47 protein-coding genes (1 of these 47 only partly in view) are annotated in these 57671 nt (G+C 63.6%); 18 read left to right on the top strand and 29 right to left on the bottom strand.

The window, feature by feature from the left end; all coding sequences use genetic code 11:
- The 6 genes from GSQ90_RS32480 to oiaX form a co-directional block, all read right to left on the bottom strand.
- Positions 1 to 987, bottom strand: the 5' portion of a protein-coding gene (locus tag GSQ90_RS32480) for a sugar ABC transporter substrate-binding protein (RefSeq protein ID WP_158816473.1). 96 nt of this gene lie to the left of the window's left edge; the window shows 987 of its 1083 coding nt (coding positions 1–987); the start codon lies at positions 985 to 987; its stop codon lies off the left edge, out of view.
- Between the two features lie 194 nt (positions 988 to 1181).
- Positions 1182 to 2282, bottom strand: coding sequence for a LacI family DNA-binding transcriptional regulator (locus GSQ90_RS19115; RefSeq protein WP_158816472.1), 1101 nt, complete (start codon positions 2280 to 2282; stop codon positions 1182 to 1184).
- A gap of 220 nt (positions 2283 to 2502) precedes the next feature.
- Complete coding sequence (locus GSQ90_RS19110) at positions 2503 to 3831, bottom strand: four-carbon acid sugar kinase family protein (RefSeq protein ID WP_158816616.1); 1329 nt, start codon at positions 3829 to 3831, stop codon at positions 2503 to 2505.
- Entirely contained in the window at positions 3831 to 4280 is a 450-nt protein-coding gene (locus tag GSQ90_RS19105; RefSeq protein WP_158816471.1) for an RpiB/LacA/LacB family sugar-phosphate isomerase, read from the bottom strand. The genes GSQ90_RS19110 and GSQ90_RS19105 overlap by 1 nt, the downstream gene beginning before the upstream one ends.
- The gene (gene tpiA / locus GSQ90_RS19100) at positions 4277 to 5065 is read right to left on the bottom strand and encodes a triose-phosphate isomerase (protein WP_158816470.1); all 789 of its coding nucleotides are present in this window, start codon (positions 5063 to 5065) and stop codon (positions 4277 to 4279) included. The genes GSQ90_RS19105 and tpiA overlap by 4 nt, the downstream gene beginning before the upstream one ends.
- A complete protein-coding gene (oiaX, locus tag GSQ90_RS19095; RefSeq protein ID WP_158816469.1) occupies positions 5058 to 6335 on the bottom strand; it encodes a 3-oxo-isoapionate-4-phosphate decarboxylase OiaX in 1278 nt (425 codons plus the stop codon). Before oiaX ends, tpiA begins: the two co-directional genes overlap by 8 nt.
- 225 nt (positions 6336 to 6560) lie before the next feature.
- On the opposite strand from oiaX, the gene GSQ90_RS19090 reads away from it, so the two are divergent.
- Positions 6561 to 7283, top strand: coding sequence for a transcriptional regulator NanR (locus GSQ90_RS19090; protein WP_158816468.1), 723 nt, complete (start codon positions 6561 to 6563; stop codon positions 7281 to 7283).
- Between the two features lie 34 nt (positions 7284 to 7317).
- Here GSQ90_RS19090 and GSQ90_RS19085 read toward each other — a convergent pair whose 3' ends face one another.
- The 6 genes from GSQ90_RS19085 to GSQ90_RS19060 all read right to left on the bottom strand — a co-directional run bounded on the left by GSQ90_RS19085 (position 7318) and on the right by GSQ90_RS19060 (position 13558).
- Complete coding sequence (locus tag GSQ90_RS19085; protein ID WP_158816467.1) at positions 7318 to 8346, bottom strand: Gfo/Idh/MocA family protein; 1029 nt, start codon at positions 8344 to 8346, stop codon at positions 7318 to 7320.
- A gap of 2 nt (positions 8347 to 8348) precedes the next feature.
- A complete protein-coding gene (locus tag GSQ90_RS19080; RefSeq protein WP_158816466.1) occupies positions 8349 to 9413 on the bottom strand; it encodes an ABC transporter permease in 1065 nt (354 codons plus the stop codon).
- Entirely contained in the window at positions 9410 to 10966 is a 1557-nt protein-coding gene (locus GSQ90_RS19075) for a sugar ABC transporter ATP-binding protein (RefSeq protein ID WP_158816465.1), read from the bottom strand. The genes GSQ90_RS19080 and GSQ90_RS19075 overlap by 4 nt, the downstream gene beginning before the upstream one ends.
- Positions 10963 to 11595: a DUF2291 family protein gene (locus GSQ90_RS19070; protein WP_158816615.1), complete on the bottom strand. Its 633-nt coding sequence runs from the start codon at positions 11593 to 11595 to the stop codon at positions 10963 to 10965. Before GSQ90_RS19070 ends, GSQ90_RS19075 begins: the two co-directional genes overlap by 4 nt.
- 109 nt (positions 11596 to 11704) lie before the next feature.
- Complete coding sequence (locus GSQ90_RS19065) at positions 11705 to 12601, bottom strand: D-ribose ABC transporter substrate-binding protein (protein WP_246731675.1); 897 nt, start codon at positions 12599 to 12601, stop codon at positions 11705 to 11707.
- A gap of 129 nt (positions 12602 to 12730) precedes the next feature.
- On the bottom strand, positions 12731 to 13558 hold the full coding sequence (locus GSQ90_RS19060) for a phosphogluconate dehydrogenase C-terminal domain-containing protein (RefSeq protein ID WP_158816463.1): 828 nt from the start codon (positions 13556 to 13558) through the stop codon (positions 12731 to 12733).
- A gap of 219 nt (positions 13559 to 13777) precedes the next feature.
- On the opposite strand from GSQ90_RS19060, the gene GSQ90_RS19055 reads away from it, so the two are divergent.
- From GSQ90_RS19055 to GSQ90_RS19045, 3 genes are all read left to right on the top strand, one after another.
- Positions 13778 to 14809 carry an ABC transporter substrate-binding protein gene (locus tag GSQ90_RS19055; RefSeq protein WP_158816462.1) on the top strand — a complete coding sequence of 344 codons (1032 nt, stop codon included), beginning with the start codon at positions 13778 to 13780 and terminating at the stop codon, positions 14807 to 14809.
- A gap of 102 nt (positions 14810 to 14911) precedes the next feature.
- The gene (locus GSQ90_RS19050) at positions 14912 to 17398 is read left to right on the top strand and encodes an ATP-binding cassette domain-containing protein (protein ID WP_158816461.1); all 2487 of its coding nucleotides are present in this window, start codon (positions 14912 to 14914) and stop codon (positions 17396 to 17398) included.
- On the top strand, positions 17395 to 18390 hold the full coding sequence (locus GSQ90_RS19045; protein ID WP_158816460.1) for an ABC transporter permease: 996 nt from the start codon (positions 17395 to 17397) through the stop codon (positions 18388 to 18390). Before GSQ90_RS19050 ends, GSQ90_RS19045 begins: the two co-directional genes overlap by 4 nt.
- Here the strand turns inward: GSQ90_RS19045 and dhaL are convergent.
- The 5 genes from dhaL to GSQ90_RS19020 form a co-directional block, all read right to left on the bottom strand.
- A complete protein-coding gene (gene dhaL, locus GSQ90_RS19040) occupies positions 18387 to 19025 on the bottom strand; it encodes a dihydroxyacetone kinase subunit DhaL (protein WP_158816459.1) in 639 nt (212 codons plus the stop codon). The two genes, GSQ90_RS19045 and dhaL, sit on opposite strands and share 4 nt — an antisense overlap.
- Before the next feature lie 3 nt (positions 19026 to 19028).
- Complete coding sequence (locus GSQ90_RS19035) at positions 19029 to 20033, bottom strand: dihydroxyacetone kinase subunit DhaK (protein WP_158816458.1); 1005 nt, start codon at positions 20031 to 20033, stop codon at positions 19029 to 19031.
- A gap of 155 nt (positions 20034 to 20188) precedes the next feature.
- Entirely contained in the window at positions 20189 to 21292 is a 1104-nt protein-coding gene (locus GSQ90_RS19030; protein ID WP_158816457.1) for an SWIM zinc finger family protein, read from the bottom strand.
- Complete coding sequence (locus tag GSQ90_RS19025; protein WP_158816456.1) at positions 21289 to 24009, bottom strand: DEAD/DEAH box helicase; 2721 nt, start codon at positions 24007 to 24009, stop codon at positions 21289 to 21291. The genes GSQ90_RS19030 and GSQ90_RS19025 overlap by 4 nt, the downstream gene beginning before the upstream one ends.
- Before the next feature lie 168 nt (positions 24010 to 24177).
- Positions 24178 to 26487 carry a xanthine dehydrogenase family protein molybdopterin-binding subunit gene (locus GSQ90_RS19020; RefSeq protein ID WP_174247506.1) on the bottom strand — a complete coding sequence of 770 codons (2310 nt, stop codon included), beginning with the start codon at positions 26485 to 26487 and terminating at the stop codon, positions 24178 to 24180.
- A 372-nt stretch (positions 26488 to 26859) separates the two neighbouring features.
- On the opposite strand from GSQ90_RS19020, the gene GSQ90_RS19015 reads away from it, so the two are divergent.
- Positions 26860 to 27975 carry a hypothetical protein gene (locus GSQ90_RS19015; protein WP_210254928.1) on the top strand — a complete coding sequence of 372 codons (1116 nt, stop codon included), beginning with the start codon at positions 26860 to 26862 and terminating at the stop codon, positions 27973 to 27975.
- Positions 27976 to 27996: 21 nt separating this feature from the next.
- Here the strand turns inward: GSQ90_RS19015 and murJ are convergent, their stop codons facing one another.
- From murJ to GSQ90_RS19000, 3 genes are all read right to left on the bottom strand, one after another.
- The gene (murJ, locus tag GSQ90_RS19010; protein ID WP_158816454.1) at positions 27997 to 29529 is read right to left on the bottom strand and encodes a murein biosynthesis integral membrane protein MurJ; all 1533 of its coding nucleotides are present in this window, start codon (positions 29527 to 29529) and stop codon (positions 27997 to 27999) included.
- A gap of 96 nt (positions 29530 to 29625) precedes the next feature.
- Complete coding sequence (locus GSQ90_RS19005; protein WP_158816453.1) at positions 29626 to 32031, bottom strand: ATP-dependent helicase; 2406 nt, start codon at positions 32029 to 32031, stop codon at positions 29626 to 29628.
- Positions 32032 to 32130: 99 nt separating this feature from the next.
- Entirely contained in the window at positions 32131 to 32871 is a 741-nt protein-coding gene (locus GSQ90_RS19000; RefSeq protein WP_158816452.1) for a thioredoxin family protein, read from the bottom strand.
- A gap of 225 nt (positions 32872 to 33096) precedes the next feature.
- On the opposite strand from GSQ90_RS19000, the gene GSQ90_RS18995 reads away from it, so the two are divergent.
- The 3 genes from GSQ90_RS18995 to GSQ90_RS18985 all read left to right on the top strand — a co-directional run bounded on the left by GSQ90_RS18995 (position 33097) and on the right by GSQ90_RS18985 (position 38047).
- Positions 33097 to 34527 (top strand): D-alanyl-D-alanine carboxypeptidase family protein, encoded by a 1431-nt coding sequence (locus GSQ90_RS18995; protein WP_246731664.1) that lies wholly within the window; start codon positions 33097 to 33099, stop codon positions 34525 to 34527.
- Positions 34528 to 34898: 371 nt separating this feature from the next.
- Positions 34899 to 36818 carry a molecular chaperone HtpG gene (gene htpG, locus GSQ90_RS18990; protein WP_246731663.1) on the top strand — a complete coding sequence of 640 codons (1920 nt, stop codon included), beginning with the start codon at positions 34899 to 34901 and terminating at the stop codon, positions 36816 to 36818.
- Positions 36819 to 36955: 137 nt separating this feature from the next.
- Positions 36956 to 38047 carry a hypothetical protein gene (locus tag GSQ90_RS18985; RefSeq protein ID WP_158816451.1) on the top strand — a complete coding sequence of 364 codons (1092 nt, stop codon included), beginning with the start codon at positions 36956 to 36958 and terminating at the stop codon, positions 38045 to 38047.
- A 101-nt stretch (positions 38048 to 38148) separates the two neighbouring features.
- Here the strand turns inward: GSQ90_RS18985 and GSQ90_RS18980 are convergent, their stop codons facing one another.
- Positions 38149 to 38898 (bottom strand): SDR family NAD(P)-dependent oxidoreductase, encoded by a 750-nt coding sequence (locus tag GSQ90_RS18980; RefSeq protein ID WP_158816450.1) that lies wholly within the window; start codon positions 38896 to 38898, stop codon positions 38149 to 38151.
- A 98-nt stretch (positions 38899 to 38996) separates the two neighbouring features.
- On the opposite strand from GSQ90_RS18980, the gene GSQ90_RS18975 reads away from it, so the two are divergent.
- On the top strand, positions 38997 to 39380 hold the full coding sequence (locus GSQ90_RS18975; protein WP_158816449.1) for a helix-turn-helix domain-containing protein: 384 nt from the start codon (positions 38997 to 38999) through the stop codon (positions 39378 to 39380).
- 48 nt (positions 39381 to 39428) lie between these two features.
- Positions 39429 to 40316: a glutathione-dependent disulfide-bond oxidoreductase gene (gene yghU, locus GSQ90_RS18970; RefSeq protein WP_158816448.1), complete on the top strand. Its 888-nt coding sequence runs from the start codon at positions 39429 to 39431 to the stop codon at positions 40314 to 40316.
- Between the two features lie 232 nt (positions 40317 to 40548).
- Here the strand turns inward: yghU and GSQ90_RS18965 are convergent, their stop codons facing one another.
- The 7 genes from GSQ90_RS18965 to GSQ90_RS18935 form a co-directional block, all read right to left on the bottom strand.
- Entirely contained in the window at positions 40549 to 41193 is a 645-nt protein-coding gene (locus tag GSQ90_RS18965; protein ID WP_158816447.1) for a 3-oxoacid CoA-transferase subunit B, read from the bottom strand.
- Positions 41194 to 41209: 16 nt separating this feature from the next.
- Positions 41210 to 41920: a CoA transferase subunit A gene (locus GSQ90_RS18960; RefSeq protein WP_158816446.1), complete on the bottom strand. Its 711-nt coding sequence runs from the start codon at positions 41918 to 41920 to the stop codon at positions 41210 to 41212.
- 37 nt (positions 41921 to 41957) lie between these two features.
- Positions 41958 to 42788: a 3-keto-5-aminohexanoate cleavage protein gene (locus GSQ90_RS18955; RefSeq protein WP_158816445.1), complete on the bottom strand. Its 831-nt coding sequence runs from the start codon at positions 42786 to 42788 to the stop codon at positions 41958 to 41960.
- A 102-nt stretch (positions 42789 to 42890) separates the two neighbouring features.
- Positions 42891 to 44984, bottom strand: coding sequence for a hypothetical protein (locus GSQ90_RS18950; RefSeq protein WP_158816444.1), 2094 nt, complete (start codon positions 44982 to 44984; stop codon positions 42891 to 42893).
- On the bottom strand, positions 44981 to 47773 hold the full coding sequence (locus tag GSQ90_RS18945) for a DUF4159 domain-containing protein (RefSeq protein ID WP_158816443.1): 2793 nt from the start codon (positions 47771 to 47773) through the stop codon (positions 44981 to 44983). The genes GSQ90_RS18950 and GSQ90_RS18945 overlap by 4 nt, the downstream gene beginning before the upstream one ends.
- On the bottom strand, positions 47773 to 48720 hold the full coding sequence (locus GSQ90_RS18940) for a DUF58 domain-containing protein (RefSeq protein WP_158816442.1): 948 nt from the start codon (positions 48718 to 48720) through the stop codon (positions 47773 to 47775). Before GSQ90_RS18940 ends, GSQ90_RS18945 begins: the two co-directional genes overlap by 1 nt.
- Before the next feature lie 3 nt (positions 48721 to 48723).
- On the bottom strand, positions 48724 to 49737 hold the full coding sequence (locus tag GSQ90_RS18935; RefSeq protein ID WP_158816441.1) for a MoxR family ATPase: 1014 nt from the start codon (positions 49735 to 49737) through the stop codon (positions 48724 to 48726).
- Positions 49738 to 49870: 133 nt separating this feature from the next.
- On the opposite strand from GSQ90_RS18935, the gene GSQ90_RS18930 reads away from it, so the two are divergent.
- The 5 genes from GSQ90_RS18930 to GSQ90_RS18910 all read left to right on the top strand — a co-directional run bounded on the left by GSQ90_RS18930 (position 49871) and on the right by GSQ90_RS18910 (position 54413).
- Positions 49871 to 50482: a DUF1285 domain-containing protein gene (locus GSQ90_RS18930; RefSeq protein ID WP_158816440.1), complete on the top strand. Its 612-nt coding sequence runs from the start codon at positions 49871 to 49873 to the stop codon at positions 50480 to 50482.
- Positions 50479 to 51135, top strand: a complete 657-nt coding sequence (locus GSQ90_RS18925) for a CoA pyrophosphatase (RefSeq protein ID WP_246731662.1) — start codon at positions 50479 to 50481, stop codon at positions 51133 to 51135. Before GSQ90_RS18930 ends, GSQ90_RS18925 begins: the two co-directional genes overlap by 4 nt.
- Positions 51135 to 51395 (top strand): DUF6111 family protein, encoded by a 261-nt coding sequence (locus GSQ90_RS18920; protein ID WP_158816438.1) that lies wholly within the window; start codon positions 51135 to 51137, stop codon positions 51393 to 51395. The genes GSQ90_RS18925 and GSQ90_RS18920 overlap by 1 nt, the downstream gene beginning before the upstream one ends.
- Positions 51392 to 52666: a CCA tRNA nucleotidyltransferase gene (locus tag GSQ90_RS18915; RefSeq protein ID WP_158816437.1), complete on the top strand. Its 1275-nt coding sequence runs from the start codon at positions 51392 to 51394 to the stop codon at positions 52664 to 52666. Before GSQ90_RS18920 ends, GSQ90_RS18915 begins: the two co-directional genes overlap by 4 nt.
- 145 nt (positions 52667 to 52811) lie before the next feature.
- A complete protein-coding gene (locus GSQ90_RS18910; protein WP_158816436.1) occupies positions 52812 to 54413 on the top strand; it encodes an AMP-binding protein in 1602 nt (533 codons plus the stop codon).
- Between the two features lie 97 nt (positions 54414 to 54510).
- Here GSQ90_RS18910 and GSQ90_RS18905 read toward each other — a convergent pair whose 3' ends face one another.
- Positions 54511 to 54741 carry a hypothetical protein gene (locus GSQ90_RS18905; RefSeq protein WP_158816435.1) on the bottom strand — a complete coding sequence of 77 codons (231 nt, stop codon included), beginning with the start codon at positions 54739 to 54741 and terminating at the stop codon, positions 54511 to 54513.
- Positions 54742 to 55011: 270 nt separating this feature from the next.
- Between GSQ90_RS18905 and GSQ90_RS18900 the strand changes: the two genes are divergently transcribed.
- The 3 genes from GSQ90_RS18900 (at position 55012) to GSQ90_RS18890 (ending at position 57507) form a co-directional block, all read left to right on the top strand.
- Positions 55012 to 55524, top strand: a complete 513-nt coding sequence (locus GSQ90_RS18900) for a sensor histidine kinase (RefSeq protein WP_158816434.1) — start codon at positions 55012 to 55014, stop codon at positions 55522 to 55524.
- A gap of 78 nt (positions 55525 to 55602) precedes the next feature.
- Positions 55603 to 57054, top strand: coding sequence for a sensor histidine kinase (locus GSQ90_RS18895; RefSeq protein WP_158816433.1), 1452 nt, complete (start codon positions 55603 to 55605; stop codon positions 57052 to 57054).
- Positions 57055 to 57192: 138 nt separating this feature from the next.
- Complete coding sequence (locus tag GSQ90_RS18890; protein ID WP_158816432.1) at positions 57193 to 57507, top strand: rhodanese-like domain-containing protein; 315 nt, start codon at positions 57193 to 57195, stop codon at positions 57505 to 57507.
- Positions 57508 to 57671 lie beyond the last annotated feature (164 nt).

Here is a 57671-nt window from a genome sequence, read left to right as displayed (position 1 = left end):
AATGACGACCGGGCTCACTTTGGCCCATGGCACGTCGGCATGGTCATTGTTCATCGTCGCTCCGTTGAACAGGTCCGCCGCGGGCTTTTCGCCTTTCAGCAGCGCCGCCGTAATCGCCGCCGCCTTGCCCGATTGTTCCTTCAGCGACCGCCACACGGTCATCGACTGTTTGGCCTGCAAGATGAGTTGCAGACTGTTCAACGTTCCGTCGAGGCCAGTCACCGGCACCTTGCCGGCGAGCTGTTGGGCCTGGAGCGCCGCGATGATGCCGCCGGCCATGCCGTCATTGGCCGACATGACGGCGTCGACGCCATTGTTTGACTTGGTAAGAATCTGCTCCATTTCGGCCTGCGCTTTCGAAGGATCCCACAGCGGCGTCCAGACTTCGGCGACCTCCTTGCGGGAGCCTTTGTCGAACAAGGGCTTGAGGACGCTCATATAGCCCTGTTCGAACAAATGAGCGTTATCGTCGACAGGCGAGCCGTCGATGACCGCGATCCGGGCGCCGTCCTTCGTATTATCCGCCAACCACGAGCCCTGCAATTGCCCGATCTTCAGGCCGTCGACCGAGACATAATAGGCGACGGGAGCATTCCTGATCAGGCGGTCATAGGCGATCACCGGCACGCCCTGTTTCTGCGCGTCGTTGACGATCACGGCCGCGCCCTTTTGGTCGATCGCCGTCACGACCAGAACTTTCGCGCCGCTCGCCAGCGCCGCCTCGGCCTGCGTCTGCTGTTTCGAGGCGTCGTTGAGAGCATTCTCGACCTTGACCTGCGCGCCGGGAAAGTCTTTCGCCAATGCGGCGATGAAGAAGGGCTTGTCCTGGCTTTCCCATCGCGCCGTCACGTTTTCGGGCAACAGGAAGACAACCAGCGGCGAATCGGCTCTCGCCGCGCTGGAGACCGTGACGCCGGTCGTCGCCGCGAGCCCCAGAAGAATTGCGCCGAGCGCTGCGCGGCTGGCCTGATCGATTTTTTTCATCATCACACCTCCCTAGTTCTTCGGACGCCTTTTTTTGGCTCAAGGCGAATAGCGACAGCTATCGCGAAGAACGCATGACGATCCCTGTGAAAGCTAGATGTAAACGTTTTAGCATGTCAATGGAGACCCAACAGGTCACATCGAATTGACCGAAACGGTTGCGCCGCACGCCCAATGCGGCGCCTTGGCGCGAAGCGCTAGCCTCTCAAAACAATATCGTAAGGGAGAATGATGGAGCGATGGGGACCGCCATCTCTCAGCTTATGCATTTGCCGGATCGCCTCCGTCGCGAAGGAGACATGCGGGACGCGCACCGTGTTGAGCCAAGGCGCGAGCCAATCATTGAGCGGGTTATCGTCGAAGCCGTAGATCCTGACGTCGTCCGGGACGGCGAGCCCCATTTCACGGCAGCGACGATATGCGCCATAGGCGATCTGATCGTTGCCGCAAAAGAGCGCGCGATAGCGTTTGCGCTCCAGCAGCTCCACGGCGCATTGGTAGCCGCTGTCCATCGAAAGGCTTGCTTCGCGTAGGTCGCCCTCGTCGATCGCAACTTTCCTCTCGCGCAGAAGGTCCATGATCCCTTTGACGCGACGGGCGCTGGTGTTGGAATAGAGCGGCCCATGGATAATGCCGATCGGCATTTCTCGATTGCGCAGGATGGCGAGCATGATGTCGCGGGCCGCCGTATAATCATCGACGCCGACGAACGACATTTCGTCGAGCGAGTCGACGCGGCGATTGATGAAAACCGTGTAGTTCTGATCGACGGTCTGACGGAGATGCCTGCTTTCGACCGCGCATAGCATGAAGAGGCCGTTGACTCTTCGGCCGTTGATTTCATCGAAGCAACGATCCTGCAGCGTCGCGTTCTCGTTCGTATTGAAAAGCAGGATGACTTTGCCGATGTCGTTGAGCTGGCGCTCCAGCTCCCAGGCGATTGCGGCATAGAGGTTGTTTTGGATATTTGAAATGACCAGGGCGTAGGTGTCGCTGGTTTGCACGCGCAGCGCACGACCGATTCGATTAGGCAGATAATTCATTTCCTTGATGAGCGACTGGATCCGCGCGCGCGTCTCGCTCGAGACGCCGTGCGCCTCATTGTTGACCACGCGCGATACGGTGGCGATCGAGACGCCCGCGCGGCTTGCGACGTCACGGATCGAAAGGGCCGAGGATTTTCCCGGCTGCGCCGAAGCCACGGGCGCGCCAAGGGTCTTGGCGGTGGAAGACGCAGAGGCGTTAGCCTTGCCGCCACGACCCTGCGAAGTTGACGTCGTTTTAGGTTTGCGGCTCATCGTGGTCGCTAGTTGTGGCCAAGGCGTCAAATCCCTGAGCCGTCGGAATGTATCCGCCAGCGCCTGTTCACTCGTTACTCGTATATTACGGTAACGTTTACGCTCTCAATATGAGAGCGAGCGACTTTTCCTGTCAAGCGCGCGCCAATGTTTCGCGCCGAAATCGGAGGATGCTTTTTACGCTCGGCGGATCGCCGCCAATTTTGTGGTTCTCTCCCGGCTAGCTCGTTCCGTCCCGAATCTTTCCGAAATAATCATCGCCGCCGATCTGGCCGCCCTTCAGAGCGATCTCCATGCCGTCGAACGCCGGATCGTTGCTATGAGCGGCGCAGAGTGGGGATCCCGGCGTCGCCCGCAGCGGCATTTTGATCGTCAAAGCGAATATGCCGAGTTCACCTAACGCATGGCTGGACGTGTCGCCTCCGGCGATGACGGCGCGGGTCAGGCGCGCTTGCGCGATGAGCGCGCGCTGAATCTGGCCGAGGCCGCGCCCGATTGCGCGACGGGCGCTTTCCTGCCCCTCCAATTCGCCTCCGACATCGGAGGAGGGACCGAGCGCTGTATACAGAATGACGCTTCGCCCCGCTGCGAGGCTTGGCAGGCCGCGTTCGATGGCGTTCGAGATTGGCGCGGCTTCGCCGGAGGCTAATTCACGCGGATCAAGCGCGACGCCATCAAAGCCGTTGGCGATCGCATGGCGGATCTGGCGCTCCGTGGTCGGCGAACAACTTCCCGATACGACCGCGATGCGATCCACGGGGCCGGCAGCCGAAAAACTCGGCTCTCCGTCGATCAATCCCGCATCCGCCCATTCCGACAGCAGCGCATATTCAACGCCTGAAGACCCCACGACGAACAGGCTATCGTCCTTCCGCATCCGCCATATCTGGCGGCCGACGCTGCGCTGTGTTGCGAGGTCGGCGACATCGAACATTACGATCTCGCTGTCGTCGCTGAGGGCTTTGTCGACGAGACGATCGACATTCGCATCATTGAGCGCCGCCAGATCGACAAGTCCGATTCGTTTGGCGGTTTGCTGGGCCAGATGCAGCCGCAGATCGGCTTCTTTCATCGGCGTCACCGGATGCCGGCTCATAACAGGATGGCGATCGATGCGGTAGACGGCGTCGCGATAGGCGGCGAAAAGATTGCCAAACGCGGTATATCTTTTCAGTTGCGGCGCGCCGACGACCAGCGGCACATGCGCTTGCGCGAACAAGCTCTGACCGATGTCGATCGCGCGGCCGATGCTGCCGATTTCCGGACTTGAGTCGAAGGTCGAACAGACTTTGTAATGGCAAATCGCCGCCTCGAGGCTCTTGAGCCAGGCGAACGCCACATTGAGGTGTTCGTCCATCCAGGCGGGCGTCTCACTGCGGCTCGATCCGGCCAATCCGATGGCGCGCGCTCGCTTAAACCGGCTCCGCTGCGCTTCGTTCGGCGGCTGCATGAACAGGACAGTCGAAACGCCTCGCGACTCCAACGCCTCCATCACATCCGTGGAGCCGGTGAGGTCATCGCCGTAATAGGACAACAGCAGTGGCGACATCATGCCGGCTTTGCATATTTTTCGTCGAGCCGATCGATCGCCTTCACATTGGCCGCGGAGGGGCCATTGGGATCAAAAGTCGCCGCGAGCCAGACATCGACGATGGCCTTGGCGAGTTCGGGGCCGATCACGCGGGCGCCCATCGTGATGATTTGCGCATTGTTGGATTTCGCCGCCCGATCGGCCGAATAAGTATCGTGGGTGAGCGCCGCGCGGATGCCGGGAATCTTGTTCGCCGAAATGCAGACGCCAATGCCCGTGCCGCAGAACAGAATGCCGCGCTCATACTCTCCCGCGACGATGGCGCTCGCGGCGCGATCGGCCGTTTCGGCGTAGAAGCCCGATTGGCTGAGATCGGTCACTTCGAGGCCTGTCTTGCCGGCCAGGTGGGCGGCGATGACGTCAAGCAAGGATTTGCCGGCGCTGTCGGCGCCAAGAACGATCTTCATGAAAGCTTCCTCTTCATTGCTGCGCGGGCGACGATGGCGGCGATTTCCGCGAATCCTTCCGGCGACCAGGCGGCGCGCCCGACGAACAGCCCGTCGACATCGGGATGATCCATCAAAGCCTCGCTATTGCCCGGCGTCACCGAACCGCCGTAAATGATCCGGACGTCACCAGCCGCTTGCGCGCCGTAGCGCTGACGAACGACGCTGCGTAGCGCGCGATGACGCTCGGCGACATAGTCTGGCGGCGCCGCGTTGGCGGCGCCAATCGCCCAGCGTGGCTCATAGGCGAGCATGATGGCGGGAAGACTGGACGCGGATTGGTCGGCGAGCGCGATGCCTATCTGTTCGGCGAGAACGTCGTCCGCGCGTCCGAGGCTTTTGTCTTGGCGCGTTTCTCCAAGACAGAGAATCGGCGTGAGGCGGGAATCCATCGCGGCGTTGAGCTTGCGGCGAACGAATTCATAGGTCTCGCCGAAATGCTGCAGGCGCTCCGAATGCGCGAGTTCGACATATTTGCAACCCGCCTCCGCCAGCATGGCGGCCGAAATTTCGCCGGTCCAGGCGCCTGAGGCTTCCCAGTGCATGTTCTGGGCGCCGATGCCGACCGGCGACGATAAAAACGCCGCATGCGCCGCGTGAAGCGAAGTGAACGGCGGCAGAACGAACAGGTCCAGCAGATCGCGGCTCGCCGCGTCGAGGCAGGACAAAAGCCGCGCGGCGTATCGCGCCGCTTCGGCGGCTCCGATGTTCATCTTCCAGCCCGTGCCGGCGATTAACTTACGCATCGCTCGCCTTCCCGCCGAACTTGGCGATGGATTGGGCGAGTTCGCGATGTTCGCGTGCATAGGTCGCCAGCGGAACGCCAGCCACCGCCGCCTCCCAGGCCTGGCGCACCGCCCTGACGCCGGCGGCCGGACCGCCGGGATGGCTGACGATGCCGCCGCCGCAGAGATAGAGGAGATCGAGCGTGCGTTCGGTCCGCTCGAATGTTTCGGGCGCCTGGCCGCCCCATTGCCCCGATCCCGCGACCGGCATCGGACAATCGCGCGGCGAAAAAAGCGGCTTCGTCAGCGCCTCGAAAGAGCGAACGAAGGATTCGTCCGGCTCCCAATATTTGGCCCCGATGCCGTTGATCTGAAATTGATCGACGCCGAGCAATCGCCAGAACTGCTGGTAGACGCGAAAGTCCATGCCGAGGCCCGGATGGCGCGTCAGAATATCCCAGCCGTTGCGATGCGCGTGCAAGGCAAGCCGCGAGCGTTTGCGCAGAAAGGAAAAGCCGCCAAAGCCCACCGAATTGATGTTGACGACCGCGGCATTGCCGCCGGCGTCGGCGACAATGTCGTGATTGCGCGCCATTTGCTCGGGATCGGCATGCGATATGCCGAAGGCGTACATCACCTTCTTGCCGGTCTTCTGCTCCCGATCGAGGATGATCGGCATGATCGCCTTTACGCGGTCGGCCAGATTCGAATAGGCGGGGCTCGCAAGCTTCTCATCGTCTTTGATGAAGTCGACATCGGCCTCGACCAATTCGCGCACAAGCGCCGCCGTTTCATGCGGGCGCAGGCCGAGCGCCGGTTTGACGATCGTGCCGATGATCGGCCGGCGATAGATCCCCGTGAGCTTGCGGCTGCCCTCGACGCCAAATTGCGGACCGGGATGCGCGCCCTGGAATTCCGGCGGCAGCTTCATGTCGACGACGCGGATGCCGCTGAAGCCTTTTATGGAAAAAACGCCGCCGATAGCGATTGTCATCAGCGCGGCGAGGTCGGTTCCCACCGCCTCGAGTGGAAACTCAATATCCGCGTCGCCGCGCTGATAGGGTCTGCCGCCGCTGGAAGCGGCCGCTTCAGGGAAGGACGGCGTCGCGACAGGCTCCAGCATGCGGATGTCGACGACGCGCGCGGCGACGCGGGCCTTCAACTCTGGAGTCTCGCCGGGGACTTCGACAAAGGTGCCGGTCGACTGGTCGCTGGCGATCTTGGCGGCGAGCGCTGCGACATCTCCCGCCGTCTCGATGCGGTAAGTGACCTTGATTGTCGATTGAGACATTGAGTTTTCGCGACTCGGGGCGCCATTGCCGGCAAAGTTTTTGGCGCCGAAAAGATTGGCAATTCAGGTATGATGAGTATATCAATTCGTAGGTGGGATCAAACGAGAATTGGTTTTGCATTCGCGGCGAATGCGATGGCGCGCTCATCGTTGCGCCGGGGGCGAACGCTATACAAAATGCGCCGCTCGCGTCAGGTTGCGTCTTCTCTTGCGGACTCCAGGCCCATGACCCTCGTGAATGACCCTATTGTTCGTCGAAAGCTCTCCGACGAGGTGTTCGACCGCTTGAAAGCGCTGATCGCAACCGGGGAATTGCATCCCGGCGACGCGATGCCCTCGGAGCGCGACCTGATGGAGCGTTTCGGCGTCGGCCGCCCCGCGATCAGGGAGGCCATGCAGCAGCTCAGCAATATGGGCCTGCTGACAATCTCGCATGGCGAGAGAGCCAAGGTCCGCCAGCCGACCGCAAAATCGATCTTCCAGCAGGTCGACGCCGCCGCGCATATTATGTTGTCGATCTCGCCGGACTCGCTGGAGCACCTCAAAGAGGCGCGCCGCTTTTTCGAACTCGGCATGGTCCGCGAAGCCGCGTTGAAAGCGACGGACAAGGAAATCGCCGCGCTGCATGAGACGTTGGAGCGTCAGCGTCAGAATCTGGGCGACGCCGACGCTTTCATCGGCGCCGACATGCGTCTGCACACCCAGATCGCCGCCATCACGGGCAATCCTCTATTCGAGGCGGTGAGCGAGGCGATGCTCGGTTGGCTCAAGGAATATCACACGGAAATGCTGATCTGGACCGGCAAGGAAAAATATACGCTGGCCGAGCATGAAGAAATCATCGCCTGCATCGCGGCGCGCGATCCCGATGCCGCCGAACAGGCGATGATCAGGCATCTTGATCGGTCGGCCGCGCTTTATGTCCATCAGACCGGCGCGAGCGGCTGACGGGCGCTGGCGAAATTGAAGCTCGGGCTTCCTGTCAGATGGCGCTGACGTCGATTGCTTGCCGCGCGGCGGCGCTTTGGTAGGCGGCCTCGACAAGCGCGAGCGTTTTGAGATTGTCCCGTCCTGAAGTCGCGGGCTCGCGCCCTTCGCGTAAACAATCGACCCAATGCTGCTGGATGGCCTGCACGCTCTGCTGGATATTGTGCCATGGACGCGAAGCCCAGGACAGCATAGGCGGCGAAACGTCATGGGTTCGGCTGCCGCGTCCATCCGTGACAGTCATTTGATAGCCCTGATTGAGACGGATGCTGCCCTCCGTTCCGTCGACTTCGATCAGCGTTTCGGGAAAGGGCTCGACCGCAAGGCGCGTCGCGTAGCTGCAATCGACGATGGAGGTCATACCGCTCGCATGGTCCAGCAGGATGGTGGCGACGTCCTCTCCGCGAATGTCGGGATTGACCCTGCTTGTGCGCGCCGTCAGGCGGTCGACATCGCCAAACAGGAAGCGCGCGATGTCGAGGATATGGATGCCCAGATCCTCGATGATGAAGCGCTCGCCCTTGGCGAGATAGGGCTGGCCGCTGAAAACGTCATAGGCCGAGCGAAAAGAGGCGCGGCCCCAGAAGGGCGCGCCGATCGCGCCCTTGTCGATCTGCGCGCGCAACGCCTGAATCGGGTGCTGCCAACGAAAATTCTCATGCACCATGAGAGGTGCGCCGGCGCTCTGGCAGGCGGCCACCATGGCGCGCGCGTCCGCCATCGTCAGCGCGAACGGCTTTTGACAGATCGCCGCGGCGCCATGGCGCGCCGCAAGCTCCACCAGCGGCCGGTGACTGGCGACCGTCGTTGCAATATCGACGAAGTCCGGCTTCTCCGCGGCGATCATCTGCGCCGCGTCGGCGTAGCGATGGGCGATGCCGAACTGATCGCCGGCGATGGCGAGCCTCACAGGATCGCGATCGCAGATCGCCACGATCGAAGCGCCTTTTGCGTCTCGCCAGCCATGCAATTGGTTGATCGCAAAGAAGCCGCAGCCAATCAGCACGCCACGAAGCTCGGCCATGATCAACCCATCCGCGCCATCTGGCGCAACGCGACGCGCTGCTGAAGGCGCCGCTGCGCCTGATCGACGACCACCGCGATGATGATCACGCAGCCCTTGATGACCATCTGCCAGAATGAACTGACGCCCATCATCACGAGGCCATCCGACAGGATGCCGATGACGAAGGCGCCGACGATCGTTCCCCCAATCGTGCCGCGCCCGCCCGACATCGACGTGCCGCCCAGCACCGCCGCGGCGATCGCGTTCAGTTCGAAGCTCTCGCCGGTGGCGGGATGGGCGGCCATCAATTCGGAGGAGACGATGAGGCCGACGATCGCGGCGCAGAAGCCGGAGAACATGTAGACGAACAGTTTCACCCGCGCGACCCGCACGCCCGACAGGCCCGCCGCACGCTCATTACCGCCAACCGCAAAAATATGCCGTCCGAGCGGGGTGAAGCGCGCGACATAGGCGGCGCCTAGCGCGACGGCGATCAAAATCCAGATCGCCAGCGGCAAGCCAAGCCATTGGCCGCCGCCCAGAACGCCATAGCCCGTCGTGCCGAGTTCCGCCTTGCCCACAAGATTGGGAAATGTGGCGCCGTCCGACGACAAGAGCGCAAGACCGCGCGCAACATAGAGCGTGCCGAGCGTCGCGATGAAGGGCGCGACATTGAGTTTGGTGATCAGCAGGCCGTTGATCGCGCCGATCGCGACGCCGACGCCCAGCGTGATTGCGACGATTTCGACGACGTTGAAATAGACGGTGTAGCCGATCAGAAGATCGAGGCCGTTGAGGATCAGACCGCCCGCGACCATGCCACACAGGCCAACGATTGAACCGACGGACAGGTCGATGCCGCCCGTCACGATCACGAATGTCATGCCCATCGCGAGAAAGGCGTTGAGCGCGACGTGTTTCGACATCAGGATCAAATTGGCGGCCGACAGAAAATTCGGCGCGGCGATCGAGAAGAAGATCAGCACCGCGAACAGGGCGATGAACGTGCGCAGCTTCATCAGATTGAGCGCGACCGAGCCGGATCCCGCCGCGCGCCGCGCCAATGTTTCCTGCGCCGCGGTCATTGCAAGCTCTCCACTAAAGACGGTTTCGCAGGCCCATGCCCGAGCGCCGAAGCGGTCACCAGCAGTTCCTCGCTTGCCTCAGCGCGGTCGACGAGCGCGGTGACGCGGCCGTTGCTCATGACGGCGATGCGGTCGCAAAGGGCCATGACCTCGCCAAGATCGGAGGTGACGAAAATAATGCCGAGCCCCTGCGCGGCGAGTTTTCGCATGATGAGGAACACATCGGCTTTGGCGCCAATGTCGATGCCGCGGCTGGGCTCATCCATCAGCAGCACTTTCGGCTCCGTCATTAACGCTTTGCCGATGACGACCTTCTGCTGATTGCCGCCCGATAGCGACGTCACTTCCAGCGCCGGATTCGCGACCTTGATTGAGAGATCGCGGATGGCGCGCGCAATCGCCGTCTTTTCCTGGCGATCGCTGATATGGAAGCCTGTCACGAATTTCCGCAGGCTCGCCAAAGTGAGATTGGCGCCAACGGACAATATCGAAACGAGCCCCTCGCGCTGGCGATCCTCCGGTATCAGCGCGAGGCCGCGCGCAATTCGGCCCGTCACATCGGTTTCGCGGACCGGCGCGCCATCGATAAAAATCCGACCGCTCGCGTGTGGGCGCCGGCCCATCACGCAATCGAAGAATTCGCTGCGCCCCGCGCCCATCAGACCGTAGACGCCAAGGATTTCACCTTTGCGGACCGAAAGCGAGACATGATCGACCTCGTAGCCGCCGGTCACGCGCGGCAGACAGATGTCCTCGGCGCGAAACGCTTCCTCGCCGATCGATTGGCCCTCGGCCTTGGTGAATTCCTTGGCCGCCGAGCCGATCATCTGGCGAACGATCCAGGCGATATCGACATCGGCCATCCGTTCGCGCCCCGTCACGCGTCCGTCGCGCAGCACGGTGATGAAATCGCCGATCCGGATCAGTTCTTCCAGGCGATGCGAGATGTAGACGATGGCGACGCCGCGCGCCTTCAGATCGGCGATGACGCGGAACAGAACCTCGACTTCGACCGCGCTCAGCGCGGAGGTCGGTTCGTCCATGATCAGGATGCGCGCGTCCTGGGCGACAGCCTTGGCGATCTCGACAAGCTGCTGCTGCCCGATGCGCAAATCCTCGACCGGCGTGCGCGGGGCGATGCCGGTCTCGAGCCGCTCCAGAAATTGCGCAGCGCGCCGTTCTTGCAGGCGATGATCGATCCAGACCCCGCCGCGCGCCAGCTCGCGCGCGGCGAAAATATTTTCCGCGACCGAGAGATTGCCGAACAGGTTGAGTTCCTGAAAGACCATGCCGATGCCGCGCTTGGCCGCTTCGGCGGGATTGGCGAAGCTGACCTCTTCGCCATCGAGCAGAATACGCCCGGCCGTCGGGCTTTCGACCCCGGCGATGATCTTCATTAGCGTCGATTTGCCGGCGCCGTTTTCGCCCACCAGCACATTGATGGCGCCGCGGCGCACTTCGAAATCGGCCTGCTTGACCGCGACCGTGCCCGAATAGACCTTCGTCACCCCTTCAAGGCGAAGAATGACGTCGTCGCCGGTCGCGTCGCTCATGACGCCGGTCCGAGCGTCAGTTGGGCGGGGGTGACGAGAGGCGGCCCGTCGCTCGCCTCCAGCGTATAGGCGCCCAGAATGGTCACCGCGCGCCCGACGAGCTTGTCGCGGGGTAGGGCGGCGAGGAAGGTCTGATTGGCGTATTGATTGAACGCCTTGCCGAACTGCGCATAGTCGATCTGGTTCTTGAAATCGTTGAACGAGACAAAATCGAGCGCGTCGCGCAAGGCCGTGCCGCGCATCGCCGGACCGATCTGAACGATCGCGGCGACTTTCCCGTCGCCGGCATTGTCGACGCTGATCGTGGCGGCGCGGGAGGCCGTTTCGGCTGCGACAATGCGCCCCTCGATTTTCACGATCAAGGTCCACGGCTCGCTGCCTTCCCTCTGGCGGAAACCGTACTTTTTTCCGGCCTCGTCGGGATTGGCGCGCGCAAGATCGTTCACCTCGGAAAATTTTCCCGCCCTCGAGGCAAGATAGGGAATGACCTTGGCGTCCCAGATGTCGCGAACCATCTTGCCGGGATCGAAGCCTGAATTATCGCCGCCGTCCTCATTGCCGGCGCTCTTCTTGGGGGTCGCGACAATCTTGCAGCCGCCGAGCGCGAGGCCGGCGCCGGCGACGCTCATCGAAAGGAAAAGGCGCCGTCTGATCAAGATATTTTCAATCCCGAAGATGGAGCGCGGCGGACCGCTGGGCAGGCCGCCGCGCTCGCTGCACCGAATATTTCCTGGCGCCTTATTTCTTGAGCGCGAAGGTCTCAAGCTTGGCGGCGTTGGCGCCGTTGATCAGAACGCAATCCATCAATTGCTTCTCCTGGGCTGGAGCCTTTTTCGTCTTGATGTAGGCGTCGGCCTGCTCGACCGCCACCTGCGCCTGCAGGTAGGCGGGCTGCAGGACAGTCGCCTTGATGCCGCCCGCGACGATCGAGTCGCGCACGTCGTTCGAACCGTCGAAGCCGACCACGATGACGTCCTTGCGATTGGCCGCGGCGAGCGCGGCGATGGCGCCCATCGCCATCGTGTCATTGCCTGAAATCACGCCCTTGATGTTCGGGTTGGCCTGCAGGATCGATTCCATCTTGGAATAGGCTTCCGGCTGGCTCCAATTGGCCGATTGCTTGGCGACGCTCTTCAGATCGGGATATTCGCCGATGACGTCATGATAGCCCTTCGACCTGATGCCGGCGTTGGTGTCCGATTCCTTGCCGACGAGTTCGACGTAATTGCCCTTTTCGCCCATCAACTTGACGAATTCCTGCGCGCCGAGCTGGGCGCCCTGGTAATTGTTGGAGACGATCTGCGCGACGGCGACGCCGCTGGCGTTGATCTCGCGGTCGATCAGGAAGGAAGGGATGTTGGCGTCCTTGGCTTTCTTGACGGCGGCGACGGTGGCGTCCGCGCCGGCATTGTCCAGAATGATTGCCTTGGCGCCGCGGGCGATCGCCGTGTCGATCAATTGCGACTGCTTGTTCGCATCGTCGTCATGCACGAGCACCAGCGTTTCATAGCCCAAAGCCTTGGCCTTGGCGTCGGCGCCTTCAGCTTCCGCCTTGAAGAAGGGATTGTCGTGCGAGGGCGTGATGATGGCGATCAGGTCCGCCGCGCTGGCGGCGGCCGCGGCGCCGAACGTCATTGCCCCGGCCAATGCTGTCCCGATCAACAATTGCTTCAGAGTCATATCGTGTCCTCCCGTTTGGATTGTCAGGCTGAGCCTGTTCTCTCTTCCAGAGCGACGCCGCCTTTTGACGGCGAAGCCCCCCAATCAGGTGATTCGCCGAATGCTGTCGGCGATTTCCTGCGGCTCGAACACCTTCTTCCAGTCCGGCTGCATGAGCGCCGGCTTTCCAAAGGCGATTGCCTTGTTGCAGGCGTCCGAAAAGACGCCCTCGACTTCGCCAAAAATGACGGCGCCGAGCACATTCATGTGGCCAAGAAGAAAATCGCGCGCCGCTTCCTGCGGCACGCCGCGCCGGATCACCTCGTCCATCGCCTCGCGCATGACGACGAGCAGCGTCGCGCAGACGGTTTCGGAGAGGCCCGGCTCCAGCAGCGCCATCTGTTCGACCGTCACCCGATGCGAACGCATCACCGGCGCCCAGATGATCTTGGCGATCTCCTCGCCCACGGCATAGGCGCTCTCGGGACCTTGCATCAGCGCGTTGACGATGTGCTGCTTGGCTGCGAGGCCGCCGAAATGGTCGTTCTTGGCGGCCAGCGCCGTTTCGTCGTTGAAGATCGGGGGATGACAGGGATGCGTGACGAAATAGGATAGGTCAGCCCTGTCCGGAAGATGGCCCGCAAACGGCGCGGCGGCGTCGAGCGCGACGACGATCGTGCCAGGCTTCAATTGCGCATTGATGCCCGCGGCGACTTTGCCGATCAGCGTGTCGGGCACCGCGAGAACGACGACTTCGGCGCCTGCGAGCGCTGTTTCGGGCGATACGCAGTCGATGCCGAGCCCGTTTTTCAGGCGCTCCTGGCCGCCCTTGCCGACCTCCACATGTCGGACATCAAAGCGCGATTTTTTGAGGTTGCTGGCGAGGCGGTATCCCATCTTTCCGCCTGCGCCGAAGAGTGCGATCGCCGTCATAAGTGTCTTCCTCCCGCTCGTTGCGCTAGAGCTAGCGCAACTGGCATGATGAGTCAATCATCACTCCGTCGAAGTCATCGATAGAGGCGGCCATGCGCGAGCCTTGATTTCGATTCTATCTGGTATAATGAGATAACTTGCATCATCAATTCTGCTATGCCATGGTCGGTCCGCAATCAACCGAGCCGTCGCAGACGGCCTGTTCTCGGGAGGAAAATCATGAAATTTGCTCGCGGAGCCCTATTGGCGAGTTTGGCGGCGTTCCCCGCTTTTGGCCTGATGGCGACCAACGCCAGCGCATCGGCGGACAAGCCGGTCATCGCGTTGTCGAACGCCTATTACGGCAACACCTGGCGCCATCAGATGGTGGAGGCGTTCGAAGCCTCGGCCAAACAGGCCAAAGCGGCGGGCAAGATCGCCGATTATGTCATTCTCAATGGCGACGGCAGCGTCGCACAGCAAAACAGCCAGCTCGCCGAATTGATCTTGAAGGGCGTCGACGCCATCGCGGTCGATGCGGCCTCCGAGACGGCGATCAACGGCATCATCCAAAAAGCCTGCGCGGCGGGCATCAAGGTCGTGACCTTCGATTCGGTCGCCTCCGCGCCCTGCAATTATCAGCTCAATTTCGACTTTAAGGGCTATAAGCAGGAGGAAGCCGATTGGGTGTTCAAGAAACTCGGCGGCAAGGGCAATGTCATTCAGGTGCGCGGCGTGAAAGGCTCGGCGCCCGACAATGATATGTTCAACGCGCAGGCCGAAGCGCTCAAGAAATATCCTGACGTCAAGGTCGTGGCGACCGTCTACGGGCAGGCGACCGCCTCGGTGGCGCAATCGGCGATCGCCAATGTCCTTCCCAGTCTTCCTCATGTCGATGCGGTGTTGGGGCAGGGCGGCAGCGATGATTTTGGCATCGCGCAGGCCTTCGATCAGTTCGGCGGAGCCTATAAGGACAAGCCTCCGATCATCGAGGGCGGCGGCAGCACCGATTTCATGAAATGGTGGGCGGGCAAAAGCGCCAGCGGCTATGCCACGATCTCGATGAACACGACGCCCGGCATCGGCGGCGCCGCATTTTGGCTGAGTCTGGCTTTGGTCAAGGGCGCCGAGGCGCCTAAGCTGATGATCATGCCCGTCGCGACCGTGACGCAGGACAATCTCAAGGAATTTGCCGATCTGCCGTCCGGCATGATCGTCAGCCCGTCCTATTCCGACGATTGGGTTGCCAAAAATCTGCTCGGCAAGAAATAAATTGACGGTTCGCGCGGCGGTTTTTCGCTGCGCTGATTGTCCCCGCCGGCGCGTCTCCTCCCACCGCCCGGCGGGGATTTCTTCGTCGCCGTAGAGCAGACTATGACATCGATCCTCGCCAGCGTTTCAACCCGCTTCGACAGCGCCATGGGATCGACGGGCGATGTTCTGGTGTCGCTGAAAGGCGTCACCAAAGCTTTTGGGCCGACGCAAGCCAATAGCGACGTTTCCTTGGACATCGCGCGCGGCGACGTGCTGGGGCTGGTCGGCGGCAACGGCGCCGGCAAAAGCACGCTGATGCGCATTCTTTGCGGTGTGACGACGCCGGATGCCGGCGCGCTTGAATTTGCCGGAACGGCGCTGTCGTTCGACCGCTACAGCGCCGCCGAAGCGCAGGCCAATGGCATACGCATGGTCCATCAGGAATTGTCGCTCTGCGTCAACCTGACGGTCGCCGAGAATTTCTTTCTGGAGGCGCCCGAGGCGGCGCGATTTTTGCCCGGCTGGCGTAACATCTACAAAATGCGCGCCCGTGCGGCGCTTGATGCCGTATTTCCTGACAATCATATCGCCGTCGATCGCGAGGTGAGGCTTCTGCCCATCGGCGAGCGCCAGATGGTCGAAATCGCCCGCGCTGTCGCAACGCCCGGAGTCAGGCTGATCATTCTGGACGAGCCGACCTCGTCGCTTGGCCTTGAGCGCAGCCGGCAATTGCGAACCTATGTCCACGACCATGCCGCCAAGGGTCTGTCCTTTATCTTCATCAGCCACAAGCTCTTTGAAATTGTCGATGTCGCCTCGCGCATCGCCGTCCTTCGCAACGGCAAACTGGTGTGGAACGGCGAGACCAGAAACACCGCTGTGCCCGATCTCGTCCGCATGATGGGCGGCGAGGCGGCGATCCTCCCTCAGGCCGCGCGCTCAAAAACAAATCTTGGGTCCGACGCCGCGTTGGTGCGCATCGCCGGCGATGTCGTCTCCTTGCTTGGCCATGAGATTGAATTGCGCGAAGGCGAGATCGTCGGGCTGGCGGGACTGGAAGGCAGCGGCCAGAAAGAGCTGCTGCACCAGATTTTTGCGCCCAAGCGCTCAAACGCGGCGCGGATCGATCGCAAGGGGCTGGCGGGCTTCGTATCCGGCGACCGGCTGCGCGAGGGCGTGTTTCCGCTCTGGAGCGTCTTGTCCAATATCGGGCTTGGCCGGATCGCCCGGCAATCGATGTTCCATCTTCTCTCGCATGATTCCGAGCAGGCAGCCGTTCTGCCCGCGGCGGAGCGCTTGCGTCTCGATTCCGAACGGTTGAAATCGGGCATCCTCGATCTCAGCGGCGGCAACCAGCAAAAGGCGCTTGTTGCACGCGCGCTGGTTGCCGAAACGCCGATCATTCTCCTTGACGACCCAACGCGCGGCGTCGATGTCGCGGCAAAACGCGACTTCTACACGCTGACCGCCGAGATCGCGCGGGCTGGACGGCTCGTCGTCTGGCATTCGACCGAAGATATTGAATTTCTCGAATGCGATCGCGTGCTGGTCTTCGCCAACGGCCGCATCGTCCGCGAATTGTGCGGCGAGGCGATCAGCGAACAGGCGATCGTCGACGCGTCCTTTACGCCGGCGGCGACATTAGCGGTGGATTCCGGCCGCGTACGCGCAAAGCGAAACGGCGCCTGGACCCGGCGCGCGGCGGACGCGGCGCCGTTCATCAGTCTCGCGCTGGTTCTGGCCGTGATGATGGTCAGCAATCCCAAGATCGCGAGCGTCTTCGGCCTCGATCTTCTCCTGTGGTCGGCCATGCCTGTCGTTCTCGTCGCCATCGCGCAAATGTTCGTGGTGGGCGGCAGCGAAATCGATCTTGGAATTGGCGCCTTCGTCGGCTTGATCAATGTCGTCAGCGCCACTCTGCTGTTCGACTCGCCGGGACTTGGGATATTGGCGCTGGCGGGCGGCCTCATCGCCTATGGCGCTCTTGGCGCATTGATCCAGTTGCGCCGCATTCCCGCGATCGTTGTTACGCTCGGCGCCTCATTCATCTGGAGCGGAATCGCTTATACCTTGCAGCCGACGCCAGGCGGATCGAGCCCCGAATGGCTGACGGCGCTGATTACTTGGTCGATCCCCGGCGTGCCGACGTCGCTCGTAATCATTCTCCTGGTCGCGATCGCCGCCTTCGGTCTCGACCGCACCCCTCTTGGCGTCACGTTGCGCGCCTTCGGCGCCAATCCCGTCGCCATGGCGCGCGCTGGCTGGTCGGCGGCAAAATATGCGGCGCTGCGCTATCTGATCGGCGCCGTGTTCGGAATTCTGGCCGGATTGTCGCTGACCGCGATCAATACGGCGAGCGACTATAATTCGGGCGGCAGTTACACGCTTCTGTCCGTCGCGGCGGTGGTGATGGGCGGCTGCAGTCTGATCGGCGGCCTGGTTTCGCCCTTCGGCGTCGTCGCCGGTGCGGTCACTTTGGCGTTGATTGGCGCGCTCCTGGGAATGCTCAACGCCAGTTCCGATTATAATGCAGCGGTTCAGGGCGTTCTGCTCCTGACGATACTCGCCGTGCGCGCCGCAGTAGCCGGCAGGAGCGAGGACGCATGAATCCGATCAGCCTTCCCGTCCTTTTCGAATGGGCCCGCCGCAATCGTTGGATATGGTCGCTTGTCGGCGTTCTCCTGTTATGGGCGTTGCTGTCGCTGCTTACCAGCCAGTTCAGTCTTAACAGTCTGTCCGGCGTCGCCGTTTCGAGTTCCTTCCTGGCGCTTGTCGCGCTCGGTCAAACGGTTGTCGTCACCACCGGGCGCGGCAATATCGATCTGTCGATCGCCAGTGTGATGACGCTCAGCGCCTATGTCGCGCTGATCGTCATCGGCGGACAGGACAGCCGGCTGCCGCTGGGTCTCGCGGCGATTCTGGCGCTTGGCCTCGTCGTCGGCGCCGTCAATGCGGTCCTGGTTCTGGCGGTGCGCATCCCGGCGATCATTGCGACGTTGGCGACGGGCTATGTGCTCGCCACCGCGACGCTGCTGGCCAATCGCGCCATTCCCGGTTTTGCGATCGCCCCCGCCTTGCGCGTCGTCGCCGCGGGGCGCGTTGGCGGTTTTCCGATCATGGCGATCCTTGCGATCGTCGCGGTCGGCGTCGCCGCGATCGTTCTGAACCGCACGGCCTATGGGCGGACTCTGTCAGCCGTCGGGCAAAATGTTCGCGCCGCGCGTCTTGCCGGCGTCAGGACAATCCGCGTCGAGGCGGGCGCTTTCTTGGCGAGCTCTGTGCTCGCCGCCTTCACGGGCCTGCTGCTCGGCGCCTATGTCGGGGGCGCGTTTCTGGAGATGGGCCAGCCCTTCCTGCTCCAGTCGCTGGGCGCGGTGGTGCTGGGCGGAACGCTGATTTTTGGCGGGTCGGCGACCGCGTTTGGAACGCTGTTTGGATCCGTCCTGCTCATTCTCATCGTCACCACAATGCAGATTGCCGGGCTGCCGCCGGGGACGCAGGACATGGTCCAGGGGATCGTCATTATCGCGGTGCTGGCTCTGGCGGGCGGCGTCGCAGTGCGTCGGCGCGGTGCGCGCGCGTCATCGCCGTCCCGCTAGAGATGGCGCCGCAAGCCCCTCGATAATGCGCCCAGGAGCATGCGGCATGACGCGGCGCCGGCGTCGAGATGTCCCCGCGAACGCTCGCCGAGGCGGCTTGCGCGGCCGATTCTGGCCACCATATCGCGCGTCGCCTCGAGCCCGGCCTCGCTCGCCCGGTCAAGCGCTTCAAGACAGGTGTGGAACGGCTCGCCCTTGGCGGCTGCCTCGTCATAAGTCGCTACGGCGGGCGCCAGCACATCGACCAGCGTCTTGTCGCCGGTTTTGGCGCCGCCAAGGTCGATCACCGCCGCAACGCCCGCATGCAGCATCGCGCCGAAACTATCGCGATCGATAGCGTCGCGGCCTTTGAGTGAAGCGGCCATGTCGAGGAAGAAGCTGCCATAGAGAGGCCCGGTCGAACCGCCGATCTCATCGAGCAATGTCTCGCCGAGCGTCGCAAAGCCTTGCGCCAGATCGGGCGGATGGGGGCCCAGCCGCTCGCCGGCGCGGCGAAAGCCTTTGCTCATATTGATGCCGTGATCGCCGTCGCCGATGGCGCCGTCGATCTCGCTGAGATAGGCCGCATGTTCAACAATGACCGCCGCCATATCGGCGACGATCGGCCCCGCGTCTTTCAGGCTGACGCTGTCCATGACTCAGCTTTTCCCCCCGATCGTCAGGCCGATCGAGCGCGCCGGCGCGCTGATCAGCCGATCGAGCTCGGCGTCGAGCCGCATCAGCGTGACCGAGACGCCCATCATATCGAGCGAGGTGAAATAATTGCCGACGAAGCGATGGCGCGGCGCAATATGATGCGCGGCGAGGATTTCCGCGACATGGCCGTAGAGAATGTAAAGCTCCATCAGCGGCGTCGCGCCAAGCCCGGAAACCAGCACGGCGACATCCTCGCCGGCGAAGGGCAGATCGGCGAGGATCGCGTCCATCATCAGGGCCGCCATGTCGCGCGCCGACCTCGTTGGCACGACCGCGACGCCTGGTTCGCCGTGGTGGCCGATGCCGACCTCCATATGGCCTTCCTTGATCGTGAAGTTCGGTTTGCCCGCCGCCGGTATCGTGCAGGCGGAAAGGCCAATGCCGATGCTGCGCGTGGCGTCGATGGCCTTTTGCGCGCTGACGATGACGGCGTCGAGATCGGCGCGCTCGTCGGCGCGCGCGGCGCCGACTTTCCATGTCAGGATTTCGCCGGCGACGCCGCGTCGCTTGCTCGCCTCTTCCGCCGGCGCCGACGCCACATCGTCGTTGGCGACGACCGTTTTGACGACAAGGCCTTCGCGCTCGGCGAGTTTGACCGCCATCTTCACATTCATATTGTCTCCGGCATAATTGCCGTAGAGACAAGCAACGCCGTGGCCGCCATCGGCGGCTTTGAAGGCGTGATGAAAACTGCGCGCCGACGGCGAGGCGAAGACTTCGCCGAGCGCAACGGCGTCGATGAGGCCGGGCCCGACATAGCCGACGAAGGCCGGCTCGTGGCCCGAGCCGCCGCCGGTCACGATGCCGACTTTGCCGGACTTGGGGGCGCCGACGGCGCGAATGACGCGTGGATTGTCCGTCGCCGCCAACAGGTCGGGGTGCGCGGCCAGTAGGCCCGTGACCGCGTCCTCGACGACTTCCTCCGGATTATTGACGACTCGATTCATTTCCGCGCCCTGTTTTCGATTGGATTGCTGTTCCAACGGCGCAAATAGGCGCCGGGCGAAGCGGTTAAGTCAATGACCGCGATCGAACGCCGGAACGAACTTGGCCCCTGGATATTGCGACGAAAATTCCGGATGACCGCGGAGCGGCGCGATTTTCAGCGCCCTTTTCTTGCCCACGATTTTATCCGCTTTGCCGTTTCGGCGCGAATTTCGCGGCGTGACTTTGTCTCCGTTCGCGGCTCAGCCTCCTCGGTTGAAGAGACGGCTTTCTTCGACCGCCTCATGATTGCGCGAACAGTCTTATCCGGCGGCTCTTTCTTTGCTGGCGCCGTTCGAGCCCCGAAGCTTTTCACCTTGCCGCTCGTTCGCTCCTGTCGTGCTTCGACGACAGGAGGAGCGGTCGCCGGGCGCTTCTCCCCTCGTTGTTTCTTGCTTGTGAAAATTTCTTTCGTCGGCAGATTGCTGGAAGATGCAGCGCGCTGAACCAGCGCGGGCTTCACAGATCGCGCGGCCTTCCTTGTTTCCTTGGCCTCGGGCGTCGAAGGCGTCGGCGCCATTTCGATGCCAAACAGCGCCGCGACGTCGTCTCCCGCAATAATGCGCTCCTGGGCGACAGCGGTTCGCGGTATCGCCAGATCGGAGCCGGCGTCGACGATCAATTCCGAGCGATCGACGCCGCGCAACGCAAACAGAAGATCGGGTGCGATATCGAGCCTTGCGCCCGCGCCATACATGACGGCCGCCACATGCTTGCACATATCGGCCCAGTCGGGGCAGGAGCACGTCATCTTGATTTCGTGCGGGGCCGGAAACAGGCCATCGGCCTCGCGGCACACCCGCTCCATCACATGTTTCGACAGCTTCCCCTGTAGCAATTCGACGAGCGAGCCGACTGAACCAGCACAGTCCTTGCAGATCGCTTTCCAGCGGGCCTGCGAGACCATGCCGATCTCGATCTTCACCGAATAGATGTCGGAGCCGCTCACCATCGCTCGGACATGGCCGCGCTCGATCTGCAGATCGACGACCGAGCCGTTGCGCACATAGGTTCGACCGCGCGGCAGGCGATTCTCGTAATCGGAATAACGCTCCAGATTATCGCACCACGCCTTGCCCCAGAAATTGCGGGCGATCATGCGGCCGTCGATGACCACAGGCGAGATGACGCGACCCTTCTTTCTCAGTTTTTCCATTTCGCGCGCCGCCAGTGCGCGGCGTTGGGCGACGGGCACATAAGGACGAAAGCCGTAAAAGCTCATGACGTTGCGCCTTCCATCATCGCAGCGTTGAGATCGAGCGCGACGAGCGACAACAATTCTCGGTCGTTCATTTCCGTCAGATTGACCTCGCCGCCGGCGCCAAGGAAATCTTCCGCGAGGCGCCGTTTCGAATCAATCAACTGGTCGATTCTATCCTCGATCGTTCCTCTGCAAACAAATTTATGCACAAGAACATTGCGCTTCTGACCGATGCGATACGCCCGGTCGGTCGCCTGGTTCTCGACAGCCGGATTCCACCAACGGTCGAAATGCACGACATGCGAGGCGCTGGTGAGATTGAGCCCGGCGCCGCCCGCCTTGATCGACAGCACGAAGAATGGAGCGCCTTCGTCTTCCTGGAATTTCCGCACAAGGTCCCGGCGCTTGGCCACTGGCGTTTCGCCATGGAGGACGAGGCCCGGACGCCCGAACGTGGCGACGAGCAGCTTCTCCAGCGGCGGGATGATCTCCTTGAACTGGGTGAACACCAGCATTTTTTCCTGGCGGCTGGCGATTGCCTCGCTGATTTCTCGAAGACGCGCAAATTTGCCGCTGTCCTGTTCGTCGTAAGCGCCGTCGCCCAGCCATTGCGCGGGATGATTGCAAATCTGCTTGAGGCGCATCAGCGAGGACAGAACCAGCCCGCGCCGCGCAATCCCGTCGCCCGATTGTTTCAACGCTTCCTCAAGCTCGCCGACGGCGGCCAGATAGAGCGCCGCCTGTTTACGCGTCAGATTGCAGAAAGCCTTGACCTCGGTCTTGTCGGGCAGGTCGGCGATGATGCTCTTGTCGCTCTTGAGGCGGCGCAGGATATACGGCTGCACCAGACGACGCAGCGGCGCGTAGGAGATATGCGGTTGCGACGCCAGTTTCTTGACAAAATCGGCGAATGCCCTGGATGAGCCGAGCAGTCCGGGATTGACGAAATCGAAGATCGACCACAAATCCCGCAAATTGTTCTCGATCGGGGTGCCAGTCAGGACGATGCGCCCCCTGGCGCGCAGGGATTTGGCGGCTCTGGTCTGTTTGGCGTTGGGATTCTTGATGACCTGTGCTTCGTCCAGCACAACGAGCCGCCATTGCGTCTGGCCGATCCAACCGGGGCGGAGCAGCGTCGCGTAACTCGTGATCACGAGATCGACCGCGGCCAGTGCTTTGGCGTCCATCGATTTCAATTCGTCCGGCGGTATGAAGCCGGGATGGGCGATCAATATGTTCAGTCCAGGCGTGAACCGCGCCGCTTCCTGAGCCCAGTTGGCCAGAAGCGAGGCCGGCGCGACCAGCAGGCTCGGCATCTTGGCTGCTGCGTCCCCGGCTTGCTGATCGAGCGTCGTCAGCAACGCCAGCACCTGTATGGTTTTACCCAGCCCCATATCGTCGGCAAGACAAGCGCCCAAACCAAGTTGCACCAGGAGGGAAAGCCATTGCACGCCGGCCTCCTGATAGGGCCGAAGCGTCGCCTTCAAGGCATTTCCCGGATTAGCGCTGGCGAGGCCTTCGGGACTACGGCATCCCTCGATAATTCGGGCGAGCCATGGCCCCGCCTGGACATGCGCCCATTGAGCGGCAGGCGCGGCGACGGCGCTTGCGCCGATTTCGGCGCCCGCCAGCAACCGCATCGCCTGGCCGAAAGGCACGCCCTCTTTTTCCGACAGGCGCTCGATCGCCTGAAATTTGTCTAGGGTCGCCTGCAGATGCGCGCTATCGACTTCCACCCATTTGCCGCGTAGCAGTGCGAGGCCATGCGTCGCAGCGAGAAGCTGGTTGATTTCCTCGGTCGTGAGCGTCTCGCCGTCGAGGCTCACCCGGACGCGAAAATCCAGCATGGCGTCGACGCCGAGAAGGGAAGGCGACGTCGACCCGACAGTCGCTTCGACAGAAGGGCGGCTTGGCCGGTTCAAGCGCCAATTGGCCGGCATTCGGATGATAAGTCCGGCTCGTTCGAGCGCGTCCGCGTCTTGCAGGAATCGCATTGCTTCCAGCGGCGTCCAACGCAGCGGATGGAAGATTTCACCGGCGTCGACGATTTCCTTCAGCCACGGACGGGCCTCGCTGGCCTCCTGAACGGGAGCCAGGAGCTGCAACAGCTTGGTCTTGTCGCCCGCGCCGGCATATTCGCGTAGCGCCTGACCGAGCGGCTGGTGTCGCAACGCGCCTTCGGCCGAAAGGCTGGAGGTATAGGTCGCCATGAAGGCGAAGGGAAAATCCGGATCGCGCCGGTTTTCCGCGAGATTGAAATGCACGCGACCGACGAGACGCCAGCGCCCGTCGTGGCTTTTCAGAAAATCCTGAAGGGGAAGTCCGCTCTCAGAGAGTTCGCTCCCTAACGCTTGCTCCATCGCCCGCCAGAGCGCCGTCAAGACATCGTGGCTGAGATATTCACCGCCCTGCATCGGCGGCGCTTCTTCGATCAGCGCGGCGAGATCGCCTGCGCCCGGCGGGGGAAGGCGAAGTCCCTCGCTCGCCTGCGCCGTTTCCCCGAGTGCGCAGAGATCAGCGATGAAGCGCATCGCGAAATCGCGCCACCATGCCAAAGACGGGGGCAGCTTGCTCCCGGCATGCCCGGCGCCGAGTTGCAGCAAGCCGTGGCCGGCCCCACGTATGAAGCGTTTTAAGAGCGCTTCAGCGAGGCCGTCGTCCAGAGAAAATTCGTCTTCGACCTGATCGAGGCGGAGCGATCCGTGAGGCGTCAATACCGGAGCGAGCGAGCGCGACATATTCCAAAATCGAGTTGCCTCTGAGTCCGCTCGTTCCGCTTATCATGGAATGGGCGCCCAGCCCTTCACAAACGTCGCGATGGCGGAGAATTACGCGGCGGGGCTGAATGATCCGCTTGTGAGAACGGCGGAGACGCAAAGACCCGCCGACTCATCTTGTTCGCGGGCTCAATGCCTCGGCGCGCCCGCAATCGCGGTGAAAACAGCGAGCGGCGTCGCCGGCATGTCGATATGCTCGACGCCATAGGCGCGCCAGAGCGCATCGGCGACCGCGTTCATCACCGCCGGCGTCGAGCCGATCGAGCCCGCTTCGCCCGCGCCCTTCAGGCCGAGCGGATTGGTGGTCGAGGCGATGTTGCGGGTTTCGAAATGGAAGTCCGGCAGGCTGTCGGCGCGCGGCATGCAATAGTCCATGAAGCTCGCCGTCAGCAATTGCCCGTCCTCGCCATAAACGGCGCGCTCCATCAGCGCCTGGCCGATGCCCTGCGCGATGCCGCCATGCACCTGACCCTTCAGCAGCAACGGGCTGAGGGTGAAGCCGTAATCGTCGACCACCGTATAGCGATCGATGCGCGTCGCGCCCGTTTCCGGATCGATCTCGACTTCGCAGACATGCGTGCCGTTCGGATAGGTCGCGTCGGGCGGCGTGAAAGATTCGATCGCCTTCAGTTTTTCCGGCTTGGCGCCGGGCAGTTTTGCGATCTCCTCATAAGAAATCGCGCGATCCGTGCCGGCAATGCGGATATGACCGTCGGCGACTTCAAGATCGCCGACCGCCGCTTCCAGTTTGTCGGCGGCGAGTTCCTTCAATGAGGCGACGAGCGTCTCCGACGCGCGTGTGACCATAACGGCGCCGACGGGAATCGAACGCGATCCGCCGGTGCCATGGCCGGTGGGGATGCGGTCGGTGTCGCCCTGCACCACTTTGATGCGGTCGAGCGGCACGTCGAGATATTGCGAAACCACCTGCGCATACGCCGTTTCGTGACCCTGGCCATTGGACTGGGTGCCGATATAGGCGGTGAAATTACCGTCGGGGCCGAGTTCGACCGAACCTTCCTCGCCGTCCCCCCAGGCCGTGCATTCGATATAGCTCGATAACCCGATGCCCCGGATCAGGCCGCGTTTCTTCGCCGCTTCGACGCGCGCGCCGAAGTCGGCGTATTCGGCCCGCTCGAGCGCCGCGCGCATCGCGCCCTCGAAATCGCCGACGTCATAGGTGCGCGCGGTCTGCGTGACATAAGGCATCTGCGAGGATTTGACGAAATTGCGCGCGCGAATCTCCTCCGGCGCGATTTTGAGTGTGCGCGCGCATTTGTCGACGAGCCGCTCGAGAACATAAGCGCCCTCAGGCCGCCCGGCGCCGCGATAGGCGTCGACCGGCACCGTATGCGTATAAATTCCGCGGCAACGCGCATGCAGCGTCGCGATGTCGTACGTGCCCGTCGCCATGGTTGCGCCGAGCCAGGGAATGTACGGTCCGAATTGCGAGAGATAAGCGCCGAGATTGCCGAGAATATCGACGCGCATCGCAAGGAAGTGGCCGTCCTTGTCGAGCGCCATTTCCGCCGTCGTGAGATTGTCGCGCCCCTGCGCATCGCCGACAAAGTGTTCCGTGCGGTCCGCCTGCCAGAACACCGGACGCCCGAGCCTCTTGGCCGCTTCAAGCACCAGTGGATATTCGCGATACATCAGGCTCTTGGTGCCGAACCCACCGCCGACGTCGTCGGTGACGACGCGCAATTTGTCCGGCGAAATTTTCATGATCATGCCAGCGATCTGGTCGCGCAATCCATGCACGCCCTGGCTGCTGGCGTGCAGCGTGTATCGCCCGGACGCCGGATCATATTCGCCCGCCGCGCTGCGCGGCTCCATGAAATTGGCGACGACGCGCGGATTGACGATCGTGATGCGGACCACATGCGCCGCTTTGGCGAAAACCGCGTCCGTCTTGGCCTTGTCGCCGATATGCGCGTCATAGGCGATATTGCCGGGCGCTTTGGCGAACACCTGCGGCGCGCCGTCAGCGATGGCTTCGCGCATATCGATCGCCGCGGCGAGCGGGCTCCAGTCGATTTCGATGGCCTCAAGCGCCTCGCGCGCTTCGCGCTCTGACTCGGCGATCACCATCGCGACCGCGTCGCCGACATGGTCCGCCGAACCCTTCGCCAGCACCGGATAGGGCTTCAGCGGCGTCGTCGACTTGTCGGAATTGGGCATCGGCGCGAGGCAGGGAAGATCGCCGATTTCAGCAAAATCCTTGGCCGTATAGACCGCCTTGACGCCGGGCATCGCGCGCGCCGCCTCGAGATCGCCGAAGGAGAAAGCCGCATGGGCGTGCGGGCTGCGCAGGAAGACGGCTTGCAGCGCGCCGGCGGGTGTATAATCGGAGGTGTAATTGCCGCGGCCGGTGATGAAACGCACGTCCTCGACGCGCTTGATCGACTGTCCCATTCCAAATTTCATCGGCTTCATCAGCGCAATCCCCAATAGTTCAGCGTGTTCTTCAGCCATTCTCATGGCGCCCGTAGCCCGCAGCCTGCACTTTACCATGTCGTCGGCTCGGCGCCAGACCGGGATTGGCGCGCTTTCCGGCGCCGGCGATTTCGAAAATCCGACGATTTACCGCGCTCCGGCGTCGTCTGGTCAACACTTCGTTAATGGCTGACGAGGACAATGGCAAAGATCGGTTAACCAGATTGGGCCGCGGTCATGAATTCTTCTGAAGATTTTAACCAAGACACGCTTTCGACAGATTCGGAGCGCGAATCCCCGGCCGTGAACGAGTCCGCCGGAGCCTCCGCCGCGGCCGAAGCATCCGCGCCGGCTGCCGAATCGGCGGCGCCAATCGTGGCCCACGGCGAAAGCAAAGGCGAGGCCGGCGCAAGCGTCGAGTCTAGCGCGGCGCCAAAAATCCCCTCACCCGCTCTGGACGACAAGGCCAGCGCCGAGCGGCCGCCCGTCCGCCTGAGCCTTATCCCGTTCGTTGCCGGCCAGGGCGCCGACGCGCCGCCGCCGCCGATTGGCGCTTCCTACTGGCGCGCCGCGTTCGAGAAGCGCTTTCAACTTGGCGCGATCGCGGCCGGCCTGGCGGTGGTCGGCGTCGTCGCCGCCGCGTCGCTTTCCTATAAAGCGCAGCAGGACCAGGTTCTCGTGTCGCAGAACAACGAAACCCAGAATCTGGCGGAGACGGTCAAGGCGCTCAAGGCGAGACTCAATGCGATCGACGCGTCCAAGCACGAAGACATTGTCGAATTGCGCAAGAGCGTCGCCGAACTGAAGAATGGCCTCGCCGCGCATGATTCCACCGCTTCTCTGGCGCAAGTCAACGCGCGCGCCGAACGTATCGAACATGATGAGGCGGCCAAACACGACGAGATCGCCGATCTGCGTAAGACGGTGGCGGAACTCAAGACCGGCCTCGCCGCGGCGCATGATTCGAGCGCGACCCTCGCGCAAATCACCGCGCACGCCGATCGCCTCGATCACGACGCGGCGACCCATAACGCCGATTTTGCCGCCCGGCTGGAAAAGCTTGAGAAGAAAGCCGGCGCGCCCGTCGTCGCTTCGCTGCCGTCGCCGGCGGCCGTTCCGCTGCCGCCCGCCGCTCCTGCTTCCTTGACCAAACAGCCGACGGTTCTGCCGCCGGTCGCGGCCAATGTCTCGAAGGAGACGACGGGATCGATCACGCCGCAGACGCCGATTCACGGCTGGGTCGTTCGCGAGGTCCATGGCAATGTCGCGGTCGTTGAGGGGCCCTATGGATTTCGCCAGATCGGACCGGGCGACACGCTGCCCGGCGCCGGTCACGTCGAACGCATCGAGAGACGCGGAACCGGCTGGACGGTTGTCACGGATCGCGGTCTGATCAACAGTTCGTATAGCGGCGGCGGTTATCGTGCGGGCGCTTACGGCTCATATGGCGCGTTCAATGGCGGGTACGGACCGCCCGAAGGTGAATTCTAGCGGCTAAACCACAGGCGGGCGTCAGACCTTGCTTCGCCTGAACCTCACGCCCAACGTCTTCAGACTTGCGATGAGAACGGCGGCGTAGACGAAGCCGCCGATCGCGCCGAGGACAACAAGCTGCGTCTCATTGCGCAGATGCGCGAGGCTTTGCGCATAGGCGAACGCCCGGGGCTCGCAGAGCTCAATGGCGAAGGCGAGCAGGCCGCTGGCGCAAAACGCGGCGGCGCAGACCTCGGCCAAAGCGATGTCTGGACGCATCCATCCTCGGCGTAAGGCCAAAAGAAGCAGGCCGCCGAGATTGACCCAGGCTCCGGCGGCCGTGGCCAGCGCGAGGCCGACGGCGCCGTAGGTCTTGTAGAGCATCATTTTGAGCGCAACATTGACGGCGATGGCGCCCAGCGAGACGAACATCGGCGTCGCGGTGTCGCCGCGCGCTTGGAAACTCGCCACCGCCGAACGGATCAGGACGATCGGCATCAGCCCAAGCCCATAGGCGGCGAGCACCGCGGCCGAATTGGCCGCCGCTTGCGCGCTGAAGGCGCCGCGCAAGAAAGCGCCGCGCGTGATGATTTCGGGAATCAGCAGGAAGGCGACGCAGAAAGGCGCCGACAAGGCGAGCGTGATCGCCATCGTGCGGTTCTGCGCATGCGAAGCGCCGCCGACATCGCCGCCCGCCAGCCGGCGGCTCATCTCAGGCAGTAGCACGGTCCCGGCTGCGACGCCGATGACGCCGATCGGCAGTTGATAAAGGCGCTCGGCGTAATTGATTGACGAAACGACGCCGGTCGGCAGCAGCGAAGCGATGATCGTATCGGCGAAAATGGCGATCTGCACGCCCGCCGAGCCGATGATCGCAGGCGCCAGCCGGCGGAAGAACTGGCGCACGTCGAGGCTCAAACGCGGCCAGGCCAGCTTCTCCAGCAAGCCGAGCCGGCGCGCCGCGCCCGCGACCAGCGCCAATTGCGCCGCGCCGGAAACGACGACGCCCCAGCTTGCCGCCTCGCCGGCGTTCGGGAATAGAAACGCGACGCTCAAAAATCCGATGATCGCGACATTGAGCAGGACCGGCGCGAAAGCGGCGATTGCGAAGCGCCCATGCGCGTTCAATGTGCCCGAATGCAGCGTCACCAGCGTGATGAACATGAGATAGGGGAAAGTGATCCGCGTCATCCGTACAGCAAGCGCGAACTTGTCGGGATCGGCCTGGAAGCCCGGCGCCATCAGTTCGACGAACCAGGGCGTGAAGGCGAAAGCGAGCGCGAGCAGAATAAGCTGGGAGGCGAGCAACAGGGTGAAAATCTGGCTCGAGAAATGCTTGGCCTGGCTGTCGCCCTTAGTCGCCAACACGCGCGTGTAAGAGGGGACATAGGCGGTGTTGAAGGCGCCTTCGCCGAATATCGCGCGAAATTGATTGGGGAGCCTGAAGGCGACGACGAAGGCGTCGTTCAGCGCGCCCGCGCCCAATATTGCGGCGAGCATGAGATCGCGGCCAAAGCCGGTCACGCGCGACAGCAGCGTGAACCCGCCGACCGAAAGGAGACCGCGAACCATCAATTCGAGCCCGACTTAGAGAGGGCGGCATGGGGCCGCGCGGCGATTCTGGCGCCCAAACCCTTCGCCTTGGTTGATCCTGGCGCGATGATCGGGCTAGCCCGCTTGCCGGACAAAGCTTTCCAGCACCATTTTGCGGCCGGCCTTGTCGAAATCGACCGTCAGTTTGACGCCGTCGACCGCGACGACGCTTCCCGGGCCGAACTTGAGGTGAAACACCCGCGCGCCCTTGGCGAGTTCCGTTTCGACATTCGCCCGGGCGATCGCCTTGCCTTCGATCAGCGTCGGCCCGCGACGTGGGCCTTCGCGCCATTGCGGCGCTGAGCGTTCGCCAAACCCTTCGCCCTTCGCCTGCTCCTTGGCGCGCCGCCAACCCGGCGTTTCATAGGTCGACGAAAACGGTTCGACGCGATCAAAGCGCGAGACGCCGTAGCTTCCATGCGACGATGCGCCCGATGCTTCGACGACCTCGACATGATCTTCAGGCAATTCGTCGATGAAGCGCGAAGGCGCCGTCGTCTGCCACAGGCCGCGGATGCGGCGATTGGCGGCGAAATAGATTTTCGCCTGGCGGCGCGCACGCGTCAGGCCGACGTAAGCGAGCCGCCGCTCCTCTTCCAGCCCGGCGCGCCCGTTCTCATCAAGCGATCGCTGATGGGGAAACAATCCCTCTTCCCAACCCGGCAGGAACACGACATCGAATTCGAGGCCCTTCGCCGCGTGCAAAGTCATGATCGACACCCGCGCGCCGGCCTCCCCGCTCTCGACATCCGTCACCAGTGAAACATGTTCGAGGAACGCGGCGAGACTGGGGAACTCCTCCATCGAGCGCGTGAGTTCCTTCAGGTTCTCCAGCCGTCCGGCCGCGTCGGCGGTGCGGTCGGCTTTCCACATGTCGATATAGCCGCTCTCCTCCAGAATCGTCTGCGCCAATTCATAATGGGCTGTCGTATCGATCCGCGCCGACCAGTCGTCGAACGAACGCATCAATTCGCGCAAGATCTGGCGGGGCCTCGCCTTGAGTTCTTCCGTCTCGACGAGCACGCGGGTTGCGCGCATCAGCGGCACGCCGGCGCGCCGCGCATAATCGTGAAGGACATTCAACGCTGCTTCGCCCAATCCGCGCTTGGGCGTGTTGAAGATGCGTTCGAAGGCCAGATCGTCGTCGGGCTGCGCGACGCAGCGCAGGTAGGCGAGCGCATCGCGGATTTCCGCCCGCTCATAGAAGCGCGGCCCGCCGATCACCTTGTAGGGCAGACCGAGCGTGATGAAGCGCTCTTCGAATTCGCGCATCTGGAAAGAGGCGCGCACCAGAATGGCGATTTCGTCGAGCGACTGCCCGGCGCGCTGCAGATTCTCGATCTCCTCGCCGACGACGCGCGCTTCTTCCTGGCTGTCCCAAAGGCCGGAAACCGTCGGCTTGTCGCCCTCGTTGGCTTGCGTGAACAATGTCTTGCCCAGGCGATTCTTGTTATGGGCGATGAGGCCGGAGGCGACCGCCAGAATGTGGGCGCTGGAGCGATAATTGCGTTCGAGGCGAATGACTTTGGCGCCGGGGAAATCATGTTCGAAGCGCAAGATATTGTCGACATCGGCGCCGCGCCAGCCGTAGATCGACTGATCGTCGTCGCCGACGCAGCAAAGGTTGCGGCTTGCTTGCGCGAGGAGGCGCAGCCAGAGATATTGAACGACGTTGGTGTCCTGATATTCGTCGACGAGAATGTAGCGCAGCCGCTGCTGGTAGTGCTGCAAAATCTCCTCGTGCTCGCGCAGCAGCCGCAGGCATTCGAGCAGCAGGTCGCCAAAATCGACGGCGTTGAGAATCTTGAGGCGCTCCTGGTAGAGCGCATAAAGCTCGGCGCCTTGGCCATTGGCGAAGGCCGCCGCTTCGCCCGGCGGAACATGGGCGGGATCGAGACCGCGATTCTTCCAGCCGTCGATCTGCGTCGCCAGCGCGCGCGCCGGCCAGCGCTTATCGTCGATATTGCGCGCCTGCAGAATCTGCTTGAGGAGCCGGATCTGATCGTCGGTGTCGAGGATGGTGAAATTGGGCTTCAAGCCGACCAGTTCGGCGTGGCGCCGCAGGATTTTTGCGCCGATCGAATGAAACGTGCCCATCCAGGGCATGCCTTCGACAAGGCCTGTGAGCAGACCAATGCGCTCGCGCATTTCGCGCGCCGCCTTATTGGTGAAGGTGACGCTCAAGATTTCATGCGGCCGTGCGCGACCCGTTGCAATGAGATGGGCGATGCGCGTGGTCAGAACGCGCGTCTTGCCGACGCCCGCCCCGGCCAATACGAGAACCGGGCCGTCGAGCGCCTCGACCGCCTGGCGCTGGGCCTCATTGAGGCTGTCGAGATAGCGCGGCGCCGCGCGAGCGCTGGCGCGCGCGGAAATGCTCGACGCATTTGCGGCGCTTCTATGGGAAAGGGCGGCGTCAATAGACGGCGTCGGCGCGTTCTTGCCGGACAAATCATTGGCCTCGCGGCGCTGGCGAATCATAGGAGCGCAATGTGCTCGGCTCCGCGCCAATTGTCGATTCGACAGTTTCCCACACCGTGGCGCTCGTCAGGGGGCAGGCGATGGGCCGCTTGGAGAACCTTAGGGTCCGCGCGCGGCGGCGAGGATCGCCGAAGGTTGCGCCCGCGCGCCTGCCTGCACAATCACAGCATAGGAATCCGCGCCATCGAGGCGCGCCTGCGCAAGATCAGCCTCGAGATTGACGGGGACGCCGTTCCAATCGCCGATCTTGGTCATCGCGCGCACGACATTCGCATAAGTCAGCGTCGAACCAGCGTTTTCGCCACGCTGTACGACGACCGTGCGCGAACTGGCGAAAGCCAGGAGATAGACGCCGGCGGTTCGCGGCGACGCCGCGTTGGCCGCGCCAACGGAAATATTGATCTTGCCGCCCTGCTCAACGACAGACAGCGGTACGGAGAGGACGCCGCTTTGCTTGACGGTCGTCCGCTCGGCTTGTTCAATCGCCCCGAGGTCGCTGCCGACCACGTCGGCGAGGCCGTTGACAATGAGTTGCGGCGTATAGACTTGGCCTTTGCCGCTTGCCGACGCATAGGCCTTCTGGCGCGCGGTATAGGTCGGCGTGGCAAGCGTATCCTTCCAGCCGATATAGTCCCAATAGTCGACCGGAAAGGACAGCGCGAGGGTACTAGGATCGCGCGCCAATTCACCCAGAATCCGATCCGCCGGCGGGCAGGACGAGCAGCCCTGGCTGGTGAACAGCTCAAGAACGTTGCGCACGCCCTCGGCATTGGCCGCGCCCGGCGTCGCCAATGAGGTCGCCACCCCAATTATGATCGCTCCTGCTCGCATCGCGAACATTGCGCTGACTCCTGCCGCTTCATCTTAACCGATAGGTAGTAGGGGCATGCGGCGCACGCCAATCAATTCTGGGTGACACCGGATTGGACGACAGCGAGCGCAGTTCTCTTTTTTCTTTACGTCCGAGATGCTTACCCTTAACACAATGGCGAACGCATTTGTCTTGCGTTCACGGCGAAGTGGGGGCTCGGCGTCCAGGCGCGCCTAAGGAGCGAGACTTTAAGCATGCAATTTGGCCCAATGCGCCGTGCAAAGCAGATCACATTGTTGGGATTGGCGGTTGCGCTGATCGCCAGCCCATCCCTAGCGAACCCCACGCTCGTCATTGACGCCGATAGCGGTCAGGTGCTGATCGAGAGCCAGCCGACAGCCAATTGGTATCCTGCCTCTCTGACCAAGCTGATGACCGTTTATGTAGCCCTGCAGGCAGTGCGGGCCGGGCGTGTGACCATGGATACGCCCTTTGTGGTGTCGTCGCGCGCGGCGAACATGCCGCCCTCGAAAATGGGCTTTCGGCCCGGCGTTCAGGTCACGCTCGACAACGCGCTCAAGATGCTGATGGTCAAATCGCCTAACGATGTCGCGGTGACCGTGGCGGAAGGCGTTTCGGGCTCGGTCGAGGCGTTCGCCGGCGAGATGAACGCCGCCGCGGCGCATCTGGGCATGAGAGAATCGCATTTCGTCAATCCGAACGGCCTGCCCGATGCGCGCCAGATGTCGTCGGCGCGCGATATGGCGATGGTCGCCCGCGCGCTGCTTAAGGAATTCCCTGAGGAAAACGACATTTTCGGGATCGGCGCGCTGCAACTGGGCGATCAGATCATTCCGACGCATAACGGCTTGATCGGCCATTATCCCGGCGCCGACGGCATGAAGACAGGTTTCACTTGCGCGGCGGGCTTCAATGTCGTGGCGAGCGCGACGCATGGCGGGCGGCGGCTGATCGCTGTGGTGCTCGGCTCTTCGTCGGCCAGGGCGCGGACCGCCCAGGCCGAGGCCTTGTTCGACCGGGCGTTTGCGCAATGGGGCGGCGGCCTGGGAACGGTCGAAAGCCTGCCTTCGCCCGGCGTCAATGCCGCGCCGGACATGCATCAGGAGATTTGTTCCGGACGTGGGCGGGCCGCCATGATCGCCGGCGAGGAGGAGGAATTTACCGCGCCGATCGCCGCTGCGGGCGGCAGGGGCGGCATGGGCAATGCTTCGGTCTATGCGGCGAGCGCGGGCGCGGCGCCCGCCGCCGCGACACGCTCCCTGGCCGCCATCGAGCCCGTCCATTTTGATCCTGTGCCTGTTTTCATCGGTCCGAAACCGGGCTGGACCGGCCCCGTCATGGCGGCGCGCACATCCGACGCCCCGTCGCAAAAGGCGGCAGCAAATCCGACAGCGACGCCGGCCGAAGCCAGCGCCTATGCGCCGTCGGACAAGCCGCAAGTACTTGATAAGGATGAGACGCCGGCGTTGAACGCGGCGACGGCGCCGATGGCGCTGCAAGGTGCGTTGAAGCCGGGTCCGGCAAAGCCTCTGAATGCGCCGGCAGGAAAGCGCCCACCCACCAAACTCGCCCAGCAAGGCAAGCCGAAGACTGGAGCCGCCGTTCATCCTGGCGCGGCCAAGCCGGCCCTGAAAGCCGTGACCGACCCGGCGCCGGCCCGATAGGTCGGCGCGCGGTTTTGCGTTTTTGCCCTGTCGGGCCGATCACCAAGCCGTGAAAGATGTCATAGTTTCGCCCGCTTGTGGCCAAGACGCCGCCGCATCGCCCAAGCATGTTGTGCGCCTAGCCGCGATGGATCGGTTCGACAGCTAGCTCGGTTTTTCAGCCCCCCAGCCCCCGAGCGGCACGTTGGATCGGAGCTTTGCCACGCAGGCCAGCGGACCGGCGGGACCCCTCCCAGCCGGTCCGCTTTTTTTTTGCCAAAATCCCGTCGGCGAAATCGACTTGAAACATCGGACCATTCCCGCGATATGAAGCGCGCCGGCGCCGGGAAGAACCGACGCCGCGCCAGTTCATCCATCAAGGCGAGGCGCTTGTGACGACCGAAGTTCATCCCAATACCGACGAAGCGAATCAGGCTAAAACGCAGAATTTCGAGGCGGACGTTTCGCGCCTCCTCTATCTCATGGTTCACTCGATCTATTCCGATCGGGACATATTCGTTCGCGAACTCATCTCCAACGCCGCCGACGCTTGCGAAAAACTGCGCTACGAAGCGCTCGCTAAACCCGAGTTGATTGAAGAAGGCGGCCCGTTCGCGATCAGTATCGGGGTCGACCCTGACGAAAAAACCCTGACCTTCGCCGACAATGGCGTCGGCATGGGCCGTGAGGAGTTGGTCGAGGCGCTCGGGCGGATCGCGAGTTCGGGCACGCGCGCCTTTCTCGAAAAATTGGGCGCCGAGGACAAGACGAAAGAAGGCGCCGCCAATCTGATCGGCCAGTTCGGCATCGGATTTTATTCGGCGTTCATGGTCGCCGACGAGGTTGTCGTCGAGACGCGCCGCGCCGGCGCCAGCGAAGCCTGGTCGTGGTCGTCCGACGGCAAGGGCGCCTATACGATCGCGCCACTGCCGCTCGATCGCGCGCCCGCGCGCGGCGCCCGCGTCATCCTGCATCTCAACGACGCGTCGACCGACTATGCCGAAGCGCATCGCATCGAGCGGATCGTGCGCGAACATTCTGGCGCCGTCGCAGTGCCGATCGATCTCATCGACAAGCCTGGCGCCGAACCGCGCCGCATCGCCGACGGCGCGGCGATCTGGGCCAAATCCAAATCCGACGTCAAACCTGAGGACTATACCGAATTCTATCGCGGCCTGTCGGGCCAATATGACGAGCCTGCGCTGACCATTCATTGGCGCGCCGAAGGCCGTCATGAATATACCGTGCTCGCCTTCATTCCAGGATCGCGCCCGCTCGATCTGTTCGATCCCGCGCGCAAGGGGCGCAACAAGCTCTATGTCCGGCGCGTGCTGATCAGCCAGGACACCGACCTGCTGCCCGGCTGGCTGCGCTTCGTGCGCCTTGTCGTCGACAGCGCCGATCTGCCGCTTAACGTCTCGCGCGAAATGATCCAGGAGAGCGTCGTTTTCGCCGCGATCCGCAAGGGCGTCGCCAATCGCATCGTGCAGGAGCTGACCAAACTCGCCGAGAGCGAGCCGGAGAAATTCGCCAAGGTCTGGGAGAATTTCGGCGCTGTCATCAAAGAAGGCCTCTATGAGGATCCCGAGCGCCGCGACGCGCTTTTCAAAATGGCGCGCTTCGCGACCTCCATGCACCCCGATGGTGGGCGCACGCTCGCCGATTATGTCGGCGCGCTGAAAGAAAACCAGACCGCGATCTTTTATCTCACCGGCGATGATTCCAAGCGGCTCGCCGCGAGCCCGCAGCTCGAGGGTTTTCGCGCGCGCGGCGTCGAGGTTCTGTTGCTCGCCGATCCCGTCGACGCCTTCTGGGTTTCGACGGCGGCTGGCTATGAAGGCAAGCCCTTCAAGTCGGTGACGCAGGGCGCGGCGGACATCAAGGCGATCCCGCTTGCCGAAGGCGCCAAGCCTGAGCCCGGCGAGACGCCGGCGGCGGTCGCGACCCTGTTCGCCTTCTTCAAGCAGACGCTTGGCGATCAGATCGAGGACGTGCGCGCTTCCGACCGCCTGACCGACAGCGTCGCCTGTCTGGTGGCGCCGGAATTCGGCCCCGACCGGCAGCTTGAAAAAATGCTCGCCTCGCATGGCCGCATGGGCGAACGCACCAAGCCGATCCTGGAAGTCAACGCCGGCCATCCCCTGATCGCTTCGCTCGCGCGGCGCCTACCCGTCGCCGCCGACAAATCGCTGGTCGAGGATTCGGCCTGGCTGGTGTTCGACGAAGCGCGATTGCTGGAGGGCGAGGCGCCCAATGACGCGACCGCCTTCGCCGCGCGCCTGCGGCGCATCATGGAGAAGGCGCTGGGGTGAGGCGGGGGCGATCCTTCTCCTGCTTCGCGGGAGAAGGAAATCTCTGAATTCCCCGCGCCTTGCGTTTCACGCGGTCCGCCTTTAGCCTTTCGCTCTCCACCAGCGTGCAAACAGGCGCACGATCGAGAGCCTTTCCCATGCCATGCTCCATTGCGCGGTTGGCCCTCATCGTGGGCGCGCTCTGTCTGGTGGGCGGGATCGAGCCCGCGGACGCGTTCAAGCGCCGACCTAATGGCTGCGATTGGATCGGGGGCGATTTCGCAGAGCCCGGCGAGGTCATTTTCAACACGGGCTGCCGAGGCGGGGGCGGCAGGCGCCATGCCGCCCCCGCCGCCCAACCGAAGGACGAGCCGCCCAAATTGCTCGATCGCCTGGACGCACGCGCGCCTGTGAATTACGGCGCCTCGACACGCAAGTCGATCGGGGCGGGGATCGAGCGCTTCGAGATCGTGGGCGGGACAATCGCTTATGGTCTGGACGCCGGTGGGCTTTGGCGCTTTACGCTCGGCGGCAAGGACTCGAAGCAGGTCGCGCAATCCGTCATTCAGTTTCGCGCGACGGAGGCGGGGCCGCTGTTCGTGCTGGAAAAGGATGGCACGCTCTGGCGAAGCGATGGCGACGGGTCAAACCGAACTTTCCTCGATCACGAGGTCGCCGACGTCCAGCCGGCGGGAGATTCCGTCTATGTCCTGGGGACGGACAAACATCTGTCGCGCTTGCATGCGGACGGCAAGGGCCGCGACCCTGTCGACGACAATGTTTCAGCGTTTCAGGCCGTGGATTCAACGATCGTTTTCGTCCTGGGAACCGACGGCGCGTTATGGCGCGAGACTGGCGATATGCATAATCGCGTCAAGATCGGGCAACCGATCACCGCGTTCGAATATGTCGCGGATGGCGATACGACCTATGTGCTGACGCCGAGCCATTTCCTGTGGCGCCAGACCGGAACGGGGACTCCCCAGCAGGTCGACCATGATGTCGCAGCTTTTCACACGGTGGATGTGAATCTTGTCTATGTGCTCGCGACCGACGCGAGGCTTTGGCAGGAACTGGGGGATCGATCGCAGGCCGTATTGGTCGACGGCGATCTCGCGGTGAAATCAGGCGCCGCCGCCTTTCAGTTCGCCAGCAAGGGCGATGTCGAGGGGCAGGCGGTCTATGTGCTGGACCGCAAACACGGGCTTTGGGTGGAGACCATGCCCTCAGCGCGAGGGCATGGCAAGTAAGGGTTCGCGCTCGAGGTTGTCGAGGCGCGCCAGCTCAGTTGACGGCGATGGAGCGAGCGCCGCCCGCGCCATCGCCGCAAAATCGCATGACACGGCGCCTGTCAGATCTGCGCCAGTCCGCCGTCGACGAACACCTCGCTTCCCGTCATGAAGCTGCTGTCGTTCGAAGCCAGGAACAGCGCGGCCGCCGCCGTCTCGGAAGAATCGCCGATGCGCCCGACCGCCGTTTGACCGACGAAGCCGGCCACCAGCGCGTCCTGCATGCCGGTTCTTGCGAGAGCATTCATCAGGCCAGGCGTCTCTATCGGCCCCGGGGAGAGGACGTTGACGCGGATGCCGCTGCCCTTGAGGTCGACCGCCCAACTGCGCGCAAAGTTCCGGATCGCCGCCTTGGACGCGCTGTAAACGCTAAAGGCGGCCGTTCCCTTGGTCCCGGTGGTCGAGCCCGTGAGGATGATCGAACTGCCGGCCTTCAATAGCGGCAGAGCCTTCTGCACGGTGAACAGCGTGCCTTTGACGTTGACGTCGAAGACGTGGTCGAATTGCTCGGCCGTGATCGCGCCCAGCGGCGCGAAATTGCCTAAGCCGGCATTGGCGAACAGCACGTCGATAACGCCTCTATCCGCGCCGACGACCGCGAAGAGCCGATCGAGATCCTCCGGCTTTGAGATATCGCCCTGGACGGCCTTCGCGCCCGCGCCGATCGCCTTCACAGCCGCGTCGAGTTCGGCCTGACGGCGGCCGAAGATAGTGACGAACGCGCCCTCCGCGGCGAAAAGCTTGGCCGATGCGAGGCCGATGCCCGTCGCGCCGCCCGTGATGACCGCCGTCTTGCCTTCGAGTCTACCCATTTGACGCCTCCATTTGGTGGGAGAGCGTGAGATGGAGAGGGGATTTCCATTTGACTAGTATGCACCTTTTCGTAAGTATAGGGAATATTGGAGTCTTCATGTCAGACGAGCCTTTTACCTGCGGACTGGATGCCGCGCTCGCTGTGATCGGCGGCAAATGGAAGCCGCTGATCCTCTATTATCTCGCGCACGAAACCCGCCGGTACGGGGCGCTGAAGCGGTGCGTTCGCGGCGTCAGCGACAAGATGCTGATCCAGCAGCTCAAGGAGCTGCGAGCCGATGGCGTGGTCGACCGCACCGATTACAAGGAAATCCCGCCTCATGTGGATTATTCGCTCACCCCGTTCGGAAGGAGCCTCGCACAGTCGCTCGCGCCACTTTGCGCCTGGGGCGAGGCGCATTCGGCCGCGATCGCGGCGATGGTCGACCGTCGGAACGGCGGGTTGACGGAATCTTTTGTTCCCGGCGCCGACATCGACTAGCCTTGCGCCGAAGCGGCGTCGCCGCACGCAACGCCTGGAGCATTGGCAATGACCGAACCGACCGCATACGCGCCGCCGCAAATCTGGACATGGAACAAGGAAAATGGCGGCCGGTTCGCGAGCATCAATCGCCCGATCGCGGGACCGACGCATGACAAAGATCTGCCCGTCGGCAAGCATCCGCTGCAGCTCTATTCGCTCGCCACGCCCAATGGCGTGAAGGTCACGATCATGCTGGAAGAGCTGCTCGCGCTTGGCCATAGCGGCGCGGAATATGACGCGTGGCTGATCAAGATCTCTGACGGCGATCAATTCGGCAGCGGTTTCGTCGCGGTCAACCCGAACTCGAAAATCCCCGCGCTGATGGACCGCAGCGGATCGACGCCGGTGCGGGTGTTCGAGTCAGGGTCTATTTTGCTGCACCTTGCCGAGAAATTCGGCGCGTTCATGCCGACCGGCGCGACGCGCGCGGAATGCCTGTCCTGGCTGTTCTGGCAGATGGGCAGCGCGCCTTACCTTGGCGGCGGCTTTGGCCATTTCTACGCCTATGCGCCGACGAAGATCGAATACGCCATCGATCGTTTCGCGATGGAGACGAAGCGCCAGCTCGATGTGCTCGACCGGCGGCTCGCGCAGTCCGAATATCTGGCGGGTGCCGATTATACGATCGCCGATATGGCGGTCTGGCCGTGGTATGGCGCCCTGGCGAAGGGGCGTCTCTATAGCGCGGGAGAATTCCTGCAGGTGCAAAGCTATTCCCATGTCCAGCGCTGGAGCGACGCGATCGCCGCGCGCCCCGCCGTGCAGCGCGGGCGCAAGGTCAATTGCGCCTGGGGCGAGCTTTCAGATCAGTTGCACGAACGTCATGACGCGAGCGATTTTGAGACGAAGACGCAGGATAAGGTTGAGGCCGGCAAGGCTGCGACTGGCGGGTGATTCTGAGCCGCGCAGATGTTGGATTGCGGCGATGGTCGGGAAGGCGCTGTACTGAGAGGCGTTCTCCTTCGCCCGCGAAGCGGGAGAAGGTGGCCTTTGCGTAAGCAAAGGTCGGATGAGGGCCTCGAAGCTGGGTCCGACCGAAAAGAGGGTCTGCGCGCCGAAAGGCCCTCATCCGTCACGCTTCGCGCGACACCTTCTCCCGCCGAAGCGGGAGAAGGGTCCGCAGCCGCTACCCCAGCGCCACCTTATAACTCGCCTCCGTCTTCGCCTTAATCTCCTCCTCCGTCACCCCGTCCGCCAGCTCAATGAGCGTCACGCCGCTCTTGCCGTGCTTGTCGATGGTGAAGACGCCAAGGTCGGTGATGACGAGGTCGACGACATGGGCGCCGGTTAGCGGCAGGTTGCAGGCGTGCAGGAACTTCGGGCCGTCCTTGGCCGAATGCTCCATCACGACGACGACCTTTTTGACGCCGGCGACGAGGTCCATCGCGCCGCCCATGCCCTTGACCATTTTGCCGGGGATCATCCAATTGGCGAGATCGCCGTTCTCGGCGACCTGCATGGCGCCGAGGATCGCGAGATCGATATGGCCGCCGCGGATCATCGCGAAGGAATCGGCGCTGGAGAAATAGCTTGTCGTTGGCAATTCGGTGATCGTCTGCTTGCCGGCGTTGATGAGGTCGGGGTCTTCCTCGCCCTCATAGGGGAACGGCCCCATGCCGAGCATGCCGTTCTCGCTCTGCAATTGCACATTCATCCCCTCGGGGATGAAATTGGCGACGAGCGTCGGAATGCCGATGCCGAGATTGACATAAAAACCGTCGCGCAATTCTTTTGCGGCGCGCGCCGCCATTTGGTCACGGGTCCAGGCCATTTTCCGGCTCCTTTGTTCAGGCGGCGACGCGCTTGCGGGTGGTGCGGTGTTCGATCGGCTTGGCGCCGACGACGGGGACATGCACGATGCGCTGCACGAAAATGCCCGGCGTGATGATGTGGTCGGGATCGATCGTCCCCGCTTCGACGAGATGCTCGACTTCGGCGATCGTCAGCTTGGCCGCGGTCGCCATGTTCGGATTGAAGTTTCGCGACGTCTTGCGATAGACGAGATTGCCTTCCGTATCCGCCTTCCAGGCGTGCACGATTGCGATATCGGCGACGAGGCCGCGCTCCATCACATATTCCTCGCCGTCGAAGACGCGCACTTCCTTGCCCTCGGCGATAATCGTGCCGACCCCGGTCTTGGTGAAGAAAGCGGGGATGCCGGCGCCGCCGGCGCGAATGCGCTCGGCCAAAGTGCCCTGCGGATTGAATTCCAGCTCCAGTTCGCCGGCCAGATATTGCTGCGCGAACAGTTTGTTCTCGCCGACATAGGATGAGATCATCTTGCGAATCTGGCGCGTCTCCAGGAGGATGCCAAGGCCGCCGCCGTCGACGCCGGCATTGTTGGAGATGACGGTCAGGTCCTTGGCGCCCGATTTGCGGATCGCGGCGATCAAAGTGTCGGCGACGCCGCAAATGCCAAAGCCGCCCGACATGATCGTCATGCCGTCCTTGATCGCGCCGGCCAAAGCGGCTTCCGCGTCCTTGTAGATTTTGCTCATGCCCATTCCCCTGGAGACGTGAAAATCATCTGGCGCTCTATGCAGCCGCCAAGCCAAGCATCGCGCGCGCCTCGGCCGGCGAAGCCGGCCGCGCGTCATGCCTTGCGCATATAGCCGCCGCGACTTCCACCAATTCGGCGTTGCTCGAGGCGAGGCGGTTCTTGTCGATGCGAATATTGTCTTCGAGCCCGGTGCGCAAGGCGCTCCCGCCGCGCGCCAGCACCCATTCGATCACTTCGCTCTGAAAGCGGCCGATGCCGGCGGCGGTCCATGTCGCCCTGGGCAGGACGCGCCGCGTCTCGGCGAGCAGGACGTCGAGCAAGGGCTCCTCGCAGGGGATGGCGTTCTTGACGCCGAGCACGAATTGCACGTGCGGGCTTTCGCCGATCAGGCCGCGGTCGATCAGGCGGCGCGCGCCGTGAATATGCGACAGATCGAAAATCTCGATCTCCGGCTTGACCTTGCAATCGCGCATTTTCGCCGCGAGCTCCTCGACCAGCGCCGGCGCATTCTCATAAATGCTAAGCGGAAAGTTCACTGATCCCGTCGCCAGCGAGGCCATGTCGGGAGAGAGATTGAGCGCATTGCCGCGCGCCGATTGATCGCGCCCGCGGCCGCCGGTCGAGAACTGCACGATCATGCCCGGGCAATGGCGGCGCACGCCCTGCATCACCTCGCTAAACAAAGCAGGGTCCGACGACGAGCTCTCGTCCGGGTTGCGCACATGAATATGGACGAGGGCTGCGCCCGCCTCGAAGGCCTGACGCGTCGATTCGATCTGTTCGGCTGGCGTCACCGGCAAAGCGGGATTGTCCTTCTTGCGCGGCACTGAGCCGGTAATCGCCACGGATAAAACCACCGGCCGCATAGTCGCCCTTTCAGACCGACGCTTGGGAACGGCGCCGTCGTTTCTCTGGTCCGCAGAATTCCTAGCCGATCGAACGGCGGTTGGGTAGACGGCGCGCTCCGGTCACAGCAGCCGGCCTGTCGATCCCTCCCGCCGCCAGACCAGAATGATCGCGCCCAGCAGCGCGGCGAGGCCGAGGAAGCCGGCGGCGAGCGGCATGGAGGCGACGCCGACCACGACGCTGGACCCGGTGCGCTTGATTCCGAGATAGTCGGCGCCGCCGTAGCTTGGCGATTCGTGCATGGCGATGATGCGCGGCATCAGGACGCCGTCGCCTTCCCCGTCCGCGATCCGCCGCACCGTTCCTCCGCTCGCTTCGGCAAGCGGGCGCAGCTTTTCGGTCGTCGACACGACTTCCTGGAATTCGAGCGGATTGTCGGGACCGACATTGATCAAAGCCTGATGTTCGCCATCGCTGATGCGGTAGAGGCCCAGGCGATCGACCTCGATCGTCGCGCGTGAAAGTCCGGGTTCGGCGCTCTTAAGCTGCGCCTTGCTCGCCGCGCCCGTCGGCCCGATGATGCTGACCTCGGGCGCGTCGTCCTTGAGGCTTTGCCGCTCGATGGTCAGCGTGCGGCCGCGCGCGGAGGCGCGCAAAGCCTCTTCCTCGAGCTCGGGCTCCTTCATCAGCCAATGTGCGAGACGGCGCAGCAGATCGAGATGCGGCCCGCCGCCCTCGAATCCGCGCGCCCAAAGCCACATCTGGTCGCTCAACAGCAAAGCCACCCGGCCCTTGTCGGCGCGCGAGAGAACGAGCAGCGGCTTATTGCCGGCGCCCGAGAGAATATTGACCCCGCTGGTGACATCGGCGCCGATCTGGCGAAACCATGGCCCCCAGGCCGGCGGCGAGACTTCGCTCCCCGCCAGTCCGCGCGTCACCGGATGTTTGGCGCCTTCGGGCGAAACGGTCGGACGAAACGCCTCCATGGCGATTTCGCCATTGGGCTTGGCCGGCGCCAGATCGCCGAGCGGCGAAAAATAAAGCCCTTCCGGCGTTGCATAGTCCGGCCCTTCGGCCATCAGCAGCGCGCCGCCGGCGCGCACATAAGAGACGATATTGTTGAAATAGACCTTAGGCAGAATGCTCTGGCTGGAATAGCGATCGAGAATGATCAGGTCGAAATCGCGGATCTTGCGTCCGAACAGATCGGCGACCGGGAAGGCGATCAGCGACAATTCATTGATCGGCGTGCCGTCGGAGGATTTTTCCGGCGGCCGCAGAATCGTGAAATGAACGAGATCGACATTGGCGTCGGATTTGAGAAGATTGCGCCACATCCGCTCGCCTTGATGCGGCTCGCCCGACACCAGCAGCACGCGCAGCTTGTCGCGGACGCCCTCGATGGTGACGACCGCGCGATTGTTGATGTCGGTCAGTTCGCCCGGCAAGGGCGCGACTTCCAGTTCGACGACATTGGGTCCGGCATGGTCGACAGGAACCTTGACGCTGATCGTCTGGCCGACAGCGGCGCTGAGCGTCGCGATCTTTTCGCCGTCGCGACGCACTTCGAGCGCCACGGGCTCGCCGGAATCGGCGGTGTCGAGCACGCGCGCGTTGATCGTCTGCTCCTTGCCGACAATGCCAAAGCGCGGGGCTTCGACAAGTTCGATGCGCCGGTCGCGCTCGCCGACATGGCCGGTGATGAGCGCATGCAGCGGCGCCTTGAAGCCAAGCGCGGCGACATCGGCGGGAATGTCATGGACGACGCCGTCGGTGACGAGGATCGCCGCGCCGATCCGGTCGGCGGGAACGTCGCTGAGGCCCGATTGCAGCGCCGAAAACAACCGCGTGCCCTGATCGTCCGCGTCGGACTTGCCAGCCTCGATAAACCGCGTTTCGACATTGTCGAGCGCGCCGAGGCGCTTTTCCAGTTCGGCGCGCACATGGGCGGTCTGGGCGGCGCGGTTGCCGATCGTCTGGCTGCCCGATTGATCGAGGACGACCGCGACGACGTCCTTCAGCGGACGGCGATCTTCGCGGACCAGCGAAGGATCGAGCAAAGCCAGAAAGAGCAGCGCGAAGGCGAGCAGGCGCAGAACGGCGCCGCGCCGACGGGCGAACAAGGTCGCGCCCAGAACGATCAGCGCGGCGACGGCCAGGACAATCAGCGCAGGCCAGGGCAGCAGCGGCGAGAGGGCGATCGAATAGGCGTTCAATGCGAAAGCCTTTCGATGAGATCGCGCGCATGAACCTGGTCGGCTTTGTAATTGCCGGTCAGCGTATACATGACGAGATTGACGCCGCCGCGCAGGCTGAGTTCGCGCTGGCGCGCCCCCCCGGGGATCAGGGGAAACAACGGCTGATCCTCGTTATCCGCAGCCCAGGCGCCCGCCAGATCGTTCGAGGTGATGACGATCGGGGAAACGCTGTCGCCGGCCCGCGCCGGATGCACGGATGTGTCGCCGGGATCGGGCGGCGGCAAAGCCTCGATCCAGGTCTGGCCGATCGTGGTGCGGCCGACGAAGCCGTCGATCAGGTAAAAGCTTTTGGTGACGACGTGGTCGCGCGGCACCGGCTCCAGTTCGGGCACGTCGACGCCGGCCAGCAATTTCTGCAGCCAGAGGCCTTCGGGCGTCTGGGGGCCGCCAGGCCTCGCAGCGAGCGCGTCGCGCGTGTCGAACAGGAACGTGCCGCCGCTCTTCATATAGGCGGCGATGCGCGTGATCGCCGCCGTTTCCGGCTGCGGCCGGCCGGCGACGACGGGCCAATAGATCAACGGATAGAAGCTGAGTTCGTCATGCGCCGGATCGAGGCCGAACGGCTCGCCGGGCGACAACGACGTGCGCTGCGCGAGCACCCGCGACAGGTTGGCGAGGGCCGAGCGGCTGGTCTCGTCGACGCTGGAATCGCCAGTGACGATATAGGCCAGATGAATCGACAGCGCGGCGTCCTTGTCGCGTTCCGAGATGGGCGCCTGTTCGGCGGCCATCGCCCGATGGCCGAGCGGAACGGCGCAGAGGGAGAGGACCGCCAGCGCCGCGGCGATCGTCGAGGCGCGCCGCAGGCCGAAGGCGCCGCCAAGCCAAAGGCTCGCCAAAGCGTCGGCGAGCAGGCCGATGAAAGCGGCGCCGAGCAGCCAGGGACGCAAATCGAGCGGCGCGGCGACGTTCAGCGCGCCCGCCTGCACGGGCAAGGGGCCATAATCGGCGGCGCTCAATTCCTGCGCCGGCGCAAGCGCGTTGACCGCGATCAGCGCGTCGCCCGAACCATAGAAGCCTGGCGGATGGGAGGCGTCGGCGATCCCTGAGAAATCGGCGGCGATCGGTTTGGCCGTGACGGGCGGCGCGCCTAGCGCGCCAAAGCCGTCAAGCGCGCGGGCGGGCGCGTAAGTCGCCTGACTCGCCGCGGCGAGCGATGGCGCCCCGTCCTTGTCGGGCGGCGGCGCGCCCGCTAGCGCGACGATCTTGCGCAGCATGTCGACGAACAGGCCCGAGAGGGGCAGGTTCGACCAGGTCGTATCCGCCGTCACATGGAACAGGACGATGAGGCCCTTGCCGCGCCGGTCGGCGGTGACGAGCGGCGTCCCGTCCGCCAGCCGCGCCCAGGTCTTGGCGGCGAGGCCTGGCTCCGGTTCGGACAGAACCTGCCGGGAAATGGTGACTTCGTCGGGCGTAGCGAGGCCGAAGAACGGGCTGTCGCGATCGAAAGGCGCCAGACGTTTGGGCGTCTCCCAGGACAGCGCGCCGCCCAAAGTGCGCCCGCCCCGGCGCAGCGCGGTCGGCGTCAAATCGTCGGCGGTAGCAGCCAGTCTGGCGCCCGCGAAGCGGATAAGCACGCCCCCGTCGTCGACGAATTTGGCGAGCGCGTCATGAGCCGCCCCGCTTCCCACGCTCATATCGGCGAGCGCCAGCACCGCTGGCTTTTCGGCGATCAGCGACACGACAGGATCGCTCGCATTGTCGCGCCATTCTCGGACGTCGGCGAAGGGCGCCAGCGCACGCGACAGATAATAGGTGGGCGCGAGCAGCGGCTGCGCGATATCGGCGCTGGCGCCCGACGCGATCGCGACGCGCCGGCGCTTCCATCGCTCGTCCAGCAGCGCGACGGCGCCCGCCGAGCGTTCGTCGACGATCGCGACGCGGGCGACGTCGTTGCGCAATTCGATCGGCAGATCGAACTTCGCCGTCGCAACGCGCGTGCCGCCAAAATCGAAAGGCGTCTCGCCGATCGTCAGGCCCTTGGCGTCGAGCGCGCGCAAAACACCTTTTTGCCGCGCTCCCGGATCCGCCCGCAGTACCCGCGCCTGCAGGGCGCCGGCGAGATTGTCGACGCCGGTCAATCCCAAAGCGCTGGTCTTGTCGGTGAGCACGGTCACGTTGCTGGAGAGACCTGCGAGCTTTTGCGCGAAGGCGCCGGCGCCGCCAAGCTCTTGGCCGTCGGCGATCCACACGATTTCCGCTTGCGGATTTTGCTGCAGAAACCGTTGCACGGGTCCCACCACTTCGGCCCGGTCGGGCGCGTAGGGCGTCGGCGCGAGCGCGCGCAATTTTTCAATATTATGGGCGGAATCGGCAGGCGCGATATCGACGCCGCCTTGCGAAACCGGGACAAGTGCGGCAAGGCGCCCCGCGCCGCCCGCCGCGGCGAGGCGCTCGCGCGCGACCGCGATCCGGCGCTCCCAGGCCGGCGCCGCCGCCCAACCGTCGTCCATCAACAGAAGCAAGGGTCCCGCGCCGCCGCCCGGCAGCGCGATCGCATTCCAGATCGGCCCGGCCATCGCTAGAATGATCGCCGCGCAGATGGCGATCCGCAGCAGCAGCAGCGGCCATGGCGTGCGGTGCGGCGTCTGATCCCTAGGATCGAGGCCGAGCAGCAGGCGAAGCGGCGGAAACAGGATTTCGCGCGGGCGCGGCGGTGTGACGCGCAGGAAAATATACAGGGCCGCGAGCAGCACCAGAGCGGCGAGAGCGGCGGGCGCGGCGAAAGTGAGCGGGAGGCCGAGCATTAGGCGCCGCCTGGCGAGAGGGAAGCGCCGGGGCCGGCAACGCCCGGGCCCTCCAGACGCATGCGCAGCGCGAGCAGCGCCTGCGCCGCCGGCCTGTCGGTGCGATGCAAGGCGAAGCCCCAGCCGCGCGCCGCGCAGGCGTCGCGCACGGCGTCGCGGTGGCGGGCGAGTTTGGCCAGATACGCCTCGCGCAGGCTTTGCGCGCGCGGCGCGCGCAGGCGCGCCGATCCGTCCGCGCCGACAAATTCGGTATGGCCCTCGAAGGGGAAGGTTTCTTCGATCGGATCGGCGATCATCAGCGCTTGGCCCTGCGCGCCCTGGGCCGACAGTGCGTCGATCGCGCGGCGAACTGCCGCCTCTTCGCTGAGGAAATCGCTAATCAGCACCACTTTGGAGCGCGCCTTCAGCGGAATCTGCGGCGGCAGCGGCGCGCGGACAGTCGAGAGGCGTTCGTCGAGTGCGATCGCCTCGGCGAAGCGCTCGATCACGCCGCGCGTCGCGAGCGGGCGCGTCAGGCCGATCAGGCCGACGCGCTCGCCGCCGCGCACCAGCAGATCGGCGGCGGCGAGCCCGAGCACGGTCGCACGTTCAATCTTGGAGGCCTGCGCGAGTTCCGAGACGAAAGCCATCGAGGGCGAACGGTCGATCCATATCCACACCGTATGGGCGGCTTCCCATTCGCGCTCGCGCACATAGGTGCGATCGTCGCGCGCCGAACGTCGCCAGTCGACGGCGGCGGCCGGCTCGCCGGAAATGAACGGGCGAAATTGCCAAAAGGTCTCGCCTGGCCCGGCGCGCCGGCGCCCATGCACGCCATGCATCACGCTTTGGGCGACCTGTCTGGCCGCCACCACGAGGCTGGGCAGCCGCGCCGCCAGCGTCGCCGCGTCCCGCCGCCAAAGCGGGGTTGCAATTTCCGCGGATGAAACGCGCAGGGCTGCGGCCATTCCCTAGCCGACCGTTTTGGCGACGAGGCGGGCGATCAGGCGAGGCAAGTCCTCGCCTTCCGCCCGCGCTGCGAAAGTGAGCGCCATGCGGTGCTTGAGCACCGGCTCGGCCAAAGCCGCAATATCGTCCTTGGAGGGCGAGAGCCGTCCGTCGACAAGGGCGCGGGCGCGGCTCGCCAGCATCAGCGCCTGGGCGGCGCGAGGGCCTGGCCCCCAGGAAATGTGCCGGGTGATTTCGGGATCGCCCTCGCCGGGCCGGGCGGCGCGCACGAGATCGAGGATCGCCTCGACGATGTTCTCGCCGATCGGCGCGCGGCGCACCAGTCTTTGCGCCTCCATCAGCTCCTGCGCACTCATCGCGGCTTTGGGACGTGTCTCGGCTTCGCCTGTCGTCTCGATCAGAATGCGGCGCTCGGCGGCGCGATCGGGATAGCCGACGTCGATCTGCATCAGGAAGCGGTCGAGCTGCGCCTCGGGCAGGGGATAGGCGCCTTCCTGCTCCAGCGGGTTCTGGGTAGCCAGAACGTGGAACGGGCGCGGCAAGTCATGGCGCACGCCCGCCACCGTCACGTGGTTTTCCTGCATCGCCTGCAGCAGCGCCGATTGCGTGCGCGGGCTGGCGCGGTTGATTTCGTCGGCCATCAGCAATTGCGCGAAAATCGGGCCTTTGATGAAGCGGAACGCGCGCGAGCGGTCGCTTGCCTCCTCCATCACCTCCGAACCGAGAATGTCGGAGGGCATGAGATCGGGCGTGAACTGGACGCGCAGGGAATCCAAGCCAAAAACAATGCCGAGCGTCTCGACCAGCTTGGTCTTGGCGAGACCGGGCACGCCGATCAATAAACCGTGACCGCCCGCCAGCAAGGTCGCCAGCGTCTGTTCGACGACGCGCTCCTGGCCGAAAATCACCGCGCCGATCGCCGCCTTGGCGGCGGCGATTCGCTCCATCGCGGCTTCGGCGGCGCGCGCGACGCCCCCTTCGAAGTCTGTGACGGCGGCGTCCTGGACAGGGCTCATGTCTTCTCCACTCGGGACGTAAGCGCGCTGGGATTTCCCCTTTCGCGGTCCGCCCACTACATTAAGGCGTCGGGCGGCTGAGTCTAACCGCTCCGCTAGATATAGATGCTTGCCCGCAAACAGGCGCGAGATTATGGCGAACGCCGCTTCACAATCGGATCAACCACAGCCGCCTCCCGAACAAGTCCTGCGCGGGATAGAGGGCGTGGCCGCCGCGCGCAAGCGCGGTCCCGCCCCGGTGCATTTGTGGAATCCGCCGTTTTGTGGCGATATCGATATGCGCATCGCGGGCGACGGCACCTGGTTCTATAATGGCTCGCCGATCGGCCGCCTGCCGCTCGTGCAGCTTTTCGCCTCCATTCTGCGCCGCGACGAGGATCGTTATGTTCTGGTCACGCCGGTCGAGCGGGTCGGGATCAAGGTCGACGACGCGCCCTTTCTGGCCGTGGAGCTCATCATCGGCCGTGCAAACGGCGCGCCAAGCCTGACCTTCCGCACCAATGTCGAGGATTTCGTAACCGTCGACGGGGATCATCCCCTGCGTTTCGAAAACGGGGCGTCGGAGGGGCTCAAGCCCTATGTTCTGGTGCGCGGCGGTCTTTGGGCCTTGGTCAAGCGCGCCTTGTTCTACGATCTGGCGGCGCTGGGCGAGACGCGGCCATGGCAGGGCGAGGACTGGTTCGGAATCGTCTCGAACGAAATCTTCTTCCCGATGACGAAAGCGGCGGCGCTGGAGGGGCTTTGAACATTTCCATCCCCGCCCGTTTCTCGATCGAAGACTTGCGCGCCCGGGCCCGCGCACATCTTTCGGCGGAGCTTCCCGCCGATGCCTTTGATCCGGCATTTGCCCCTTCGCGCGGCGACCATGTCCTGAATGCGCCGGCGCCCGACGCGCAAGCCGTCGCCAATGCGCGCCCCGCTGCCGTGCTGGCGCCGATCGTCGCGCGGCCGGACGGCCCGACCGTCCTGTTGACGCTGCGCGCCTCCAGCCTGCGCAGCCATTCGGGCCAGGTCGCCTTTCCCGGCGGCAAGATCGACGAAGGCGAGACGCCGCTGGCCGCCGCCTTGCGCGAGGCGCAAGAAGAAATCGGCCTTGATCCTGGCGCTGTCGAGCCGCTTGGCTGGCTCGACCCCTATCTGACCGGCACCGGCTATCGCATCATGCCGCTGGTCGGAATCGTCGAGCCGCCTCTCGCTTTGGCGCTCAATCCAGCCGAAGTCGAGGATGTCTTCGAAGCGCCGCTGAGCTTCCTGATGAACGAGGCCAATCACCAGCGCCATGCGCGCGAATGGCAAGGCGGGTTGCGGCATTTTTACGCCATGCCCTGGCGGGAGCGCTATATCTGGGGCGCCACGGCGGGCATCCTGCGCAATCTCTATGAAAGGCTCTATTCCTGATGTTGCGGGCCATTCTCGAACCGGTCGCGCTCTTCCTGACGCCCTTCATCGCCTTTGCGATCTATCTCATCTTGCGCGCCCGCTATCCCCTGGCGGTCGAGCACTGGTCGCGCGGCCGCGTTTCGACCATGACGCTGGCGGGCCTCTTCATCGTGGTGCTCGGCATGTTCCTTTTGGGATTGACCGCGCCGCGCGGCCGCGGGATCTATGTGCCCGCGCATGTCGAAAACGGCCAACTGGTTCCCGGCCACATCGAATGAGCGCGCTGCCCGCCATTGCCGATGGGCGGCTGAAAGACCGGCATATCCTCGGTGAAGGAAAACTGGCGCGCGCGCTCGAAGCGCTCGACGGCGACGGCGAAGAGACCCGCCTCGTCGGCGGCGCGGTGCGCGACCTCGCGCTTGGCCAGCCCACTGGCGATTTCGACCTGGCGACAACAGCGCGTCCCGAAGTCACGATCAAGCGCGCCCGCGCCGCCGGATTCGCCGTCGCGCCGACTGGAATCAAACATGGCACGGTGACCATCGTCGTCGACGGCCTGCCGATCGAGACGACGACGCTGCGCGAAGATGTCGAGACCGACGGGCGTCACGCCAAGGTGCGTTTTGGCCGTGATTTTGCTGAAGACGCGCGACGGCGCGATTTCACCATCAATGCGCTCTCGCTGAGCCGCGACGGAATCGTTCACGATTACACGGGCGGCCTTGCCGATCTCGCCGCGCGCCGCGTGCGGTTCATCGGCGACGCGCGCACCCGCATCCGCGAGGATTTCCTGCGGATCCTGCGCTTCTTCCGCTTTTCGGCGGGCTATGGCGAGGGACCGCTCGACGCCGAGGGCTTTGCCGCCGCCGTACAGGAGCGCGACGGCCTCGCGCAATTGTCGCGCGAGCGCGTGCGCGCCGAATTGATGAAGCTGCTGAAGGCGAAGCGCGCCGGCGAAATTGTCGCCCAATGCTGCGAAGCCGGCCTGATCGGGCCGCTGATCGCTGGCGCGGCCGACCCGTTGCGGCTGCAGCGGCTCATCGCGGTGGAGAGCGTCCGCGCGGCGCCGCCCGATTCGCTGCTGCGTCTGGCTGCGCTTGGCTTGATCATCGCCGAAGATGGGGGGCGACTACGCGACCGACTGCGCCTGTCGAACGCTGAATATGACAGGCTGGCGGGCGCGGCGAGCGCCCTCGAAACGCTGCATGGGCTGGGCGCGCCGCCCTCGCTCGGCGCCTTGCGCGCACTGCTGTTCGAGCGCAAACGCGCCGCCGCGCGGGATGGGCTGACCCTCGCCCATGTCGATTCCGGCGCCGCGCCCGACGACCCCGCCTTCGCCTCGGCCTTCCGCTTCGTCTCCGACACGCCCGAGCCGACGCTGCCCTTCACCGGCGCCGATCTTATCGCGCGCGGCATCGCGCAAGGTCAGGGGGTCGGCGCAACACTGAAAAGCCTGCAAGCGCTCTGGATCCGCGCGGGCTTCCCCAAGGAGCCCGAGCTTCTGGCGCGGCTGCTGGACGAGGCTTTGGCGACGCCGCGCCGCCATTAGCCGCCCCGCGGAGCGGGCGGCGCGTCCTGCTTGCTAAAACCTCTCGCTTGGGGCAGTTTTCCGGGCTGCACCAGCCGCTATCCCGAGAATGTCGGCTGGGTTGAAGACGGCGATACACAAGCCGATCGCGCAGGGAGGGACGGCCATGCGCGACTATTTCGAAACCGTGAAGAATTTTTCCGCCGCCAACCTCGAGCGCCGCGTGCTCGCGGGCTCGCTGGGCGAGGGCGTCAATGCTTGCGTCGAGTGCTGCGACCGTTGGGCGAAGGACGGCGCCATTGCGCTGGAATGGCATGGCGCCAATGGCGAGCGCAGGACCCTAACCTTCGCGGAGATGCTCGGGAACGCGGCGAAATTCGCCAATTGCCTAAAGAGCCGCGGCATCGGCAGGGGCGATGTGGTCGCCGGCCTTCTGCCCCGCATCCCCGACCTGTTCACGGTCATCCTCGGGGCGTGGCGCGTCGGCGCGATGTACCAACCGCTCTTCACGGCCTTCGGGCCGGCGGCGATCGAGAGCCGCGTCACGGCCTCTGGAGGCAGTCAGGCGAAACTCGTCGTTACCGATGTCGCGAACCGCCCGAAGCTGAAGGACGTGCCGGATTGTCCCGACATCCTGACTGTCGGCGATGGCTTCGCCGAAGCGATCGCATCGCAGTCAACCGAGTTCGCGCCGGTCATGCTGAGGGGGGACGACCCGTTCGTCGTGCTCTTCACCTCGGGCACGACGGGAAAACCCAAGGGCGTGCGCTATCCGCTCGCGCTTCTTCTGCCCGTCGCCTCCTACATGCTCGACGCGATCGACCTGCGTCCGGACGACCATTATTGGAACGTCGCCGATCCCGGCTGGGCTTACGGCATGCTCTACGCAGTGATCGGGCCGCTAATGCTCGGCCATTCCACAACCTTCCATGAGGGCGCATTCACCGTCGAATCGACGGTGCGCGTCATCGCCAACCGCGCCATCACGAATCTCGCGGCGGCGCCGACCGCTTATCGCCTGCTGATGGCGGCGGGCGACGAGGCGATGGGGCCCATCGCGCATCTCCTGCGCGTCGCCTCCAGCGCCGGCGAACCGCTCAATCCCGAAGTGATCCGCTGGGCCGAGCGCGTGCTGCATTGCCCGCTCGCCGATCATTACGGCCAGACGGAGGTCGCGATGATGATCAACAATCATCACGCGCTAAAACATTCAGTGAAGCCCGGCGCCGCGGGCCTGCCGCTGCCTGGCCTCGAAATGGCGATCCTCGACGACGACCTGAACGTGCAGCCGGCGAACACGCCGGGCGTGCTTGCGGTCCATATTCCGCGCTCGCCGATGTATACGTTCACCGGCTATTGGAAAGCGGACTCGCCCAACATCCGCGGCGACTGGTACATCACCGGCGACACGATGATGTGCGACGAGGACGGTCATTTCTTCTTCGTCGGCCGCAACGACGACATCATCACTTCGGCCGGCTACCGCATCGGCCCCTTCGACGTCGAGAGTGTGGTGATGGAACATCCGGCGGTGGCGGAAGTCGCGGTCATCGGCAAGCCAGACCCGCAGCGCACCGAGATTGTCAAGGCGGTCATCGTGCTGAAGGCCAGCGTCGAGGGCACGGAAGAGCTGAAGGCGGAAATCCAGCAGATGGTGCGCCAGCGCCTGTCGACGCATGCCTATCCGCGCGAGATCGATTTCGTCGCAGCGCTGCCGAAGACGCCGAGCGGCAAGATCCAGCGCTTCATTTTGCGCGGCGGAGCGTGAAACCGAACGCCTCGGCCCTTGTTGCTGGGAATTCTTCTGGAAGCCGGCTATTGCCGATCTCCTCAATGAAACGCCCAACAGCGGAGCGCTTCAAGCGCTAACGACGCTTCTTGACCTTTGGGTCTTCGGGTTGAAGAACGCCGAAGTCTTTGGAGTGAACGCCGCTCGCGATCACGACGCCTTCTGCCGCCAGCCCGCGCTTCAACAGCTCGCGCACCGCGGAGGCGCGGCTCGGCATGCGCTTGGCGAAACGCCAATCGTCGAGCGCCGCCAACTCGTCATCCGCCAGCATGATTTGCAGGCGCTCGCCACGCGCTAATTCCCCCATGAGGCACTCCCCTTCGGAAAACCACTGACGCCGAAATAGTCTTTCACTCAATCGGCGTCAAGGCCTATAAGTCAGTATTTAGGGGTTTTTACTCATTTTATGCCTATCATGTAAAAAGCAAGAAATGTGACAATATATGAAAATAACAACGAGGGGTGTCTTACGTAAACATCGCCTTCAACTGAATTCACGCTCTAATATTATCTTGACTTGGTAGGATCGATGAACGTGTACTGACGGATGATAGTTTCGAATAGCGAGGCGGCGGCGATGGAAGCAGCCAAGAGATTGGTCTCGATATCGGCCATGCCGGCGGCCGAAACGATTCACCGCGCCGCCGATGGCGGGCGCGCCACGACCATGGATGTCGTCAGTTATCTCCAGGCGATCGCCGAGGGAATCCTATCGGGCATGTCGATGACCGGGAAAGTTCTGCTTAAAGCCGACTTCCCAGCCAGGTTGGCGCTTCCGTTGGATAAGGCCGTCCTGCTCGGCCTGATCGTCGGCGAACTCGTGACCAATTCCATCAAATACGCTCATCCCACCGGCATAGCGGGAATCATCAAGATTGAATCCTCGCGACACAATGGCGCGCTCGTCATCGAAGTCTGCGACGACGGGGTCGGCTTGCCAGAGGGCTACAATCTTCTCGCGACCGACGACGCGGGCCTGGCGATGGTCCGGGCGCTCGCCGCGCAACTGGGGGCTTCAATCTCTTTCGATAACCATGGACTCGGACTGAGCTGCATCTTGCGAATGCCCTATGCCGAAGCGACGGCGTAGGGCGATATCTAGAGTTTTTGAACCGATGTGAATTCCATGGTCGAGCGCGCCCTCGGCCTGAATGGAAGGCGAAGCATTATGAATGAAATGAGGCTGAATTTACCGGACGATGCGACGATTGAGCGATCAGGCGTCATTGCTCAGGCGGCCAACGCTGTTGCTCGCGGCGACGACTATTTCCGCGGCGTGCTCGACGCCCTGACGGCGGCGGTCTACATCACCGACGCGGCCGGCCTGATCACCTACTACAACGAAGCCGCGGCCGCGCTATGGGGCCGACGCCCCGAACTTGGAATCGACCAGTGGTGCGGCTCCTGGAAGCTGTTTTGGCCAGATGGCAGGCAATTGCCGCTTGATGAATGTCCGATGGCGCTGACCTTGCGGGAAGAGCGTCCGGTGCTGGGTATGGAAGCCATTGCCGAGCGGCCGGATGGCAGCCGGGTGTCGGTCATCCCGTATCCCACGCCCCTCTATGACGCCTCTGGCGCGCTCATCGGCGCGGTCAACATGTTGGTGGACGTCTCCGAGCGCAAACTCGCCGATGTTCAGGCGCAGCGGCTCGCTTCGATCGTCGAGTCTTCGGACGACGCCATTATCGGCAAAGACCTCAACGGAATTATCGCCAGTTGGAACTGCGGCGCGCAGCGCGTCTTTGGCTACACCGCGGAGGAAATGATCGGCAGGCCGGTGAGCGTGCTTATCCCGCCGGAGCGCGAGAACGAGGAGCCGGGAATTCTGCAACGTATTCGCCGCGGCGAACGGATCGACCATTATGAGACTGTTCGTCGGCGAAAAGACGGAAGCCTCGTCGATATTTCTCTGACTGTGTCCCCTATTCGCAACGCCGCTGGCGAGGTCATCGGAGCGTCAAAGGTCGCGCGCGATATCACCGAACGCCGGCGCGCCCGCGATGAGCAACAATTGCTGCTCAGAGAGATGGATCATCGGATCAAGAACCTATTCGCCCTCGCGAGCAGCGTCGTCAGCTTAAGCGCCCGCACCGCGGGATCGCCAGCGGAACTGGCGACGTCCGTCAGAGACAGATTGGGCGCTTTGGCGCGCGCCCATGCGCTGACGCTTTCCGTTCCTTCCTCCTCTGCCCGAAGCGAGAATCCCGCGACGCTGCATGCGTTGATCAAGACGATCGTTTCGCCTTATGAAAATCAAGCACCTGAAGAGCGCGAGCGGGTGACGGTCACGGGCGCGGACGCGCCCCTTTCCAACAGCTCGGTGACGAGCCTGGCGCTTCTCCTGCACGAATTCACCACGAACGCCGCAAAATATGGCGCGCTCTCAACCCCGGAGGGGCGCGTTGACGTTCACTGCGAAGTGGCGGGCGACAAGCTTTTGTTGAATTGGAACGAGCGCGGCGGGCCAGTGCTGGGCGATGAAGTCAGCGTGGATGGTTTCGGCAGCATGCTGATACGATCGGCGATCGAGGGGCAACTTGGCGGCGCGATCGCGCGCGATTGGCAGGCGGACGGATTGGCGATTCGGCTTTCCCTCGCTCTGGATCGACTTTCAAACTGACGATCTCCGCCTCGCCGCCACGGCGGTCTTGGCATCACGTCGGCGAATATGCGACGCCTGTCGCAACAATCCCCCCAGATTGGCGCATTGATTTGCGAGGGGCCGAAACGCTATTCTGGAATCTCAACGGGAGGCGTCATGACAGGTCCACATAGCGTGGTTTCGTACGAAGAACTCGAAGAGGCCGTCGGAAGCGACGCGTACGCCATCGTCGACGTGCGCGAGCCGCATGAATTTTCCGAAGGCCATGTGCCGGGCGCGGTCAATCTGCCGATGTCGCGCTTCGACCCCAGTCTGCTGCCTTCCGGCAAGCCTGTCGTGCTCATCTGCAAATCCGGCGGACGCTCGGCGACCGCCCTACAGCGCGCGCTTGCCTCAGGCCTCAGCGACATTCGCCATTATGCCGGAGGGACAGCCGGCTGGCAGGGCCGCGGGGGGAGGGTGGAGAAGTAGAGCGGATGATTTTGGTCGAACCCGTGGAGCGCAATCCATTATTGTCCTGGCTCGCGGTAAATGAGCAGGATTATCCATTGATGGCACGGCGGAGCGGAGCGCGAGAGCAATTCGAAGTCAAGGACGACCGCAAAGCGGTCGCCGCCTGCGGCGGTCGCCTGAAG

It is taken from the genome of Methylocapsa sp. S129, assembly GCF_009765995.1.
Lineage (GTDB): Bacteria > Pseudomonadota > Alphaproteobacteria > Rhizobiales > Beijerinckiaceae > Roseiarcus.
The sequence above is the reverse complement of the archived record's forward strand: the minus strand, read 5'-3'. Positions and strand labels throughout refer to the sequence as shown.

What these genes read in the sequence shown, in the direction of transcription:
- GSQ90_RS19115 (WP_158816472.1), bottom strand. Translation starts at nt 2,282, where the DNA reads ATGAGCCGCAAACCTAAAACGACGTCAACTTCGCAGGGTCGTGGCGGC.
- GSQ90_RS19110 (WP_158816616.1), bottom strand. Translation starts at nt 3,831, where the DNA reads ATGTCGCCACTGCTGTTGTCCTATTACGGCGATGACCTCACCGGCTCC.
- GSQ90_RS19105 (WP_158816471.1), bottom strand. Translation starts at nt 4,280, where the DNA reads ATGAAGATCGTTCTTGGCGCCGACAGCGCCGGCAAATCCTTGCTTGAC.
- tpiA (WP_158816470.1), bottom strand. Translation starts at nt 5,065, where the DNA reads ATGCGTAAGTTAATCGCCGGCACGGGCTGGAAGATGAACATCGGAGCC.
- oiaX (WP_158816469.1), bottom strand. Translation starts at nt 6,335, where the DNA reads ATGTCTCAATCGACAATCAAGGTCACTTACCGCATCGAGACGGCGGGA.
- GSQ90_RS19090 (WP_158816468.1), top strand. Translation starts at nt 6,561, where the DNA reads ATGACCCTCGTGAATGACCCTATTGTTCGTCGAAAGCTCTCCGACGAG.
- GSQ90_RS19085 (WP_158816467.1), bottom strand. Translation starts at nt 8,346, where the DNA reads ATGGCCGAGCTTCGTGGCGTGCTGATTGGCTGCGGCTTCTTTGCGATC.
- GSQ90_RS19080 (WP_158816466.1), bottom strand. Translation starts at nt 9,413, where the DNA reads ATGACCGCGGCGCAGGAAACATTGGCGCGGCGCGCGGCGGGATCCGGC.
- GSQ90_RS19075 (WP_158816465.1), bottom strand. Translation starts at nt 10,966, where the DNA reads ATGAGCGACGCGACCGGCGACGACGTCATTCTTCGCCTTGAAGGGGTG.
- GSQ90_RS19070 (WP_158816615.1), bottom strand. Translation starts at nt 11,595, where the DNA reads ATGAGCGTCGCCGGCGCCGGCCTCGCGCTCGGCGGCTGCAAGATTGTC.
- GSQ90_RS19065 (WP_246731675.1), bottom strand. Translation starts at nt 12,601, where the DNA reads ATGACGTTCGGCGCCGCGGCCGCCGCCAGCGCGGCGGACCTGATCGCC.
- GSQ90_RS19060 (WP_158816463.1), bottom strand. Translation starts at nt 13,558, where the DNA reads ATGACGGCGATCGCACTCTTCGGCGCAGGCGGAAAGATGGGATACCGC.
- GSQ90_RS19055 (WP_158816462.1), top strand. Translation starts at nt 13,778, where the DNA reads ATGAAATTTGCTCGCGGAGCCCTATTGGCGAGTTTGGCGGCGTTCCCC.
- GSQ90_RS19050 (WP_158816461.1), top strand. Translation starts at nt 14,912, where the DNA reads ATGACATCGATCCTCGCCAGCGTTTCAACCCGCTTCGACAGCGCCATG.
- GSQ90_RS19045 (WP_158816460.1), top strand. Translation starts at nt 17,395, where the DNA reads ATGAATCCGATCAGCCTTCCCGTCCTTTTCGAATGGGCCCGCCGCAAT.
- dhaL (WP_158816459.1), bottom strand. Translation starts at nt 19,025, where the DNA reads ATGGACAGCGTCAGCCTGAAAGACGCGGGGCCGATCGTCGCCGATATG.
- GSQ90_RS19035 (WP_158816458.1), bottom strand. Translation starts at nt 20,033, where the DNA reads ATGAATCGAGTCGTCAATAATCCGGAGGAAGTCGTCGAGGACGCGGTC.
- GSQ90_RS19030 (WP_158816457.1), bottom strand. Translation starts at nt 21,292, where the DNA reads ATGAGCTTTTACGGCTTTCGTCCTTATGTGCCCGTCGCCCAACGCCGC.
- GSQ90_RS19025 (WP_158816456.1), bottom strand. Translation starts at nt 24,009, where the DNA reads ATGTCGCGCTCGCTCGCTCCGGTATTGACGCCTCACGGATCGCTCCGC.
- murJ (WP_158816454.1), bottom strand. Translation starts at nt 29,529, where the DNA reads ATGGTTCGCGGTCTCCTTTCGGTCGGCGGGTTCACGCTGCTGTCGCGC.
- GSQ90_RS19005 (WP_158816453.1), bottom strand. Translation starts at nt 32,031, where the DNA reads ATGATTCGCCAGCGCCGCGAGGCCAATGATTTGTCCGGCAAGAACGCG.
- GSQ90_RS19000 (WP_158816452.1), bottom strand. Translation starts at nt 32,871, where the DNA reads ATGTTCGCGATGCGAGCAGGAGCGATCATAATTGGGGTGGCGACCTCA.
- GSQ90_RS18995 (WP_246731664.1), top strand. Translation starts at nt 33,097, where the DNA reads ATGCAATTTGGCCCAATGCGCCGTGCAAAGCAGATCACATTGTTGGGA.
- GSQ90_RS18985 (WP_158816451.1), top strand. Translation starts at nt 36,956, where the DNA reads ATGCCATGCTCCATTGCGCGGTTGGCCCTCATCGTGGGCGCGCTCTGT.
- GSQ90_RS18980 (WP_158816450.1), bottom strand. Translation starts at nt 38,898, where the DNA reads ATGGGTAGACTCGAAGGCAAGACGGCGGTCATCACGGGCGGCGCGACG.
- GSQ90_RS18975 (WP_158816449.1), top strand. Translation starts at nt 38,997, where the DNA reads ATGTCAGACGAGCCTTTTACCTGCGGACTGGATGCCGCGCTCGCTGTG.
- yghU (WP_158816448.1), top strand. Translation starts at nt 39,429, where the DNA reads ATGACCGAACCGACCGCATACGCGCCGCCGCAAATCTGGACATGGAAC.
- GSQ90_RS18965 (WP_158816447.1), bottom strand. Translation starts at nt 41,193, where the DNA reads ATGGCCTGGACCCGTGACCAAATGGCGGCGCGCGCCGCAAAAGAATTG.
- GSQ90_RS18960 (WP_158816446.1), bottom strand. Translation starts at nt 41,920, where the DNA reads ATGAGCAAAATCTACAAGGACGCGGAAGCCGCTTTGGCCGGCGCGATC.
- GSQ90_RS18955 (WP_158816445.1), bottom strand. Translation starts at nt 42,788, where the DNA reads ATGCGGCCGGTGGTTTTATCCGTGGCGATTACCGGCTCAGTGCCGCGC.
- GSQ90_RS18945 (WP_158816443.1), bottom strand. Translation starts at nt 47,773, where the DNA reads ATGCTCGGCCTCCCGCTCACTTTCGCCGCGCCCGCCGCTCTCGCCGCT.
- GSQ90_RS18940 (WP_158816442.1), bottom strand. Translation starts at nt 48,720, where the DNA reads ATGGCCGCAGCCCTGCGCGTTTCATCCGCGGAAATTGCAACCCCGCTT.
- GSQ90_RS18935 (WP_158816441.1), bottom strand. Translation starts at nt 49,737, where the DNA reads ATGAGCCCTGTCCAGGACGCCGCCGTCACAGACTTCGAAGGGGGCGTC.
- GSQ90_RS18930 (WP_158816440.1), top strand. Translation starts at nt 49,871, where the DNA reads ATGGCGAACGCCGCTTCACAATCGGATCAACCACAGCCGCCTCCCGAA.
- GSQ90_RS18920 (WP_158816438.1), top strand. Translation starts at nt 51,135, where the DNA reads ATGTTGCGGGCCATTCTCGAACCGGTCGCGCTCTTCCTGACGCCCTTC.
- GSQ90_RS18915 (WP_158816437.1), top strand. Translation starts at nt 51,392, where the DNA reads ATGAGCGCGCTGCCCGCCATTGCCGATGGGCGGCTGAAAGACCGGCAT.
- GSQ90_RS18910 (WP_158816436.1), top strand. Translation starts at nt 52,812, where the DNA reads ATGCGCGACTATTTCGAAACCGTGAAGAATTTTTCCGCCGCCAACCTC.
- GSQ90_RS18905 (WP_158816435.1), bottom strand. Translation starts at nt 54,741, where the DNA reads ATGGGGGAATTAGCGCGTGGCGAGCGCCTGCAAATCATGCTGGCGGAT.
- GSQ90_RS18900 (WP_158816434.1), top strand. Translation starts at nt 55,012, where the DNA reads ATGGAAGCAGCCAAGAGATTGGTCTCGATATCGGCCATGCCGGCGGCC.
- GSQ90_RS18895 (WP_158816433.1), top strand. Translation starts at nt 55,603, where the DNA reads ATGAATGAAATGAGGCTGAATTTACCGGACGATGCGACGATTGAGCGA.
- GSQ90_RS18890 (WP_158816432.1), top strand. Translation starts at nt 57,193, where the DNA reads ATGACAGGTCCACATAGCGTGGTTTCGTACGAAGAACTCGAAGAGGCC.